This is a genomic window from Kushneria aurantia DSM 21353, from assembly GCF_000382245.1.
Lineage (GTDB): Bacteria > Pseudomonadota > Gammaproteobacteria > Pseudomonadales > Halomonadaceae > Kushneria > Kushneria aurantia.
Map to the genome: position 1 here is coordinate 1 of NZ_KB907870.1, position 56,501 is coordinate 56,501.

Annotated in this window: 53 protein-coding genes (1 of these 53 running past the window's edge); 20 read left to right on the forward strand and 33 right to left on the reverse strand. The window is 62.3% G+C overall.

All coding sequences use genetic code 11. The features are described from left to right. Window positions 1-176: 176 nt before the first annotated feature. From cydB to H146_RS0107995, 3 genes are all read right to left on the reverse strand, one after another. Complete coding sequence (cydB, locus tag H146_RS0107985; RefSeq protein WP_019951353.1) at window positions 177-1,184, reverse strand: cytochrome d ubiquinol oxidase subunit II; 1,008 nt, start codon at window positions 1,182-1,184, stop codon at window positions 177-179. Between the two features lie 15 nt (window positions 1,185-1,199). After that, entirely contained in the window at window positions 1,200-2,600 is a 1,401-nt protein-coding gene (locus H146_RS0107990) for a cytochrome ubiquinol oxidase subunit I (protein ID WP_019951354.1), read from the reverse strand. 321 nt (window positions 2,601-2,921) lie between these two features. Then, complete coding sequence (locus tag H146_RS0107995; protein WP_019951355.1) at window positions 2,922-3,686, reverse strand: DUF3750 domain-containing protein; 765 nt, start codon at window positions 3,684-3,686, stop codon at window positions 2,922-2,924. Between the two features lie 189 nt (window positions 3,687-3,875). Between H146_RS0107995 and H146_RS0108000 the strand changes: the two genes are divergently transcribed. Next, window positions 3,876-4,811: a tetratricopeptide repeat protein gene (locus tag H146_RS0108000; protein WP_019951356.1), complete on the forward strand. Its 936-nt coding sequence runs from the start codon at window positions 3,876-3,878 to the stop codon at window positions 4,809-4,811. A gap of 74 nt (window positions 4,812-4,885) precedes the next feature. On the opposite strand, the gene H146_RS0108005 is transcribed toward H146_RS0108000, so the two are convergent. After that, the gene (locus H146_RS0108005) at window positions 4,886-6,040 is read right to left on the reverse strand and encodes a MalY/PatB family protein (RefSeq protein ID WP_019951357.1); all 1,155 of its coding nucleotides are present in this window, start codon (window positions 6,038-6,040) and stop codon (window positions 4,886-4,888) included. A gap of 122 nt (window positions 6,041-6,162) precedes the next feature. Between H146_RS0108005 and H146_RS0108010 the strand changes: the two genes are divergently transcribed. Then, a complete protein-coding gene (locus H146_RS0108010; RefSeq protein ID WP_019951358.1) occupies window positions 6,163-6,600 on the forward strand; it encodes a hypothetical protein in 438 nt (145 codons plus the stop codon). Window positions 6,601-6,641: 41 nt separating this feature from the next. Here H146_RS0108010 and H146_RS0108015 read toward each other — a convergent pair whose 3' ends face one another. Next, on the reverse strand, window positions 6,642-6,974 hold the full coding sequence (locus tag H146_RS0108015; RefSeq protein ID WP_019951359.1) for a hypothetical protein: 333 nt from the start codon (window positions 6,972-6,974) through the stop codon (window positions 6,642-6,644). A gap of 35 nt (window positions 6,975-7,009) precedes the next feature. Between H146_RS0108015 and ybaK the strand changes: the two genes are divergently transcribed. From ybaK to H146_RS0108035, 4 genes are read left to right on the forward strand one after another with little or no spacing between them, the layout of a single operon-like run. Continuing rightward, a complete protein-coding gene (gene ybaK / locus H146_RS0108020; protein WP_019951360.1) occupies window positions 7,010-7,486 on the forward strand; it encodes a Cys-tRNA(Pro) deacylase in 477 nt (158 codons plus the stop codon). Between the two features lie 42 nt (window positions 7,487-7,528). Then, window positions 7,529-8,086 (forward strand): DUF501 domain-containing protein, encoded by a 558-nt coding sequence (locus tag H146_RS0108025; RefSeq protein WP_019951361.1) that lies wholly within the window; start codon window positions 7,529-7,531, stop codon window positions 8,084-8,086. A 13-nt stretch (window positions 8,087-8,099) separates the two neighbouring features. Further along, the gene (locus H146_RS0108030) at window positions 8,100-8,648 is read left to right on the forward strand and encodes an LOG family protein (protein ID WP_019951362.1); all 549 of its coding nucleotides are present in this window, start codon (window positions 8,100-8,102) and stop codon (window positions 8,646-8,648) included. Window positions 8,649-8,697: 49 nt separating this feature from the next. Next, window positions 8,698-9,666, forward strand: a complete 969-nt coding sequence (locus tag H146_RS0108035) for an NAD(P)H-quinone oxidoreductase (RefSeq protein ID WP_019951363.1) — start codon at window positions 8,698-8,700, stop codon at window positions 9,664-9,666. 76 nt (window positions 9,667-9,742) lie between these two features. Here the strand turns inward: H146_RS0108035 and H146_RS0108040 are convergent, their stop codons facing one another. The 3 genes from H146_RS0108040 to H146_RS0108050 all read right to left on the reverse strand — a co-directional run bounded on the left by H146_RS0108040 (window position 9,743) and on the right by H146_RS0108050 (window position 11,151). After that, window positions 9,743-10,066, reverse strand: a complete 324-nt coding sequence (locus tag H146_RS0108040) for a helix-turn-helix domain-containing protein (RefSeq protein WP_019951364.1) — start codon at window positions 10,064-10,066, stop codon at window positions 9,743-9,745. After that, a complete protein-coding gene (locus H146_RS0108045; protein WP_019951365.1) occupies window positions 10,063-10,431 on the reverse strand; it encodes a type II toxin-antitoxin system RelE/ParE family toxin in 369 nt (122 codons plus the stop codon). Before H146_RS0108045 ends, H146_RS0108040 begins: the two co-directional genes overlap by 4 nt. A gap of 189 nt (window positions 10,432-10,620) precedes the next feature. Beyond that, complete coding sequence (locus H146_RS0108050) at window positions 10,621-11,151, reverse strand: tetratricopeptide repeat protein (RefSeq protein WP_019951366.1); 531 nt, start codon at window positions 11,149-11,151, stop codon at window positions 10,621-10,623. A gap of 292 nt (window positions 11,152-11,443) precedes the next feature. Between H146_RS0108050 and H146_RS0108055 the strand changes: the two genes are divergently transcribed. The 5 genes from H146_RS0108055 (at window position 11,444) to H146_RS18890 (ending at window position 15,564) form a co-directional block, all read left to right on the forward strand. Further along, the gene (locus H146_RS0108055) at window positions 11,444-12,481 is read left to right on the forward strand and encodes an NADP(H)-dependent aldo-keto reductase (protein WP_019951367.1); all 1,038 of its coding nucleotides are present in this window, start codon (window positions 11,444-11,446) and stop codon (window positions 12,479-12,481) included. A gap of 125 nt (window positions 12,482-12,606) precedes the next feature. Continuing rightward, window positions 12,607-13,383 (forward strand): peroxide stress protein YaaA, encoded by a 777-nt coding sequence (gene yaaA, locus H146_RS0108060; protein ID WP_019951368.1) that lies wholly within the window; start codon window positions 12,607-12,609, stop codon window positions 13,381-13,383. A 77-nt stretch (window positions 13,384-13,460) separates the two neighbouring features. After that, window positions 13,461-14,294, forward strand: coding sequence for a Tim44 domain-containing protein (locus H146_RS0108065; protein ID WP_019951369.1), 834 nt, complete (start codon window positions 13,461-13,463; stop codon window positions 14,292-14,294). A gap of 186 nt (window positions 14,295-14,480) precedes the next feature. Beyond that, window positions 14,481-14,879: a DUF4878 domain-containing protein gene (locus H146_RS0108070; RefSeq protein ID WP_033195582.1), complete on the forward strand. Its 399-nt coding sequence runs from the start codon at window positions 14,481-14,483 to the stop codon at window positions 14,877-14,879. Window positions 14,880-14,949: 70 nt separating this feature from the next. Then, window positions 14,950-15,564, forward strand: coding sequence for a YiiX/YebB-like N1pC/P60 family cysteine hydrolase (locus tag H146_RS18890; RefSeq protein WP_019951371.1), 615 nt, complete (start codon window positions 14,950-14,952; stop codon window positions 15,562-15,564). Here H146_RS18890 and H146_RS0108080 read toward each other — a convergent pair. From H146_RS0108080 to H146_RS0108115, 8 genes are all read right to left on the reverse strand, one after another. Beyond that, window positions 15,536-16,444 carry a 2-dehydro-3-deoxygalactonokinase gene (locus tag H146_RS0108080; protein WP_019951372.1) on the reverse strand — a complete coding sequence of 303 codons (909 nt, stop codon included), beginning with the start codon at window positions 16,442-16,444 and terminating at the stop codon, window positions 15,536-15,538. The genes H146_RS18890 and H146_RS0108080 overlap by 29 nt on opposite strands. Next, complete coding sequence (locus tag H146_RS0108085; RefSeq protein ID WP_019951373.1) at window positions 16,441-17,121, reverse strand: 2-dehydro-3-deoxy-6-phosphogalactonate aldolase; 681 nt, start codon at window positions 17,119-17,121, stop codon at window positions 16,441-16,443. Before H146_RS0108085 ends, H146_RS0108080 begins: the two co-directional genes overlap by 4 nt. 8 nt (window positions 17,122-17,129) lie before the next feature. After that, the gene (dgoD, locus tag H146_RS0108090) at window positions 17,130-18,278 is read right to left on the reverse strand and encodes a galactonate dehydratase (RefSeq protein ID WP_019951374.1); all 1,149 of its coding nucleotides are present in this window, start codon (window positions 18,276-18,278) and stop codon (window positions 17,130-17,132) included. Between the two features lie 103 nt (window positions 18,279-18,381). After that, a complete protein-coding gene (locus tag H146_RS0108095) occupies window positions 18,382-19,683 on the reverse strand; it encodes a TRAP transporter large permease (protein WP_019951375.1) in 1,302 nt (433 codons plus the stop codon). Then, complete coding sequence (locus H146_RS0108100) at window positions 19,680-20,309, reverse strand: TRAP transporter small permease subunit (protein WP_019951376.1); 630 nt, start codon at window positions 20,307-20,309, stop codon at window positions 19,680-19,682. Before H146_RS0108100 ends, H146_RS0108095 begins: the two co-directional genes overlap by 4 nt. A gap of 78 nt (window positions 20,310-20,387) precedes the next feature. Beyond that, the gene (locus H146_RS0108105; RefSeq protein WP_019951377.1) at window positions 20,388-21,446 is read right to left on the reverse strand and encodes a TRAP transporter substrate-binding protein; all 1,059 of its coding nucleotides are present in this window, start codon (window positions 21,444-21,446) and stop codon (window positions 20,388-20,390) included. Between the two features lie 105 nt (window positions 21,447-21,551). Next, window positions 21,552-22,571 (reverse strand): TRAP transporter substrate-binding protein, encoded by a 1,020-nt coding sequence (locus tag H146_RS0108110; RefSeq protein ID WP_019951378.1) that lies wholly within the window; start codon window positions 22,569-22,571, stop codon window positions 21,552-21,554. Beyond that, a complete protein-coding gene (locus H146_RS0108115) occupies window positions 22,568-23,347 on the reverse strand; it encodes a FadR/GntR family transcriptional regulator (RefSeq protein ID WP_019951379.1) in 780 nt (259 codons plus the stop codon). The genes H146_RS0108110 and H146_RS0108115 overlap by 4 nt, the downstream gene beginning before the upstream one ends. A gap of 305 nt (window positions 23,348-23,652) precedes the next feature. Here H146_RS0108115 and H146_RS0108120 point away from each other — a divergent pair, with 305 nt between their 5' ends. The 4 genes from H146_RS0108120 (at window position 23,653) to H146_RS0108135 (ending at window position 30,554) form a co-directional block, all read left to right on the forward strand. After that, the gene (locus H146_RS0108120) at window positions 23,653-25,533 is read left to right on the forward strand and encodes a sensor histidine kinase (RefSeq protein ID WP_019951380.1); all 1,881 of its coding nucleotides are present in this window, start codon (window positions 23,653-23,655) and stop codon (window positions 25,531-25,533) included. Then, a complete protein-coding gene (locus tag H146_RS0108125; RefSeq protein ID WP_019951381.1) occupies window positions 25,526-26,914 on the forward strand; it encodes a sigma-54-dependent transcriptional regulator in 1,389 nt (462 codons plus the stop codon). The genes H146_RS0108120 and H146_RS0108125 overlap by 8 nt, the downstream gene beginning before the upstream one ends. Window positions 26,915-27,352: 438 nt before the next feature. Beyond that, window positions 27,353-28,318 carry a TAXI family TRAP transporter solute-binding subunit gene (locus H146_RS0108130; protein WP_026351843.1) on the forward strand — a complete coding sequence of 322 codons (966 nt, stop codon included), beginning with the start codon at window positions 27,353-27,355 and terminating at the stop codon, window positions 28,316-28,318. Between the two features lie 100 nt (window positions 28,319-28,418). Then, window positions 28,419-30,554: a TRAP transporter permease gene (locus tag H146_RS0108135; protein WP_019951383.1), complete on the forward strand. Its 2,136-nt coding sequence runs from the start codon at window positions 28,419-28,421 to the stop codon at window positions 30,552-30,554. Window positions 30,555-30,817: 263 nt separating this feature from the next. On the opposite strand, the gene H146_RS0108140 is transcribed toward H146_RS0108135, so the two are convergent. The 7 genes from H146_RS0108140 to crcB all read right to left on the reverse strand — a co-directional run bounded on the left by H146_RS0108140 (window position 30,818) and on the right by crcB (window position 38,368). Next, window positions 30,818-32,023: a pyridoxal-phosphate-dependent aminotransferase family protein gene (locus tag H146_RS0108140; protein WP_019951384.1), complete on the reverse strand. Its 1,206-nt coding sequence runs from the start codon at window positions 32,021-32,023 to the stop codon at window positions 30,818-30,820. Window positions 32,024-32,134: 111 nt separating this feature from the next. Continuing rightward, entirely contained in the window at window positions 32,135-33,388 is a 1,254-nt protein-coding gene (locus H146_RS0108145; protein WP_019951385.1) for a hypothetical protein, read from the reverse strand. An 11-nt stretch (window positions 33,389-33,399) separates the two neighbouring features. Next, complete coding sequence (locus H146_RS0108150; RefSeq protein ID WP_019951386.1) at window positions 33,400-34,515, reverse strand: 5-(carboxyamino)imidazole ribonucleotide synthase; 1,116 nt, start codon at window positions 34,513-34,515, stop codon at window positions 33,400-33,402. Between the two features lie 60 nt (window positions 34,516-34,575). Then, window positions 34,576-35,067: a 5-(carboxyamino)imidazole ribonucleotide mutase gene (gene purE, locus H146_RS18895; protein WP_019951387.1), complete on the reverse strand. Its 492-nt coding sequence runs from the start codon at window positions 35,065-35,067 to the stop codon at window positions 34,576-34,578. Between the two features lie 100 nt (window positions 35,068-35,167). Next, the gene (locus H146_RS0108160) at window positions 35,168-35,878 is read right to left on the reverse strand and encodes an extensin-like domain-containing protein (protein ID WP_019951388.1); all 711 of its coding nucleotides are present in this window, start codon (window positions 35,876-35,878) and stop codon (window positions 35,168-35,170) included. Window positions 35,879-36,175: 297 nt separating this feature from the next. Continuing rightward, window positions 36,176-37,843, reverse strand: a complete 1,668-nt coding sequence (locus tag H146_RS0108165) for a BCCT family transporter (protein WP_019951389.1) — start codon at window positions 37,841-37,843, stop codon at window positions 36,176-36,178. Between the two features lie 138 nt (window positions 37,844-37,981). Further along, complete coding sequence (gene crcB, locus H146_RS0108170; protein ID WP_019951390.1) at window positions 37,982-38,368, reverse strand: fluoride efflux transporter CrcB; 387 nt, start codon at window positions 38,366-38,368, stop codon at window positions 37,982-37,984. A 153-nt stretch (window positions 38,369-38,521) separates the two neighbouring features. Between crcB and H146_RS0108175 the strand changes: the two genes are divergently transcribed. Both H146_RS0108175 and H146_RS0108180 read left to right on the forward strand, forming a co-directional pair. Continuing rightward, window positions 38,522-39,364, forward strand: a complete 843-nt coding sequence (locus tag H146_RS0108175) for a CvfB family protein (protein ID WP_019951391.1) — start codon at window positions 38,522-38,524, stop codon at window positions 39,362-39,364. Window positions 39,365-39,523: 159 nt separating this feature from the next. Then, window positions 39,524-41,215: an NAD-dependent malic enzyme gene (locus H146_RS0108180; protein ID WP_019951392.1), complete on the forward strand. Its 1,692-nt coding sequence runs from the start codon at window positions 39,524-39,526 to the stop codon at window positions 41,213-41,215. A 62-nt stretch (window positions 41,216-41,277) separates the two neighbouring features. Here H146_RS0108180 and H146_RS18900 read toward each other — a convergent pair whose 3' ends face one another. The 9 genes from H146_RS18900 to H146_RS18905 form a co-directional block, all read right to left on the reverse strand. Beyond that, window positions 41,278-42,855: a ribulokinase gene (locus H146_RS18900; RefSeq protein ID WP_033195584.1), complete on the reverse strand. Its 1,578-nt coding sequence runs from the start codon at window positions 42,853-42,855 to the stop codon at window positions 41,278-41,280. Continuing rightward, entirely contained in the window at window positions 42,852-43,553 is a 702-nt protein-coding gene (gene araD, locus H146_RS20675) for an L-ribulose-5-phosphate 4-epimerase AraD (protein ID WP_083920819.1), read from the reverse strand. Before araD ends, H146_RS18900 begins: the two co-directional genes overlap by 4 nt. Before the next feature lie 62 nt (window positions 43,554-43,615). Next, window positions 43,616-44,557 carry an ABC transporter substrate-binding protein gene (locus H146_RS0108200; RefSeq protein ID WP_026351846.1) on the reverse strand — a complete coding sequence of 314 codons (942 nt, stop codon included), beginning with the start codon at window positions 44,555-44,557 and terminating at the stop codon, window positions 43,616-43,618. A 54-nt stretch (window positions 44,558-44,611) separates the two neighbouring features. Then, entirely contained in the window at window positions 44,612-45,598 is a 987-nt protein-coding gene (locus H146_RS0108205) for an ABC transporter permease subunit (protein ID WP_019951397.1), read from the reverse strand. Further along, window positions 45,595-47,160 (reverse strand): sugar ABC transporter ATP-binding protein, encoded by a 1,566-nt coding sequence (locus H146_RS0108210; protein WP_019951398.1) that lies wholly within the window; start codon window positions 47,158-47,160, stop codon window positions 45,595-45,597. The genes H146_RS0108205 and H146_RS0108210 overlap by 4 nt, the downstream gene beginning before the upstream one ends. Beyond that, on the reverse strand, window positions 47,157-47,942 hold the full coding sequence (locus H146_RS0108215) for a DeoR/GlpR family DNA-binding transcription regulator (protein WP_019951399.1): 786 nt from the start codon (window positions 47,940-47,942) through the stop codon (window positions 47,157-47,159). Before H146_RS0108215 ends, H146_RS0108210 begins: the two co-directional genes overlap by 4 nt. A 342-nt stretch (window positions 47,943-48,284) precedes the next feature. Beyond that, window positions 48,285-48,965, reverse strand: coding sequence for a nucleoside/nucleotide kinase family protein (locus H146_RS0108220; RefSeq protein ID WP_019951400.1), 681 nt, complete (start codon window positions 48,963-48,965; stop codon window positions 48,285-48,287). Between the two features lie 77 nt (window positions 48,966-49,042). Further along, on the reverse strand, window positions 49,043-50,014 hold the full coding sequence (tal, locus tag H146_RS0108225) for a transaldolase (protein ID WP_019951401.1): 972 nt from the start codon (window positions 50,012-50,014) through the stop codon (window positions 49,043-49,045). Window positions 50,015-50,270: 256 nt separating this feature from the next. Continuing rightward, entirely contained in the window at window positions 50,271-52,502 is a 2,232-nt protein-coding gene (locus H146_RS18905; RefSeq protein WP_169433466.1) for a mechanosensitive ion channel family protein, read from the reverse strand. A gap of 114 nt (window positions 52,503-52,616) precedes the next feature. Here H146_RS18905 and H146_RS0108235 point away from each other — a divergent pair, with 114 nt between their 5' ends. The 3 genes from H146_RS0108235 (at window position 52,617) to H146_RS0108245 (ending at window position 54,647) form a co-directional block, all read left to right on the forward strand. Next, entirely contained in the window at window positions 52,617-52,877 is a 261-nt protein-coding gene (locus H146_RS0108235) for a type B 50S ribosomal protein L31 (RefSeq protein ID WP_019951403.1), read from the forward strand. Window positions 52,878-53,093: 216 nt separating this feature from the next. Then, window positions 53,094-53,411 (forward strand): hypothetical protein, encoded by a 318-nt coding sequence (locus tag H146_RS0108240; protein ID WP_019951404.1) that lies wholly within the window; start codon window positions 53,094-53,096, stop codon window positions 53,409-53,411. A gap of 234 nt (window positions 53,412-53,645) precedes the next feature. Beyond that, entirely contained in the window at window positions 53,646-54,647 is a 1,002-nt protein-coding gene (locus tag H146_RS0108245) for an LLM class flavin-dependent oxidoreductase (RefSeq protein WP_019951405.1), read from the forward strand. Between the two features lie 18 nt (window positions 54,648-54,665). On the opposite strand, the gene H146_RS0108250 is transcribed toward H146_RS0108245, so the two are convergent. Then, on the reverse strand, window positions 54,666-56,501 hold the 3' portion of the coding sequence (locus H146_RS0108250) for a TRAP transporter permease (RefSeq protein ID WP_019951406.1). It continues 393 nt past the right edge of the window; 1,836 of the gene's 2,229 nt are visible here — the last part of the coding sequence; the start codon falls outside the window, past its right edge; it ends in the stop codon at window positions 54,666-54,668.

A 56,501-nucleotide genomic window follows, 5' to 3' on the forward strand; every position in this document is an offset into this window, starting at 1 on the left:
GGGTCCGTAGGGGACTCTCACCCCCGAGTCATCCCGAGGCACCACCCTCAGGAACAGCGCCGTCAAGGCGCTGCGCGCCATGCCTGGCGCACCATAAAAACGCCGGGCGCGTGATGCACCCGGCGTTTGCAACCGATCAGCGTTAAGTCCGACAGGCTATCAGGTCATGCTGCTTGTCAGTGGTATCCCTCACCGACGCGCACCTTGCCGCGGAATATCCAGTAGCTCCAGGCGGTGTAGCCCAGCACCACCGGCAGGATGATCAGCACGCCCACCAGTACGACGAACTGCGACCCCGGCGCCGAGGCCGCGTCCCGGAAGGAGTAGGCCGGCGGCACCACCAGCGGCCAGCGGCTGACCACCATGCCCAGGTAGGTGAAGACAAAAAGCCCCACGGTAAGCAGGAAGGGCAGCAGATCGCGCCGGCGACGGTTGAAGTGATACACGCCGAGCGCGCAGAGCAGCGCCGCCAGCGGCAGCAGCCAGATCACCCTGATCTGCGAGAACCAGCGGTCGGCGATGACGTCGTTCATCAGCGGCGTCCAGATGCCGATCAGCACGAAAACCGCCAGCACGCCGAGCAACAGTTTGTTGACCAGCGAACGTGCCCAGACCTGGATAGCGCCTTCAGACTTCAGCACCAGCCAGGTGGCCCCCAGCAGCGCATAGCCCGCCGCCAAACCGACACCGGTCAGCACCGCGAAGGGCGTCAGCCAGTCGAAGGCACCGCCGGTGTAAACATCGTTGGCGGTCTGATAGCCCTGAATGTAGGAGCCCACCACGCAGCCCTGGGCGAAGGACGCAACCAGCGAACCGCCGAAGAAGGACCAGCCCCACAGCTTTCTGGCGCGCTGCGTTGCCGACTTGAAGCGGAACTCGAAGGCGACGCCGCGAAAGATCAGCCCGGCGAGCATCAGAAAGACGCCGATATAGAGCGCCGGCAGCAGGATGGTATAGACCAGCGGGAAGGCGGCAATCAGCGCCACGCCGCCGAGGATCAGCCAGGTTTCGTTACCGTCCCAGATCGGCGCGATGGAGTTCATCATCACGTCGCGGGCGTCCTCGTCGGGTGCGAAGGGAAAGAGGATCCCCAGGCCCAGATCGAAGCCGTCCAGCAGCACGTACATGATCACGCCGAGCGCCACGATAAGGGCCCAGATCAGGGATAGATCGATGTTTTCCATGGTAATGACTCCCGATCAGTTATGGCCGTGGTCGAAGGATACGTCGGTGGCGGAGAGCGGCCGCGCCGGGCGCCCCATGTGCTCATCCGACTTGCCGGCAGCGGGATCTTCCAGCCCCTGGCGAATGACGAGGAACAGATAGTAGACGCCGGCGCAGAAGACCACCGCATAGACCAGCACATAGCCGATCAGCGTCAGCAGTACCATCCAGCCCGACAGCGACGGCGTAATCGCCGCGGCGTAGTCCATCACGCGGTAGATCAGCCACGGCGAGCGCCCGGTTTCGGTGACGAACCAGCCCGACAGCACGGCGAGGAAGGGGGCCAGCGCCATCCCCTGCAGCCCGCGCAGGAACCAGCGCGAGGTATAGATACGGCCACCGCGACGCAGCACCAGTCCGGCGACGGCGAAGAAGATCATCAAAAGCCCCATCGCCACCATCACGCGAAAGCTGAAGAAGACGATCCATACCGGCGGCTGTTGATCGCGCGGCACCTCCTTGAGCCCCGGCACCACACCGTCGGCCTCATGGGTCAGAAACAGGCTGGCGCCATCGGGAATACCGATCTCGAAGCGGTTGGCCTGCAGGTCGCGATCCGGCAGGGCGAACAGCAGCATCGGCGCGCCGGCCTGCGTCTCCCAGTTGCCCTCCATGGCCGCCACCTTCATGGGCTGGTGCTCGAAGGTATTGAGGCCGTGCATATCGCCCACTACCGCCTGTAGCGGGGCGATGAAGAGCAACAGCCACAGGCTCATCGACAGCGCCCGCTTGTGCACCTCGACATCGCGGTTGCGCAGCACAAACCAGGCGCTGACGCCGCACACCACGAAACCACCGGTCAGAAAGGCTGCCAGCGCGAAGTGGCTGAAACGATAGGGGAAGGAGGGGTTGAAGATCGCCTCGCTCCAGGAGGTGACCTGCGCCATACCGTTGACCACCTCGACGCCGGCCGGCGTCTGCATGAAGCTGTTGGTGACGAGAATCCAGAAAGAGGAGATGAAGGTGCCGGCGGCGACCATCAGGGCAGCGAAGAAGTGCACCGGTGGCGACACCTTTTGGCGTCCGAACAGCAGCACACCAAGAAAGCCCGCTTCCAGGAAGAAGGCGGTAAGCGCTTCGTAGCTCAGCATCGGGCCGATAAAGTTGGCGCCGAAGTGCATGAAGTTGCTCCAGTTGGTACCGAACTGGAAGGCCATCACGATGCCGGACACCACCCCGATGCCAAACACCACGGCGAATATTTTGGTCCAGAAATAACCGAGCAGATCCCATGTCCTGTTGCCGGTCGTCACGTATAGCCCCTGCAGCACCGCCACGTAGGAGGCCAGGCCAATGGTGAAGACCGGAAAGATGGCATGGAAAGAGACAACGAACGCGAATTGCAGCCGCGACAGCACAACCGGGTCCAGTTCCATGAATGACTCCTTACAGGCTTGCGAGCCGCCGGTTGTTAACCCTGCTGCGCCGGACGGCTCGCCGTTCTTTTGTTGGCCCGGGGCGCAAACGTCACACCAGCGCGTCGCACCACGGGCTATTTAGTCAGAGGCAATCGGCTCGATTCACCCTGACCATCACAAAATGATAACGGCGAGCAGGAAAGAAGCTATAGCGGCGCAATGTCGCACATCGTCCATCAAGGCCAGGACAAGCGCCTATAGCGCCTGAAAACAGCCACCTGGGCGTAGTGTGGCGGGGTGTCGCAGCGACCATGGTCCAATGTCGCGCTATAACGACGCCTAATGGATAGAGGGCGGCACGGTGAGACGGCCGATGCCCGGCAACTTGATGGCGAGATCCAACGGGTCGACGCCGAACACCAGCCCCAGCAGATTGAACTCCAGCCCCTCGTCGCGCGCGGCGAGCACCCCCAGCACGCCGTAGAGCGACAGCTGATAGCCGCTGGCGCTGGGCGCCGGAGCGAAGAAACGCCCCAGCGGATGGCTGTCGTCGATCAGGTAATCCTTTCCCACCGCCAGCGCCGGCAGCGCCACGTCAAGTTGCGGCACCCGGCGCACGACCCAGGCGGTAAAGGTATTGCTGTTGGGGCCCGGCCAGGCGCGATAGGTCTGCGGATAGGGGTAGTCACGCGCCGCCCGCTTGATGGCGGGAATGGCCTGTGCCGCACGCTCTCCCTCGAGCTGGGCAATAACCTGCGGCGTCTGGCCGAACCAGGCGCGATCGGGCACACCGCTGCGACGGCGAACCGTGGGCATGCGCCAGCCCTGAACCTCGAAAGCGGTCCAGTCTGCAGCCTGCCGGGGCTTGAAGGCGATCCAGCTATGCACCGCGAAGGCACCGCGCCATGAAAAGGCGCGAGCGGCGTAGAGCTGTACGATCGCCCCGGGATGCTCAGCGGGCGACGGCGCCAACCCCGCTGGCTCGCAGCTGGCGGTCGACCAGTCGCCGCTGCCGGCACCGCCTGTGAACCATACCGCGGCCGGCCCAGCCAGCAGCAGTACGACCAGCGCCATAAGCGCCGCCATCGTTTTCAAAACCCACATGCCGCGCTCTCCCGCTATTGGCAGACTGCGTCGGTGTCGGCACCGACGCCTCATTGGCATCACTATAGGTCCCGACGCTGAGCCGCTTTTTAACCGGCCGGAGCAGAGACTTGAATTTGCAGGATTTCAGCGCCATAACCGGAGTTATAGCTCCGTTTACCCACCAGAATCGCCAAAGGCCCTGTCATCATGCAGATCGTCGATCCCAAAACCGGTGAACCCATGCCGTCGCCGCAGTCGGGCGGCCAGCCCGGCACTTCCGGCGGCAGCGCCGACACATCGCAGTTTATCGTCGACGTGGACATCTCGAACTTCCAGCAGGTAGTACTGGAGGGCTCAATGCAGACCCCGGTGCTGCTGCAGAGCTTCTCGCCGGCCAGCGAGGCCTGCAAAACGCTGATGCCGGTGCTGGAGAAGATCGCCGGCGAATACCAGGGTGCCTTCGTGCTGGCACGGCTCAACATCGACGAGCAGCAGCAGATTGCCGCCCAGTTGGGAATTCACTCGACGCCCGACGTCAAGCTGATCGCCCAGGGGCAGCTCTACGACCAGTTCCAGAGCGCGCTACCCGAGCGTCAGATCCGTGAGTGGCTCGGTAAGTACATCGAGGCCCCCGCCGGCGGCCAGAGCGTCGACGAGCAGGCCCGAGCGGCGCTGGAAGCCGGCGACACGGCCACCGCCCGCGAACTGTTCAGCCAGCTGATCGAGGACAACCCCAACGATCACGAGTACCGCATCGATTACGCTGCGGTACTCACCCGTGAGGGTGAATATGACCAGGCGCTGTCGATTCTCGACGCCCTGCCCCCGGAATACCGCGACGGCGTCAAGGGCCGCGGGGTGCGCGCCCGAATCGATTTCGCCCGCGAGGCGCTCTCCGATGAAGAGATCGATGCGCTGAGCAGCCGCGACGACAGCGAAGCGCAGTTCCAGCGCGCCCTGCGTGCCGTCGCCGATGGCCACTATGAGCAGGGCCTTGAAGGACTGCTGGCGCTAATGAAGCGCGACCGCGACTACGGCGACGACGCCGCGCGCAAGACCCTGATTCGGGTATTCGACGCTCTCGGCAGCGACCACCCGCTGACGGTCACCTATCGCCGGCGAATGTTTACCCTGCTCTACTGATCCCCGCAGACAGCACCGATAACGGCCGGCGGCGCGTGCCCCGCCGGCCGTTTTGCGCTGCTGGCGACTGTCGGTTACTGCGGCAGCAATAGCGTATCGAGGCGGTCCAGCGCCTCGACGAGACGTTCGCGCTCGGTGCCGAAGTTAAGCCGTGCAAAGCCCGGCCAGCCGAAGTCGGCGCCGTCGTTGAGCGCCACTCGCGCCTCATCCAACAGTTTCTGCCGGGGTGACTCGCCAAGACCCGCCTCGCGCAGGTCGAGCCATGCCAGAAAGGTCGCCTCGGGCGCGGTCAGCCTGACGCCGGGCCAGCGCGCGGCGCGCTCGACGATCAGCGCGCGGTTGTCGCGCAGCTGTGCCAGCAGCGCCTGCCGCCAACCTTCGCCACCGCTATAGGCGGCCCGCGCAGCGGTCTGCCCCATGATGTTGTGCGACGGCATCAGCCCCAGGCAGCCGCGGCGAAAGCGCTGGCGCAGCGCGGGGTCGGCGATCACCGCGCAGGCGCTGGTCAGCCCCGCCACGTTGAAGGTCTTGGACGCCGCCCACAGCGTGATGGTGCGCGACGCCAGCCGCGGCTCGGCCTTGACCAGCGGGGTGTGCGCCTCGCCATCGAGGATCAGGTCGCAGTGCAATTCGTCGGAGCACACCAGTAGCTCATGGCGTTCGATGAAATCGGCCAGTCGACGCAGCTCTTTGGCATCGAATACCCGTCCGGTGGGATTGTGCGGGTGGCACCACAACAGCAGCCGGGTATCGGGCGTTACCGCGGCCTCCAGGGCCTCGAAATCGAGCCGCCAGTGCGGATCATCGGCGGTGGGTTCGCGCATTGGCGCACTCTGCGCAGTGCGCCCGGTGTTTTCCGCCACGTGCAGAAAGGGCGGATAGATGGGCGTTACCGTCAGTACGCCGTCACCGGGGTCGGTCAATGCCAGACTCGCCACGTGCAGCGCCGGCACCACGCCGGGCAGCCACTGCTGCCAGTCGGCCTCGATGGGCCAGTCGTAGTGGCTTTCACTCCAGTCGCACAGCGCCTGTGTCAGCGCGGCGTCAGGGTGGGCGTAGCCGAACACCGGATGGGCGAGCCTTGCGGCCAGCGCCTGCTGAATTACCGGCGCTACCGCGAAATCCATATCGGCGACCCACAGCGGCAGCACATCCTCGTCGAATTGCTGCCAGCGGGTGGAAGGATGCACGCGCCGGTCCAGCGGCGTAGTGAAATCGAACTCCGACATGACATCTCCTGTTGAGTGGCGCGCGTTATGCCCGCAACGACGATGATATACTCGCCCGTCCGGCGCTACTGCCGCAAACATCAACCGCTGCCAACACCGACTCCTGCAAAACAGAGAGGCTCATGAGCGACGCAGAGTTCTACGCCAGCGCCATGGCGGGGCTGCCCTCGCTGATTGCGCGCTGGCTCGAGATCGGTGACGCCTCGCCGGACCGGCTGGGCATCATTCTGGCCGACACCGCGCGCATCGCCAAACTGGGGGAGCCCGCCACCGACCCTGACGGCGCCACCCTCGCGCGCTGGGCGACAGCCGCAGTAGAAGCCGACCGACCGCCGCTGTGGGCGGTAAAAGCGACGCTCTTCCTGCTCTCCCAGATGCCCGCCAGACCCTGCCCACAGGACGATGCCCAGCGCGACGGCTGGGCCTGGGCGTGGCTGCGGCTGCGCCGCTGGGAGAGCTACGAACAGGCCCGCGACGCTCTGCCGAGCTGGCTTCTCGAAGCGCTCGGCGAGCACCTGCAGCGCGCCTGGCGGGACCGCCAGCGCCAGCGGCTTTTGTAGTGACCCGGCGCCTGTCGTGATTCAGTGTCTGTCGTGATGATTCAGCGCCGCCGCGGCGATTTGGGCTTGAACCCCGGCGGACGCGCCGACAGCCACTCGGCGAAGTCAGCGATCTCCGGATGGGCGAGCAGCGCCTCGCGGGAGCGGTAGTGCTCGGCCATTTCACGCTCGCTCAGGACAAGGTGGATATGGTTGTGGCAGGGCCGGCAGATCATCAGAATAGCGCCTTTCATCTCGTCACGACTGAAGCGGCGGCGAAAGCGCTTGCGACCGTGCAGCGCGCGGGGAATCAGGTGGTGGCGGGTCAACGCCGCGCCGCAGCGCCCGCACAGGGCGCAGCAGGCTGACAGCGAGTGGTGGTGGTCGTCGTCCATGGCGATATCGCAACCGGAATACGGAGCACTAGTGTATGACACCTGCGGTGAAGTCTCTCAAACGGGCCGGCGTCGATTTCGAACTGCGCCATTACGACCTTGACGACCACCACGCCAGCCTCGGCGAGTACGTCGCCGCGCGCCTAGGGCTGGCACCGCAGCAGGTGTTCAAGACGCTGGTGGTCAGCGTCGAAGGCCGCCGCCAGCCGGTGGTGGCGATCGTACCGGTGACCGAGACGCTCGATCTGAAAGCGCTGGCCGGGCATTTTGGCGCCCGCCGCGCTACCATGGCAGAGCGCCATGCTGCCGAACGCGCCACCGGCTATCGTCCCGGCGGCATCAGCCCGCTGGGGCAGCGGCTGGCACTGGCCCAGTTGCTCGACGACAGCGCCGCCGCTTTCGAACGAATCCACGTCAGTGGCGGCCGCGCCGGCATCGAGCTGACGCTGGCGACCGAAGACCTGGTGCGCCTCACCGGCGCTCGAATGGTCGCCCTCGCCGCCCGGGATTGATGCCCGGCTTCTCCCAACGCCAGACCCGACAGCGCCAGACTCATGATCATCAGGACCGACCACCCTCCCGACAGCACCCAGCGCGCCATCATCGCCCGTCAGCTGGGCCGCGAGCCGCGCGGACTGCAGGCGGTCACCGCCGAGGATCGGCACGGCACGCCGCTGGCACTGCGGGTCGCCCCACTGGTCGACGGCAAGCCTTTCCCGACGCTCTACTGGCTCAGCAGCCGCGAGCTGACCGTCGCGCTGTCACGGCTGGAGGCGGACGGCGTGATCAAGCGGCTGGAGGCGCAACTCGCCGACGATGACGCCCTGCGCGAAGCCTATCGCGACAGCCATCGCGCCTATGTACAACAACGCTGGGCGTATATCGACGATGCCCAGCGCGCCGAGATCGAGCGGCTGGGCTTTACCGCCGCCCTCACCGAACGCGGCGTGGGCGGCATCAGCGACTGGACACGAGTGCGCTGCCTGCACACCCAGTACGCCCACCACATCAGCGACTTCAACGCCATCGGCGACTGGATCGATCGGCACTATCCGCAGGTCATCGCAAGCGTCGAGCACGGCGACCGGCAACACCCCTCGGGTTCGACATGAGCAGGATTTCGACATGACCACAGCTACCGCTCCCAGCATCTGCGTCTACATGGGCTCACGCAGCGGCCATCAGCCGCACTGGCAGGCCGCCGCCGAAGCCATGGGCGCCGCCATCGCCGAGCGCGGCTGGCGACTGATCTACGGCGGCGGCCGTACCGGACTGATGGGCGCCTGCGCCAGCGCCGCCCTGAACGCCGGCGGTGAGGTGGTGGGTGTCATTCCCGATCATCTGGTCGCCCGCGAGGTCGCCCACGAAGGTCTCACCAAGCTGCTGCGAGTGCCCGACATGCATACTCGCAAGGCGCAGATGGCGGCGCGCAGTGACGCCTTCATTGTGCTGCCCGGCGGCATCGGTACCTTCGAGGAGTTCTTCGAAACCTGGACCTGGCGCTATCTCGGGCTGCACCAGAAGCCGGTAGGCGTACTCAACCACGAGCGCTTTTTCGATCCGCTGCTACAGTTTCTGGACAACACCGTCAGCGCCGGTTTTCTCGACGACACTACCCGTGCCTCGCTGATCAGCGCCGACAGCTGCGATGCGCTGCTGGATCGCCTCTTCTGACCGGCTGCTGCTGACACCCCTGATCATTTAAAGTCTCTGGAGCCCGCCCATGTACGCCATCGCCGTCAACGACGGTCACCTGCAGTGGTGCGAACACGATGCCCTGCCCTCACCCGGCGGCAGCGAGATACTGATCGACGTCGCCTGGGCGGGCATGAACCGCGCCGATGTCATGCAGCGCGATGGCGGCTACCCGCCGCCGAAGGGCGCTTCCGCCATCCTCGGCCTCGAGGTGAGCGGTGTGGTCGCCGCCGTAGGCCCGGCAGCGGAACGCTTTCGTGTCGGTGACCCGGTCTGTGCGCTGCTGGCCGGCGGCGGCTACGCCGAGCAGGTGCTGGTCAACGAAGCCCAGGCGCTGCGCATTCCCGAAGGCATGACGCTGCGCAACGCCGCCGCCCTGCCCGAGGTGTTCGCCACCGCCTGGCTCAACCTCTATATGGAAGCCGACCTGCGTGAGGGTGAACGGGTACTGCTGCACGCCGGCGCCAGCGGCGTGGGTACCGCTGCCATACAGCTGTGCAGCGCGCTGGGCAATCCCTGCTTTGTTACCGTGGGCAGCCAGGCGAAGATCGACGCCTGCCGCAAGCTGGGCGCCGAAGGCGGCTGGAATCGTCACGAGGGCAGCTTCGTCGAAGCGGTGAAGGCGTGGGGCGAGGTCGATGTGATCCTCGATCCGGTTGGCGGCGACTATCCGGGCTGGAACCAGAAGGTGCTCAAACAGGACGGCCGCATCGTGCTGATCGCCTTCATGGGCGGTCGCGAGGCGCAGCTCGATCTGGGCACCATGTTGATGAAACGCCAGCGCCTGATCGGCTCTACCCTGCGCTCGCGCTCACCTTCCAGCAAGGGCAGCGTGATGGATGCGCTGCACGCCCATGTGTGGCCGCTGCTGGAGAGCGATCGAATCAGGCCACTGGTGAATCGCACCTTTCCGATTCAGCAGGCTGACGATGCCATGCGCTATCTGGAAGAGAACAGCAGTACCGGCAAGGTCTTGCTGAGCGTCTCCGGCGCATAAAGCGCTTTTCCGGATTTGCCTTCGACTTTCGCTTGATGCAGGCCTATCCGAACCAGGAAAGGACAGAAGCTGCCGGTTAATCAGTAACTTCGACTTCCACGCGCCCCGGCTTCGAACGTGGGCGAGCAGGGCCCACCACGATACGAACCTCACGACCCAGAAGCGCCAGGCACTCAAGCATTTTGGCTTCACTGATACCGCGAAACTGGCCGCGGAGGAGGCCGGAAAGCCTGGGCTGGGGAATGCCGGTAATCTCGGATGCTCTGGCCTGAGCAAGGCGGCGGCGTTTGATAATGGCGCCGATCTCGGTAGCCAGCCTGGCCTTTATCAGCATTTCTTCGGCGTCAGCATGGCCAAGGTCGGCGTAGATATTGGCGCTACTCTGTTCGATGTCGATCATGACGGATTCCCCTTGCGGTGTTGCTCCACGGCCTTGAGACGTTCGCGTATCTTGTCGATATCCGGTTTGGGCGTGGCGATACCGCTGCTGGATTTTTTCTGAAAACAGTGCAGAACATAAATGGCTCCTTCGAACCTGACCGTATAAACGGCACGGTAGGTATCACCGTGGTGATCCTCCAGGACCTCCAGCACACCGGCAGAACCGAAGCCCTTGAGCGGTTTGACACTGCCATGCCTGCTGCCGGTCTGCGCCAGGTGAAGCGCATAACCAAAGGTATCCTGAACATCGGAAGGCATGGTGAGCAGGTCTTTCTTGCTGGTGGCAACCCAGTAGAGAGGCTTGATGGTGTGAAGTGAATCCATGACATCAGATTATACCGATGTAGGTATAGAGCGAAAGTATCAACAAAACGTCAACACCAACTGCAGGCAAAGGCGTCCATTGAGTGCACAGAATAAGGATATGTGGCTGCGCGCCATACCCGGCGCACCATCAAAAAAGGCCCGGAGCGAAGAATCCGGGCCTTTTTCGGTCTGGCAGCTCGAGCGCCATCAGTGCGTCAGCGTCGACTGACCGTCATCGGGCAGCAGCACAGCGGGCGTCCCCATCAGATGATTTTCGCCGTTCGCCGGCCGGTGCCAGCGTCGCGAGCGTTCGAGGTCGATCGGCAGGCCCAGCTCACCGCGTTCGAAGGCGTAGGCAAGACGCTGGCCAGCACCATCGTGGCCGCCTTCGGCGGCGCGGGCGTACCAGGTAACGGCGCGATCGTCGCGTCGTGCAAACTGGGTACAGCCGTGCTCATACATGCGTGCCACCTGATACTGGGCATCGCGGTCACCGGCCTCGGCAGCCTGCACCACACAGCGCGCCCCCACGGCGCGGTCACGGGCGGTATGGCCGCACCTGAACAGCATCGCACCATAGACCGACAGCGCCTCGACATGCCCGGCCCTGGCGCAGCGACGAAACAGATGCAGGGTAAGACGACGCTTGCGGCTGGAGTCGCTCAGCCAGGGCACGCGCATCAGGCGCGCCGCCAGACGATACTCGAGCCGGGTAAACAACTGAGTGGACCGCAGCATAACAACCAACCTGTCTATGTACCGGTTTCAACGATAAGCGCCGCTGCACCGAGCGGGCAGCGCCCAAACGCCATGCGTACGACTCTCGCCCCGGCAGCCTCACGACGGCCGCTGCAATTCGCTGGGGCAGGAAGGAAAACAGCACGCGCCGGCCGGGGTGTCAGGCCCCGTCCGGCGCGATCTGGCGGCAATATACGCCTCCTTTTCAGGTGACTCAACCCCCTCGATTGACCCCATCGAGAGAGCCGTTCAGGATAGACTTCCACCCGCATTCTCATGCCCCGGAGCCCCCATGCAACGACGCCCACTCGGTGACAGCGGCATCAGCGTCAGCCGTCTCTGTCTCGGTACCATGACCTTTGGCGAACAGAACAGCGAGGCCGACGCCCACGCCCAGCTCGAGCGCGCCCTCGACGCCGGTATCGACTTCATCGACACCGCCGAGATGTACCCGGTGCCGCCGCGTGCCGAGACCCAGGGACGCACCGAAGCCTATATCGGCAGTTGGCTGAAACGCCGCGGCCGGCGCGACGACATCGTGCTGGCCAGCAAGGTGGCCGGTCCCGGGCGCAATATGGACTACCTGCGTGGCGGCCCACGGCTCGACCGCCAGCATATTCGCACGGCGCTTGAGGAGAGCCTGGCACGGCTCAATACCGACTATCTCGACCTCTATCAGCTGCACTGGCCGGAGCGCGGCGCCAACTACTTCGGCAAACTCGACTATCGCCATCAGGACGAGCCCGACATCACGCCGCTGGAAGAGACGCTGACGGCCCTCAAGGAGCAGGTCGATGCCGGCCGGATACGCGCCATTGGCCTCTCCAACGAGACCGCCTGGGGCACCATGAAATGCCTGCAACTGGCCGAGCGGCTGGGACTGCCGCGGGTGGTCTCGGTGCAGAACCCGTACAGCCTGCTCAACCGCAGCTACGAGATCGGCCTCGCCGAGGTCAGCCATCGCGAGAACGTCGGCCTGCTGGCCTACTCGCCGCTCGCCTTCGGTGTGCTATCCGGCAAATACCTCGACGGCATGAAGCCCGAGGGCGCACGCCTGACGCTGTTCGACCGCTTCCAGCGCTACACCTCGGCGCGCGCCGAGGAAGCGACCCGCGCCTACGTCGATATCGCCCGGCGCTTCGACCTCGACCCGGCGCAGATGGCGCTCGCCTTCGTCAATTCGCGCCCCTTCCTGACCAGTAATATCATCGGTGCCACCACCCTCGAGCAGCTCGAACGCAACCTCGCCAGCGAGCAGTTGAGCCTCTCCGATGAAGTGATCGAGGCGATCGAGACCGTGCATCAGCGCCTGCCCAACCCCTCTCCCTGAGGGCGCTCCGGCTGTGTCACGCAGCGCCTCGCGCGTGACACAACCCCAGCCTGACTGTGGCTTAACGGTCTGCGACCGGCCCCCGCGGGGCCGATATACTCGTCTGCACTATTCGGAGAATGACCATGCTCAGCGTTCTGTCGCCAGCCAAGACGCTGGATTTTGACACACCGCCGACCACCGAGGTGGCCACCGAGCCCGACTATCTCGAGGCCAGCCGCCAACTGGTGGATATCCTGCGGGACTTTTCACCGCAGCAGCTGTCAAAGCTGATGAAGATCAGTGACAAGCTGGCCGGACTCAACGCCGCCCGCTTCGCCGAGTGGCAGACGCCCTTCGACCGCGGCAACGCCAAACAGGCGGTGCTTGCTTTCCAGGGCGATGTCTACACCGGCCTTGCCGCCGAACAGTGGGACGAAGCCTCGCTTGAATGGTCACAGGAGCATCTGCGCATTCTTTCCGGCCTCTACGGCATGCTCAGACCGCTCGATCTGATCCAGCCCTATCGGCTGGAGATGGGCACGAAACTGGAAAATCCGGCCGGGCGTGACCTCTACGCCTTCTGGCGCGACACCCTGACCCGCGACCTGGACCGCGCGGTGCAGGCCAGCAGCGGCGACAGGGTGCTGATCAATCTCGCCTCCAACGAGTATTTCGGCGCCATCGAGCACAACAAGCTCGCAAGCGAGGTGATCACGCCGGTGTTCAAGGATGCCAAAAACGGTCAGTACAAGGTCATCAGCTTCTACGCCAAGAAGGCGCGCGGCCTGATGAGTGCCTGGATGGTGCATCAGCGTGTCACCCAAAGCGAACAACTCAAGGCGTTCGACGGCGGCGGCTATGCCTACCGCGACGAACTTTCCGACCACCGCCACTGGGTATTTACCCGCGAAGCGTCATAATGCTTCACCCCATGGCCCGCGCCAACGCCCGAAAACAGCGCGGCTCTTGACCAGGATGTAATGGGAGAAACCCACTCATGCGCCACCTATCCCTGCGCCACCTTTTCATCACCCTGCTGATCGGCATGATGACTTTCGGGATGGCAATCGAACACGCTGACGCCCGCCGCTTCGGCGGTGGCAGCAGCCTGGGCAGCTACTCACGTTCCAGCGGCCCCGCGCATCAGGCCACCACTCCACCGCGGCAGGCCCAGCAGGGTACCCGCGCGATGGGCGGCGCCTCACGCTTCATGGGGCCGCTGGCCGGCATCATGGCGGGTGGGCTGTTCGCCGCCCTGCTATTCGGCGGCGCCTTCGACGGTATCCGCTTCATGGATATTCTACTGATCGCCCTGCTCGCCTTCATCGCCTTCAGGTTCCTCGCCGCGCGGCGTCGGGCAACTCACGGCGGCCCGGCAACCCACCAACACCAGCAGCGCCAGACCCACGACTTCGGCGGTGCCAGCGGTGGCACGGCAGGCGGTGCGGTCAACATGGGCACCACCCCGGCCTGGTTCGACCGCGAGCAGTTTCTGTCCGGCGCCAAGGAGCACTTCATCAACCTGCAGCGCGCCTGGGACAACAACGACTTCGAGCGCATTCAGGAGTACGTAACCCCCGAGCTTTACAACCTGCTGCGCAGCGAGCGGGCGAAGCAATCCGCCAACAATCGTACCGAAATAGTGCGGCTTTTCGCCGAGCTGGGCGATGTCCGCGAATACGGCCAGCAGGCCGAGGCCACCGTGCTGTTTCACGGCATCGTCAGCGAAGACGGGGTGGAAAACGAGTTCAATGAAACCTGGCACCTGACCCGCGAAGTGCGCGACCAGGCCCCCTGGTATATTCAGGGCATCGAGCAGAACAGTCTCTGATCGGCACTGTTCGATCATTCCTTGCCCCGCTCCGGCGGGGCTTTTTTATTCTGGCGAGCCCCCTTCGGGCCGCCTTCACCCCAGCGCTGTCGCCTCGCTCGTGACACCGCGGTAATTCCCTCCCCGCACTAAATAACGTATGTTATTTATCACCATCCCGCAGGATCACTCTCGCCCGAGGCCCTCATGAAACGCTCTCTTGCCCACTCGATCGCTCTGTTGATAATGACTTTGATGCTCGCTGCCTGCTCCTCCAGCACCCAACCCGAGGAGACGGTCGAGCGCTTCTTCAATGCCGCAGCCAAAGGCGACAGTGACACCGCTATCGAACAGATTTCGTTTGCCGGCGTGGGAGCCAATGATATGGCCGCCGCGAAGGGCAAGATTCAGATGATTGCAGGTCAGATGCAGAGCCAGATCGAAAGCAACGGCGGAATCGAATCGCTGGAAACCCTGGAATCCACCATCTCCGAGGACGGACAGCACGCGACGGTGCGCACCCGCGTCACCTTCGGCAATGGCCAGAGCACGACGGACCAGACTCGCCTTGTCAAGCAGGATGGCGACTGGAAAATCACCCTCTAACGCCCTCAGGCCTGAAACGATGCTCTGCCGCGCGCCGCCATCGGCATGCACACGAGGCCTTCGCCCCGCCATGCTCTGCTGCTGGCTGTGGCTATTGTGCTGCGCGACCACCACTACGGCTGCCGAGGGCATCTCGCCGCGCTCGGGCGATCTGATCTTTCGCGAAGGAACCGCATTCGTCAGCGAGGCGGTCCGCCGCCTCGATCGCGGCGCCTTCAGCCATGTCGGCCTGCTGGCCGAGCAAAACGGCCGATGGTGGGTCGTGCATGCCACCCCCGATGCCGGCGAAGAGCGCGGCTCGGGCGTGGTTACCGACACACTCGCGTCTTTTACCGCCCCCGAGCGCTCGCGCCGCTATGCCATCTACCATGTCGATGCCGACAACCGCCAGCGGCGCCGGGCCGTTCAGTGGGCGATGGCCCAGCTCGGCACCCCCTTCGCCATTCTCGGCAGTGAAGGCATCTACTGCACGACGCTGGTATGGCAGGCCTGGCAACAGGCCGGTGTCGACCTTGAGGTACATTTCAGCCGCCTGAACATTCCCCTGGCCAGCGGCGATTTCCTCATGCCCAGCGACCTGCTGGCATCGCCGCGACTGACCCGGGTCTCCTCTTCTGCACCAGCGACGCCGCAGCCCGCAGCCGGATCACCGAACCTCAGCGATGCCGTGCCGCCAGCGCCGTGATACCGGCCAGGGTAGCGCGGTCGCTGTCGATCTCGACGATAGTGTCAAACCCCGCTGCCAGCATCGCCTGCCGGTACAGCGCGCGCAGCGGCGCACTGCCGACCAGCAGCAGCCGCTGGGCGTGCGGGTAGAGCAGACGCTGGGCGCGCACCTCACTGCCGATCATCACCCCGGAAATGAAACTGCCGACCCGGGCGTCGGCGAGTCCGGCATGCAGATAGCGACTGCGCGCCTCGAACAGCGCGTGCAGCAGTCCCGCCGGGTGAGCGGCGGCGTCCAGCCCCTGCGCGAAAGCCCCTTCATGGTAGTCGTCCGCCTCCCTTGCCGGCTCCCCGGGCAGGGTGTGGAAACGCACCGCATGGTAGAGTTCGCCGGTCATGGCCGTCACGAAATCGACCAGCTGCCCCGCCTTTAGCTGCGCCCATTTGCTGTGCGTCCCGGGCAGGCAGCACAGCGTATCCTCACTGTCGTCGAGAGCAAGTGCACCAAACGCCTGAACCTCTTCGCCGCGCATGACATCGACGTGATCGTCGCGCACCACCTTCACGCCTGGTACGATCCAGGCGTTCTCCATACCGGGAGCCGCCACCAGATGCTCGGCAAGCGCCCCGGCATCCACCGGCAGCTCGAGCTGCGGTGCCTCATGCCAGCCGCGCGCCGCTCCCACCATACCGGCAAGGTAGACGGGCGGTGGCTGCGCCCGCTGACGCCAGGGCGCCAACTGCGCGGCACAGTAGTGCGGGAACTCGGCACTGCTCAGCGCCCTCAGACCGGCGTCGGAACGCCGGCTGTCGAGCACCTCGCCGCTGTCGCGACTCACCAGGAAGGCGCGAAAACGACTCGTCCCCCAATCGACGGCGATCAGTTCATCGCTGCTCATGTCGCTGTGACACCGGCGCCCGGAGCATGCGGCCCACCGCCCGAACGCTGCCACTCGGCAATCAGGTCACGTCCGCGGTGGGCGATGTCCGCCGGCGCCCGCCGCGGTTTGTAAAGGCTGCCACCGAAGCCGAAGCCATCAATGCCGGCCGCCCTCCATTCCTCCATATTGGAGAGCTCGATTCCACCCACCGCCAGCACCGGCATCGAGGCCGGCAATATGGCTCTGGTGTCACGGAAATAGTCGATCCCCAGCCGGGCCGCCGGATAGAGCTTGAGCGCGTGCGCCCCGGCGCGCACTGCCGTCAGCGCTTCGGTCGGTGTCATGCAGCCGATGAAGGGTGCCAGCGATTGCGCGACCGCCTCGCCGATAACAGCGGGGTCGGTATTGGGCGTTACCACCAACGAAGCGTTCAGCGCCGCCAGCCGCCGACATGCCGCGGGGTCAAGCACCGTGCCGGCCCCGATGACAACATTATCGGGACAGCGCGCGGTGATACGCTCGAGGCTGCGCCAGGGGTCGGGAGAGTTGAGCGGAATCTCGATCATCCTGAAGCCCACCTCGACCAGCGCATCGAAAACGGCGTCGACCTCGTTCGGTTCGACGCCGCGCAGGATCGCCACCAGCGGCCGCTGCGTCATCGCTGCGTCCAGGGCACTACGTTGGGTATCGTTCATGCGGTCTCCTACCATTCGGCGATGCTGCCATCCTCGTGGCGCCAGAGGGGATTACGCCAGCGGTGCCCGACCGCCGCGCGCTCGATCACGAAGGCCTCGTCGATCTCGACCCCCAGCCCGGGGCCCTCGGGAATCGCGCAAAACCCATCACGGATCGCCAGCACCGATTTGTCGACCAGATAATCCAGCACGTCGTTATCGCGGTTGTAGTGGATACCCATGCTCTGCTCCTGGATAAAGGCATTATGGCTGACCGCATCGACATGCAGCGACGCCGCCAGCGTCAGGGGCCCGAGCGGGCAGTGCGGCGCCAGTGCGACATCATGACAGGAGGCCAGCGAGGCGATCTTCAGCCCCTCGCTGATACCACCGCAGTGGGAAATGTCGGGCTGGACGATATCCACCATGCCGTCGGCCAGCAGGTCGCGAAACTGATAGCGGGTATGCAATCTTTCGCCGGTGGCCAGCGGATAGCCGAGCCCGCCGGCAATCTGCTTGAGACAGGGCAGATGTTCGGGCAACACCGGCTCCTCGACGAACATGGGGTGAAAGGGCTCCAGTTCGCGCAGCAGGGCGCGGGCCATGGGGCGATGAACACGGCCGTGAAAATCGATACCGATGTCTATCCCGGCGCCGACCGCTGCGCGCGCCTCGGCCACACGTGCCACCGCCTCGTCGATACGGGCGTGGGAGTCGACGATCGCCATCTCCGCCGTGCCGTTCATCTTGAAGGCGGTAAACCCCTGCGCCACCAGCGCCTGCGCCCCTGCGCCCACGTCGCCGGGGCGGTCGCCACCGGTCCAGGCGTACATTCGCATGCCATCGCGCACCCGGCCCCCCAGCAGCTGATGAACCGGCACCCCCAGCGCGCGCCCCTTGATATCCCACAGCGCCTGGTCGATGCCGGCGATCGCACTCATCAGAATGGGGCCGCCGCGATAGAAGCCGCCGCGATAGAGCGTGTTCCACAGGTGCTCGATGCGCTGCGGATCCTCGCCGATCAGATAGTCGGAAAGTTCGTGCACCGCCGCCTCGACGGTGGCGGCACGCCCCTCGATGACCGGCTCTCCCCAGCCGTGGACGCCTTCATCGGTTTCGATTTTCAGAAACAGCCAGCGCGGCGGCACCTGCCAGGTTTTCAGTGCTTTAATCTTCACAGGATCATCCCTCGGATCGCCGATGAACAGTGCAATGCAGGGCCATTGAAACCGAAACGGTCATCAGTTCCCGGCCCTGACGGCGTTGATGTCTCCACAACACTCACAGCATCCAGGTCGCCAGCGGCGGCCAGAACAGCAGGGCGAACAACACCAGCAGCTGTAGTGCGATAAACGGCAGCAGCGAGACGAAAATATCCTTGAGGCTGACCTCCGGCGGCGCGACGCCCTTGAGATAGAAGGCGGCGGGGCCGAACGGGGGCGACAGGAAAGAGACCTGCATGTTGACCGCGAACAGAATGCCGAACCAGATGGGGCTATAGCCCAACTGGGTGACGATGGGCACGAAGATCGGCAGGGTCAGCATCGCCACACCGATCCAGTCGAGGAACATGCCCAGGATCAGCAGAATGCCCATCATCACCAGAATGATCACGATAGGGGCGACATCCAGTCCCGTAATCATGCCCGAAATGAAGCGGTTACCGCCCATCAGGTTGTAGACACCGACCAGCGCGGCGGCGCCGATACCGATCCAGATGATCATGCCGCAGGTCATCAGCGTCTGGGCAAGGCTCTCATGCATCGTTTTGAACGAGAATTCGCCGCGCAGCACCACCGCCAGCAGTACGCCGAACACGCCCATTGCCGCCGCCTCGGTGACCGAGGCCACGCCGCCATAGATCGAGCCCAGAACCAGACCGGCGATCAGCGCCGGCACGATAATGGCGCGCAGCGCCTGCCCTTTGGTGGCGAAGGTTTCGCGGCGGTTCTCTTCAGTCAGCGGCGGGCCCATGGCGGGATTTTTCAGACAGCGCACCAACACATAGCCGATGTAGGAGAGCATCAGAATCACCGCCGGCGTAATAGCAGCGGTAAACAGGTCGGCGATCGACACACTGGCGATCAGGCCATAGATAATCAATACGATTGAAGGCGGCATCATGGTACCCAGAGAACCGCCGGCACACACCACACCAATGGAGAGATGCTTGTCGTAACCCAGCCGCAGCATCTGCGGCAGGGCGAGAATACCCAGCAGCACGATTTCACCGCCGATGATGCCGGACAGCGCGGCGAGAAAGAACGCCACCACCACGGTCTGCACCGCTACGCCACCGGGAAGTCGCCCGGCAAACACCCGCATGGCGTTGAAAAGATCCCTGGCGATACCCGAGCGATCCAACAGCGACGCCATGAGTACAAACATTGGCACCGCCACCAGCGAATACTCGGTGACAAAGCCATAGATACGGCTGGTAACCAATGGCATCGCCATCGGCCCGAACCAACCAAAGGTAAAGGCCAGCGCCACCAGACCGGTAATAAAGGCCAGCGGCAGTCCGGTTATCAGCAGGGCGAAGATCGCCCCGACCATCAATAGCGTGCCATCGGCGATCGTCATGATGTCGCCTCCTCGTCCACCTGCTCGGCTACTGCCGGCCGGCCGCGCAGCGACTGAACCAGGTGGATGAAGGACTGCACGCACATGACAACCAGTGCCACCATGATCACGCCCTTGATCAGCGCCGGAAATGGCGGATTCCAGGAGGTGCCGGAACGCTCCAGTTGCCACTCGCCAAACGGATTGTGAGAGGCGCTCCAGAACATCACAAAAGCGGCATAACTCATCGCCAGACAGAAGCCGAAGGTCACCAGATCATTGAAACGGTCCAGCCACAGGCGCAGCTTCGGACCGGCAGTGTCGTAGAGCACCCTGACACGGATATGTCGATTGCTGGCCAGCGCTGCGGGGCCACCGAGCGAAAAGCTGACCGCTACCAGCATTACCACGCTCTCGTGCACCCAGGAGGTGGGTGAGTTGAAGCCGTAGCGCATGATGACCTCGTAGACGCTGATCGCCATGGCGATAAAAATCAGCCAGGCGGCACCGCGCGCGCACCACACCACGCCACGGTCGAAGGTGCTGCGTACCGGATCGGGGGCGCGATCGGTATGCTCCTGGCTCGATCGTGCCAGCTCCTCTTCATGCGCCTCGATGGCATCGCGGCGATGGGAATCCTGTGACATGACGTCTTCTCCGCGTCAGGGTCTGATCGTTAAAGCCGGCGCGCGAGCATCACATCGCGCGCCGATTGACGGCAGGGCTCAGGAGGCATTACTGCTGTCGCCGCTTTCAGTCTCATCGGTGAGCAGGTTATGAGCGCGCAGATAGGCCACCACCGAGTCGTAGAACTCACGTGTAATGTCGTTGCGCTCGGCCCATTCAGCCCACTCCTGACGAGCGATGGCGCGGAACCGGGCGCGCTCCTCGGCGGGCAGGTCGATGATCTCGATATCAGGATTCTGGCGCGCCTCGCTCACCGCCTGCAGGTCACGGGTTTTCAGTTCGGCGACCATTTCATAGGCCAGCGCATCGACCGAGGTAGTGAGAATCGCCCTGAGGTCCGCCGGCAGTTCGTCCCATATCTGCTTGTTGAGAGAGACCGCTACCATCGGCAGCGAGTGGAACCCCGGATAGAGTGGATAAGACGCGAACTCGTGAAGCCCCTGAGCCTGATTGGTGGCAAACACGGTATAGTCAGCGGCGTCAATCACTCCCTTTTCGAGGCCGGTATAGACCTCCGACCCGGGCAGGTTGACCGGTGTGGCGCCGGCCTTTTCGAAGATGTTGTAGACCATACCCTCCGGCGCGCGCAGCTTGAGCCCCTGCATATCCTCGATCGAATGTACCGGCTTGCTCGACGGCAGCGACTCCAGGCCGGTGGCGGCAGCGCCGATAAGATGCACACCATAGGGCTCGACCAGCCGGTTATAGAGCGCTTCGCCGCCGGCGTTGTTCATGTAATCGAGAAAATCGTAAGGATCGCTCCAGGCGCCCACCAGATTGCCGATCATGCCGAAAGCCGGATTCTGACCGGTAAAATAGCTGGGGTCGGTCAGGTGCCCCTGCAGAATGCCGGAGCGCACCGCCTGCAGAGTCTGATTGGCCTGCACCACCGCGCCAACCGGTAGAATCTCGATGGCGATACGGCCATCCGACATCTGCTCGACGTTATCGGCCCAGGCCCTTTTCATCTCGAACTGAGGTTCACCCGATGTCTCCGAGGTCTGGAAGGTCCACTCGTACTCGGCGGCCTTTGCTGCCTGTAGATTGAAGGCCAGCGCGCCCAGCATGGCGGTCACACAGACTTTTTTGACAGTCATTGCAGTCATGATGCGTTACCTCTGTTCCCTTGCAATGGAAATCACGACGCTTGTCGAGACGCGGCAGCCGACCGATCGCTACCGGCCGGCATGCCGAAAGATGACTTAAAGCAGACCGCGGGAGCGCAGAAAGCCGGTGGCCGAGTCATAGATTTTCTGTGTCATGTCATTGCGACCGGCCCACGCTTTCCACTCCTGCTCGGCGGCCTGGCGGAATTTCCTGCGCTCCTCCGGCGGCAGATCGAAGGGGTGCACGTTGGGGTCCTGCTCGAGTTTCGCCAGCGTCTCCAGATCCTGCTCCTTGAGACGCGCAATCAGGTCATAGGCCATGCGATCGAAGGCCGTCTTGAGCGTGACCTGCAGATCTTCCGGCAGACCGTCCCAGATCTGCTTGTTGATCGACACCGCGATCATCGGCATCGAGTGGAAGCCGGGGTAGAGCGGATAGGGCGCGAACTGATGCAGCCCCTGAGCATCGTTATTGGAGAGCACAGTGGAGTCAGCGGCATCGATCACCCCTTTTTCGAGGCCGGTGTAAACTTCCGAACCGGGCAGGTTGACCGGCGTCGCGCCAATGCGCTCGAAGATGTTGTAGACCATCCCCTGGGGCGCACGAATCTTGAGCCCCTTGAAGTCCTCGATGGTTTTGATCTCCACCTTCGAGGGCACCGACTCCAGCGGGAAAGTGGCCGCTGCAATCAGATGCACGCCATAGGGCTCGACCAGCTCGTTGTAGAGCGGCTCACCACCGGCATATTTCATGTACTCGAGAAAGTCGTAGGGGTTCTGCCAGGCGCCGACCAGATTACCCAGCATGCCAAAGGCCGGGTTTTGACCGGAGAAGTAGCTGGGGTCGGTCATGTGACCCTGCAGGATGCCCGAGCTGACCGCCTGCAGGGTTTCGGTCGGCCCCACCACGGCGTTGATCGGCATCACTTCGATCGCAACACGCCCATCGGTCATGGTCTCGATGCGGTCTGCCCACTCCTGCTTGATCCTGAAACTGGGCTCGCCGGAAGTTTCGGACGCCTGGAATGTCCACTCGTACTCGGCGGCCTGAGCGTTGAGGGCGAGCGCGCCAAGCACGGCGATCACACCCGCTTTCAGCGGCAATGCAGTCTTCATGGTTGTTCTCCAGTGGCTTCGGTGACAAGGGTTGTGGGCCGGAGCATCTCCTCCTCGATGCCCAGGTCGATGGCGGTGCGCTCGAGCACCCTGACAGCCGCGCGAGTGGCGGCTTCCGGCTGGCGCAGACGAATCGCTTCCATGACGCAGTAGTGGCGCGCCATGCTGTCGTCGAGCGCCGCTACGTTGTGGCTGGACTGCTCGACGCTCAGCGCTATGGCGGACTTGAGCACATGACTGATCTGCGTCCAGATGAGGTTGTGTGAAGCGGCAAATATGGCTTCATGGAAATCAACGTCGTAATCGGTATAGCTGCGCCCCTGATAGTGACGGTCCGGGGCTTCCATGGCGCTTTTCATACCCAGCCAGGCGGATTCGAGAGCGAGTAGATCAAAAGCGTTGGCGTGCTGTGCGGCCAGCCCGGTCACAAAGGGCTCAACCGCCATACGAAAAGAGACCACTTCACGCTGAATACGCAGATTGGAGCGGGCATAGCGTGCCACCCAGGCACTTAAACGAGGATCAAGCAGATGCCAGCTGGTCAACTCACGAACCCTTGTTCCCTGCCCGGCAATACGGGTCAGCAAACCGACATCGACCAGCATCTGTAGCGCACTGCGTACCGTACCCCGGCTGACCCGGAGGGATTGGCTGAACTCGCGTTCGCCGGGAAGAGCATCATCAGGTTGGTAGCGCCCACTCAGGATCGACTTCGCCAGCTGTTCGGCGATATCGAAACGAGCGCTTTGTCCTGAAAAGCAAGAAACCTGATTCATGTCATCCTACCCGGTAAGACCTGACATCCTTTATGTCGGACATAAAACCAGACCGGCGTAGTGACTTCCTTTAGACATTGGTGCAAACGGGGTCAGCGGTAGCGTTTCGCGTCGCTCCAGGACGCCTCGCCCCCGACCATTCGACGACAGGACAACCATCGCCAGCCGCTATAACATGATGGCGTTGTTTTAAATCACGTCTTTGGGGGCGCCATGTTGTCGTTGTTTGCCGCGCCGGATTGCCATACGCCCGGTTCTCCATGCCGCCGGGAAATCTCCTTCACGATCACCACCCTGTCGCAGCGATGAACATCACAAGACGCCGCACCCGCCGTGTACTGATCGCACTCGTGATTGTGGCGGGGCTACTGCTGATGATGTGGCAGGGCGCACAGCTGGCCCGCGAACGGGCGCTGACCGATCTTCACCATACGGCCGGCAACGCGCTCGAGCTCTCCCGTGCCAACCTCACCGGCTACCTCACCCGACATGATTACCTGCCCCACCTGCTCGCCACCCGCGAGAGCGTGCGGCGCTTTCTCGCTCGCCCCGAGGCGCGGCGCGACGGCCCGGCGCTCAACCGGCTGCTGGATAGCGCCCGCGCCTACGCCGATGTGTCGGACGTCTATCTGCTCGACCGCAGCGGCACCACCATCGCCGCCAGTAACTGGCAGCGCGATGACACTTTCATGGGTCAGAACTACGCCTTTCGCGGCTACTATCGCCAGGCGATCAGCGGCCGCAGCGGACGCTTTCATGCCCTCGGCACGCAGTCGGGGGCGCGCGGCTACTATTTTTCGGCGCCGGTGTGGGCGACCGGCCAGGCACCGGATACCCCGCCCGACGGCGTGATGGTGGTCAAGGTGGGGCTCGACGAGATCGAGCGCGAGTGGCGCAACCTCGACGCCACCCTGCTGGTCAGCGATATCAACGGCATCGTCTTCATGGCCAGTGACCCGGCGCTGCGCCTGAGCGCGCTGCAGCCGCTCTCCGAAAGCGCCCGCCGCGGCCTGCTGGCGACCCGCCGCTACACCGACGAACCGCTGCCGGCGTCGGGGCTCGAAATACTCCAATCCCTGCCCGGCGGCGCCCGACTGGTCCGCCTTGGCGGCCGCGACTACCTGAATCTGTCGCGGCCGCTGGCGCGCTTCAACTGGAGTCTGCATATCCTCGAACCGCTGACGCCGGTGGTGCAGGCGCAGTGGCTGGGGGCGCTGGGAGCCGGCGGCGGCTGGATGCTGATCGCGCTGGGTGGCGCCATCGGCTGGCAGCGCCGTCGGCTGCGTCGCGAGCGCGAGCGCTTCGCCGAACGTGAGCGTCACACCCTGGCGCACGCCCGCGACGAGCTGGAGCGCCACGTGACCGAGCGTACCGCGGAGCTGGTCGACTCCAATCGGCAGCTGTCCCAGGAGATCGATGAACGCCGGCGCGCCGAGGAGAGTCTGCGCCAGACCCGCGATGAACTGGTGCAGGCGGCGCGGCTGGCAGTGCTGGGGCAACTGGCAGCGAGCATCAACCACGAACTCAACCAGCCGCTCGGCGCCATTCGCGCCTACGCCGACAACGCCCGCGTGCTGCTGCAACGTGACCGCCGCGACGACGCCGCTGCCAACCTGGCGCAGATTGCCGAGCTGGTCGAGCGCATGGCCGCCATCAGCGCTCAGTTGCGCCAGTTCTCGCGCAAGGGCGGTGAAACGCTGAGCGATGTGTCGGTACAGGCCTGCTTCGACTACGCCCTGCGCCTGTTTCGCGCTCGTCTCGAGCAGGCTGATATAACCGTCGTCTCACACATGGATGAGTCAACCTGCTGGGTGCGTGCTGATTCGGTACGCCTGGAACAGGTGCTGGTCAATCTGATTGGTAACGCCCTGCAGGCGATGAATGACAGCGCTGAGCGGCAACTGATGGTCGCCGCCGAGCAGGGCGACGAATGGGTTATCCTGAGCGTGGCCGACAGCGGCCCGGGGCTCAGCGAGGAAGCACTGGAACACCTCTTCGAACCCTTCTATACCACCCGTGCCGCCGGCAAGGGGCTGGGACTGGGGCTGTCGATCTCACAGCGCATCGTCAGCGATCTCGGCGGCCGCCTCGAAGCTCGCAACCGAGCGCAGGGCGGCGCGCTGTTTGTCATCCACCTGCCCGCTGCCGCCTGCTCGCAACCACCGGAGACCCCCGCTGATGTCTGACCGCCCGGCCACCCCGGTGATCATCGTCGACGATGAGCCCCACATGCGCTTCACCACCGGCCAGACGCTGGAGCTGGCCGGCTATCAGCCTCGGCCCATGGTCAGCGCCGAACAGGCACTGGAGGCGCTGGCGCGCGACTTTCCCGGCGTACTGATCAGCGATATCCGCATGCCGGGCATGGACGGCATGGCGCTGCTGCGCGAGGTGCACGCCCGCGACCCGGAGCTGCCGGTGATCCTGATCACCGGCCATGGCGATGTCTCCACCGCGGTAACGGCGATGCGCGACGGCGCCTGGGATTTCGTCGAGAAACCCTTCGCCGGCGACGCCCTGGTCGAGGTGGTGCGCCGCGCCGCCGAGACCCGCCGGCTGGCGCTGGAGAACCGCCACCTGCGCGCCGAGCTGGAAGCGCAGCAGTCGGCGCCCGGGCCGCGGCTGGTAGGGCGCACCGCGGCAATCGCACAGCTGGCCACCATGGTGTCGCGCATCAGCCAGGTCGAAGCCGACGTGCTGCTGTTCGGCGAAACCGGCGTCGGCAAGGATCTGGTAGCGCGCGCCATCCACGAGCGCAGCCGGCGCAGCGGCGCGCCCTTCGTGGCGATCAACTGCGGTGCGGTGCCGGAGAGCATTATCGAATCGGAGCTGTTCGGCCACGAAAAGGGCGCCTTCACCGGCGCGGTGGAGAAGCGCATCGGCAAGTTCGAGCACGCCCAGGGCGGCACCGTCTTTCTCGACGAAATCGAGTCGATGCCGCTGACTCTGCAGGTGCGGCTGCTACGGGTACTGCAGGAGCGTGCCATCGAGCGGCTCGGCTCCAACAGCGCCATCGAACTGGATATCCGCGTGATCGCCGCCACCAAGGTCGATCTGAAGGCCGCCGCCGAGGCGGGCCGCTTTCGCGAGGACCTCTACTACCGGCTCAACGTGGTGACCCTGCCGATTCCGCCGCTGCGCGAGCGGCGCGAGGATATCCCGCTGCTGTTTCAGCACTTCGCGGTAGTGGCGGCGACCCGCAGCGGCCTCGAGGCCCCGCCGCTGGACGGCGCCGGCGTATCGGTGCTGCTGGCCCACGACTGGCCGGGTAACGTGCGCGAGCTGCGCAACCTCGCCGAGCGCTATGTGCTGCTCGGCAGCGCCCACGACTATCGTCTCGACGCCCTGCTGGGCGGCAGCGCGGAGGGCAGCGGCGAACTGCCGCTGGCCCAGCAGGTGGAGATGTTCGAAAAGAGCCTCATCGACCAGGCACTGACCCGCTGCCGCGGACGCATCAACGAGGCCTGTGAGCATCTCGGCGTGCCGCGCAAGACCCTCTACGACAAGCTGAAAAAGTACGGCCTGCGTGCCGAGGCGTATCGGCGCGAGGGAGAGCGCGACGACTGAACATCAAGATGGCTACCGCCATACAGCGCCGCGCTGTCTCTCCCACCGCCCGGCGCCCCGGCATGCAGCCCTTCCCGGCTTCGCCGGCATCCGCCAGCCTTATACTTTCGCCCTGGCCCGCGCCCATTCGGCGGCGTTGGCAGCGGTTTTTGCCTTCCGGCATCACCGCTGTGCGGATTTCCGCACACCCCTATCGCTCCAGAATGCGGGAATCCGCCCGCTGATTTGACTATAGTCTCGCGACCAAGGTCGCATTAAAAAATTACAAGATATTGATTTTAAATAAAAATAATCGCCATGGCGCAAAGCTTGCCACTACAGGGGTGTCAGGCGCACCAATGTCACCGACCGGTGCCGCTACCAGAGACACACCACAACGGAGCACCCGCCATGCCCCTTCTTTCGCGCAACACCCTTGCTCTCGCCGTCGCCGCGTCCATGACCACCACTGCCGGTCTGGCCACCATCGGCGCCGCTCAGGCCGGCGACAGCGTGGATCGCAGCGACTGGCCGAGCAGTATCACCGTCGCCACCGCCAGCCAGGGCGGCACCTATTATGTCTATGGTTCCGGCTGGGCCAACCTGATTGCCGAAGAGCTGGGCATTTCCGGCGGTGGCGAGATCACCGGCGGCCCGACCCAGAACATGGCGCTGGTACACAGCGGTGACGTGGCGCTGGGGCTGACCACCATGGGCCCCGCCGCCCAGGCGCTCAACGGCGAGAGCCCGCTGGCGCCGGGCATGGCGATGGATAACGCCTGTGCGCTGTTCCCCATGTATGAAACCCCCTTCTCGATCGCCACACTCTCCAGCAGCGGCATCAGCAGCATCGACGAAATTCCCGACGGCGCGCGCATCGGCTTCGGTCCGGCCGCTTCCACCTCCGACACCTACTTCCCGGAGATCCTCTCCGAACTGAATGTCGACTACGAGCGTCGCAACGGCGGCTGGTCGGATCTCGGCAGCCAGCTGCAGGACGGCCTGATCGATGTGGTCGCCTTTGCTGCCGGCATCCCCATTCCGGCGGTCAGTCAGCTGGAGGTACAGACCGGGGTCAACTTCATCGAGTTCACCGAGGATCAGCAGCGCCAGGTGGTCGAGTCCTTCCCGGTCGCGCCGTTCGAGATTCCGGCCAGCACCTACAGCACGCTCGATCACGACCTGCGGGCGGTGTCGATGTGGAACTTCACCATCGCCAACTGCGATCTGCCGGAAGAGTTCGTCTACCAGATCGTCAAGGTGAGCATGGAGAACAACGACCGCATGCGCGATATCCACCGCAGCGCCGCCAACAGCGTGCCGGAGAACCTTGAGTACAACACCGTGCTGCCCTATCACCCGGGTGCCGTGCGCTGGTATGAGGAGAACGGCTATGAGATCGATCCGTCGCTGATCCGTCAGTAACACGCGTCGCCGCCCCGGTGCGGGGCGGCGCCGTTTTTCGACTCATTCGAGGTAACACACCATGTCCAACCCACATAAAGATCAGAAGCCGGAAGATGACATGATCATCGCCGATGGGGTCGACAACGACGTCGTCGAGCCGGGTCGCCGTGTCTTCTCCGGCTGGCAGTGGTGGCTGTTCGCCGCCATGGCCGTGGCCTATACCAGCTTTCATCTGATCTCGCTCAACGTCTATCCGATCGAGACCTGGACGTTTCGTATCCTGCACGTCTGCGGCGCGCTGATTCTCGGCTTTGGCCTCTATACCGGGGCGCGCTTTGCCGATGACGGCGATAAAACCTCACCGCGCTGGCTCGATGGCCTCGCCGCCGTGCTGCTGCTGCCCGCTCTCTACGCACTGGTGCAGGTCGTGCTGATGCGCCAGAGCATGGCCGGCGGCGCCATGCGCATCGACCCGGCGGTCGAGACCTGGCACTTCGGTGCGCCGCTGATCGCCGCCACGGCGGGCGCTATCGTGCTCTCCTGGCTGATCCGTCGTCCGCGTGGCAGCCTGCCGATCACCGAACTGGTGCTGATGGTGTGCGCCGCCGCCGCCTCCAGCTATCTGCTGCTGATGTTCAACTCGCCGCTGCGCGCCTCGACCGGCACCGCCTTCGCCCCCATCGGCATCAGCTGGGCGGCGATCGCCGGCTCACTGCTGATTCTGGAGCTGACCCGTCGCGTGGCCGGCATGGCGCTGGTGGCCATCGCCGCCATTTTTATCGCCTATGTGTTCGCCGGCCCTGCCCTGCCGGGCTTTCTGAGCTATCCGGGGCTGTCGCTCAACCGCTTCTTCAGCCAGGTCTACACCGACGCCGGCGTACTGGGGCCCACCACCGCGGTCTCCTCGACCTACATCATTTTGTTCATTATCTTCGCCGCCTTCCTGCAGGCCTCGAAGGTAGGCGACTACTTCGTCAATTTCGCCTTCGCTGCCGCCGGTCGCGCGCGTGGCGGCCCGGCCAAGGTATCGATCTTCGCCTCCGGCCTGATGGGCATGATCAACGGCACCAGCGCCGGTAACGTGGTCTCTACCGGTTCGCTGACCATTCCGCTGATGAAAAAGGTCGGCTATCCCGGCCGCAGCGCCGGCGCCATCGAGGCCGCCGCCTCCACCGGCGGGCAGATCATGCCGCCGATCATGGGCGCGGGCGCCTTCATCATGGCCGAGATCACCGGTATCCCCTACACCGAAATCGCCATCGCGGCGGTGATTCCCGCCATTCTCTACTTCGCCTCGGTCTACTTCATGGTCGACTTCGAGGCCGCGCGCAAGGGCATGCGCGGCATGACCCGCGACGAGATCCCGAAGTTCTCCAAACTGGCACGCCACGCCTATCTGTTCGCGCCCATCATCATCCTGGTGGCAGCGCTGTTCATGGGCTATTCGGTGATCCGCGCCGGCACCCTGGCGACCGCTTCGGCGGCCATCGTCAGCTGGATTTCGCCCAACAGGATGGGGCCGGCGGCGATCCTGCGCGCTCTGCAGCTGGGCGGTACGATGTCGATCCAGATCATCGCGGTGTGTGCCTGCGCCGGTCTGATCGTCGGCGTGATCGGGCTCACCGGGGTGGGCGCGCGCTTCTCCTCACTGCTGCTGGGACTGGCCGGCGTCAGCCAGCTGCTGGCGCTGTTCTTCGCCATGCTGATCAGCATTCTGCTGGGCATGGGCATGCCTACCACCGCCGCCTATGCGGTCGCCGCCTCGGTGGTGGCACCGGGTCTGATCGGTATCGGTATTCAGCCGCTGGTGGCCCACTTTTTCGTGTTCTACTTCGCGGTGGTCTCGGCGATCACGCCGCCGGTGGCGCTGGCCTCCTACGCCGCGGCGGGTATCTCGGGGGACAACGCCATGGGCACCTCGGTGGCCTCGTTCAAGATCGGCCTGGCAGCCTTCATCGTGCCTTTCATGTTCTTCTACAGCCCGGCGATGCTGATGGAGGGGAGTTGGCTGCAGATCGCTCGCGTCGGCGTCACCGCCACCATGGGCATCGTGCTGCTGTCGGCCACCGTGCAGGCGTGGTTCTTCGGCCCGGTAAAGGTGTGGCAGCGGGTGGCGATGTTCTTCGGTGCGCTGTGCATGATCTACGGCGGCATCTATACCGATCTGGCCGGCATCGCCATCGCCGCGGCACTGATCGTCATGCAGCGGCGCGGGCAGAACAGCGACAATACGCCGACAATGGCAACAACCTGACCCGGGGCAAACCACAGGGGCCCCGCACCAGCGGGGGACCGGATTGATAACAAACTCCGCAAAAGCATTGTGGAAACCTGGCGGAGAGGATCGGAACAGCCTGAAACGAGGGTTATTCGCCAGGGATGGCGAATTTAGCGTCCATGGAAGGATTTATAGCGCCCTCGTGGAAGGCCTTTCCGATCCGACAGCAACGCCGGAATACGCTGTCAACAGTTCTGGGGTCCCGCGCCAGCGGGGCCCTTCTCATTGGCACCACGGCGCTACGCAAACGACGGCTTATGGCTGGAGAGAGCGAGCTCCAGCGCCGCCACGCCGGTCGGCACATCCACCTTCAAGCCCAGTTCGCGCACGCTGGTACCCAACGCGTGCAGGGTACGAAACAGGTGATGCGAGCGGCACTGCTCGCCCATCTGACCAATACGCACGATATTGGCCCCGAAGGCCCCGGAGATTTCCACACCGTGATGCTGCGAGATGTGTTGCATCAGGTCCGTCTGTGCCAGCCCCTCGGGCAAATGAATCCCCACTACCGAATTCAGTCGCGACGGCCCGTCAATGTAGAGCTTCAATCCCAGCCCTTCGATACCGGCCTGCAGCGCTCTGGAACAGCGCAGATGTCGATCAAAGCGCCGGGGCAGGGTTTCCTGACACACCAGCCTCAGCGCCTCATGCAGTGCCAGAATGCCTGACACCGGGGCGGTATAGTGATACGACTTGTTGTACCAGAACTGGTGTGCGAGCCTGGCATCCAGACACCAGTGCGTCAGGGAACGTTCGCGCCCCTCGATCACCTGCCAGGCCCGATCGGAAAAGGCGATCAGTGACACCCCGGGAATCGAGCTGAGCCCCTTCTGACCGCCGGTAATCACGACATCCACGCCCCAGTCATCCATCTCCAGCGGCATGGTGCTCAATGTACAGACCGCGTCACAGACCACCAGACAATCAGCCTCGGCGGCGGCCCGGCAGATCGCCGGCAGCGCATGATTGAACACGGTACTGGAGGTTTCTCCCTGTACGATGGTCAGCACGCGCGGACGGTGTGCGCGAATCGCTTCGGCAACGGCGGTCTCATCGGCAGCGCTGGCCACGCCCGCATCCATCTCCACGACGTCGCCACCGGCCCGACGGGCCATCTCTCCCAGTCGACTGCTGAAAAACCCGTTGTTGACCGTCAGCACCCGGGTACCGGGATCCACCAGGTTGATGACGGCCATTTCCATGGCCGCCGAACCGGGCCCTGCCACGCCCAGAATGTGGCGCGACTCGGTCTGAAAGACATAACGCGACATCGCCTTCATCTGTTCGATGATGCGCGCCATGGTGTCGCCCAGATGGTTGATAACAATGCCGTTGGCCGCCGCCACCCGGGCCGGAATGGGTACAGGGCCCGCGCCCATCATGAGCAGCGGCTCATCGGGCAGGATCGCCTCCAGCGGTTCAATCTCGGGCACCTGGTGCAGCATCGTCATCTCTCCGGCAGGGTTTCACGGCCTGCCAGTATGTTCACGAAGCGCGGCGCTTCTCAAGCGACAGTTCAGGAACGCGGCTGTATGGTCGCGCGCGATCCTTTTGTTTCATCCGGTCAGCGCATAGAGCCCCAGCACCGCGCCACAGGTCAGCCAGCCCAGCAGCGCATAGGGTAGATTCCAGCGCAGCAGATCGCGCGAGCGCACCGCATAGCGCTGACTGATCGCCAGATTGCTGCCGGACAGCGGGCTGCTGCCGGTGCCCAGCGCCCAGCTCATCAGAAACATCAGCGCCAGCAGGGTGGCATCCGGCTGCAGCGGCGCGATCAACGGCGCCAGGGTGGCAATGCCGATCAGCGGATGCACCCCGATAAAGGAGAGTAATACCAGCACGCCCAGCGTCAGCCAGGCGCTCAACGCCCCGAAGCCGACCAGCGGCAGCGCGCCGGTGGACAGTGTGGCGGTGAGCGCGGTCAGGCCGGTGGAGAGCACGCCGGCGGCGAGAAACAGTGCGAACTGCGGCGTCAGCCCCGGCAAACCGTCGCGCAGTTGGCGCCGCGCGCGTTCGCGGCGCTGGCCGTTCGGCACCAGCAGCAGCGCGAACAGCGGCGATACCAGAGCGATGATGGTAACGATCGACAGCCCCGGCCAGAGGGCGTGAATAACGATCACCGCTACCGCCAATAGGCCCGGCAGCAGCAGCGCGCCGCGCTCGATGGGGTAGCCGTGAAAGGGCGTATGGGGCCTGCGAATCACGTCGACATAGTTGAGCAGCAATAGGCACAGCGCGGTGAGCACGCCCCAGGGCAGCAGCGTCAGGTAGTCAAGCCCGGGCACATAGGTGAGCGCCACCCCCATGGCGACAAAAAAGGGCGACCAGGTGGCGGCCGCGGTGAAGCCGCGACCCAGAATCAGCGTCTGGGCGCGCTCGAGGCGACCGTCGCGCTGCATCCGCTCGCCGAACACGAACACCACCGAGAGGTTGATGGCGGCGCCGAACAGATGCGCTCCCAGCAGCGTGCCGATCAGGCTGCCATCGCGCGCGTCGTCGCGACCGGCCACCGGTGCCGCCATGGAGAGGAAGCTGACCCCGGCGAACATGATCAAAAGCGGCTGGTTGACCACCAGGGCGTCGTGCAGGGCGCTGTCGGTGCCGCGCAGCAGCGCCAGCGCCCACAGCAGCGCACCCACGGCGAACAGGGTGCCCGCCTGGCGGCGCGAGGCGCGCGGCAGGCGGCCGAAAAGCCCCAGCGTGGCCAGCCAGCCGAGCAGCGCCGAAGGCCACAGCGGCGCGCCCAGCAGCAGGGCAGCGACGCCGAGCAGCAGCATGGCAAACAGCAGCAGGCCGGGCAGTCGTGTCATGAGGCGCTCGGCTAGGGCCGGTGGCTCATCCGCACCTCGAACGCTCCCGGCAACAGCGCGGTCACCGCGCGCACCCGCGCCATCAGGGTAGCGTTGTCGTCAGCGACCACGTTGAGATGGGCCAGCTTGCGGCCGGCGCGGGGCGCCTTGGCGTAGCGGTGCAGATGCACGCCGGGCAGCGCCAGCAGCGCCGCCGGATCGCCCTCCTCGCCGATCACGTTGACCATGCAGGAGAGGCCGCGAGCGGCGGTATCGCCCAGCGGCAGACCGCAGACGGCGCGGATATGGTTCTCGAACTGGCTGGTGGCAGCGCCGTTCTGGGTCCAGTGGCCGGAGTTGTGGACCCGCGGCGCCATCTCGTTGGCCCAGAGTTCGCCATCGCGGGTCTGAAACAGCTCCAGCGCCAGCACGCCGACATAGTCAAGCTCTGCCAGCAGTGTTTCGATATAGCCGTTGGCGCGCGCCTGCAGGGCATCATCGATATCCGCCAGCGGCGCCATCGAGTAGCGCAGAATGCCCGCTTCGTGCTGATTTTCGGCCATCGGCCAGCAGCGCACCTCACCGTCGCGGCCGCGCACGGCGATGATCGACAGTTCGCGCACGAAGTCGACGAACGCCTCGACGATCAGCATCGAATGACCGATCTGCGCCCAGGCCTCGAAGGCCTGGTCGGGATCCTTCAGTACCGCCTGCCCCTTGCCGTCGTAGCCCTCGGTCACCGACTTGGCGACCACCGGGCAGCCCAGCTCACGCGCCGCCTCGGCCAGCGCCTCGGCGCTCTCCACCAGCCGCCAGGCGGGGGTGGGAATGTCGAGTTTCGAGAACAGCGCCTTCTCCCTGCCGCGATGCTGGCATACCGCAATGGCGCGGCTCGACGGGTAGACCGGACGCTGCTTTTCGATGCGCGCCAGCAGCGCCACCGGCAGGTGTTCGAACTCATAGGTGACGACATCGACGGCATCGATAAAGCGCTCGATGGTGGCATCGTCATCGCCGGTGAGGATGTCGCCGATACCCGCGCTGGGCGCACCACCCGGGTCCAGCAGTGTGAAGTGCCCGCCCAGCGGCAGTCCCGCCAGCGCCATCATGCGGCCCAGCTGACCCGCACCGAGGATACCGATACGCATCGCCGGGCTCCGCTCTGTCTCACTGCTCATCGAATGGCTCTCCAGGGCTCGGGGGAAGGTTTACTGCGCCCGCGGGTCGGGGGTGTCGAGCACCTTCTGCGTCTGCTCGGCGCGGAAGGTTTCCACCGCCCTGCGCACGTCAGCGTCGTGGGTGGCGATAATCTGTGCCGCCAGCAGCCCGGCGTTGGTCGCCCCCGCTTTGCCGATCGCCAGCGTGCCGACTGCCACACCGCCGGGCATCTGGGCGATGGAGAGCAGCGAGTCGATCCCCTTGAGCGATTTCGACTCGACCGGCACGCCCAGCACCGGCAGCGGTGTTTTGGAGGCCACCATACCGGGCAGATGAGCGGCGCCGCCGGCACCGGCGATGATCACCTCGATACCCCGCGGCGCCGCTTCGCCGGCATAGTCGAACAGCAGGTCTGGCGTGCGATGCGCCGACACGATGCGGGTTTCACACTCGACGCCAAGGCGCTCGAGCATGGTGACGGCATGCTCCATGATTGGCCAGTCCGACGTCGAGCCCATGATCACTGCCACGCGCGGCTGCATGCTCGCTCCCCCTGTGTAGTCGAAAGGCAGCGAGCGTCCCCGCTGCGTCAAACGGAAAACGCAGCAGGATACCCCCTTGACTGCGGCGGTGAAAGTCCGCTCAGCGACAGATGCCGTAACCGCGCATGCCCAGGTGAAAATGATCGCGGTGGGCGGCGTTGTACTCCGGCCCCAGGGCATTGCCGAAAGTATCGCAGCTCTCGCTTAGCGCACGGTGCAGAAACTCGCCGCGTGGCCCGCCATCCTCCCAGTCGGCAATTACCCGTGCGCGGCTACCGTCGGCAAAACGAAAGCCGGTGACATCCAGCGCCTCGGCGGTGGCGTGTTCGCTGCGCCGGCCACTCTCACGTCCATAGACGTTGCGGCAGGCGAAACTGCCGACGTGATCGACACGACTCACCGGCGCATCGAAAATCTCGCGCGCGGCGGGCTGTAGCCGGTGGCGCTCGTAGAGCGTCCAGGCCAGCGCCATCGGGCAGGTCGCAAGAAAGCTGGAGCTGAACGCGACCGAGGTCGAGCGCACCCGCACCACGTTTTCCAGTTGGCACTGGCCAATCTCGGGGCTTCCCACCGTGGCGTAGTCGATCGCTCCGGCATCGCGGGCACGCGCCAGCGCCGCCGCGCAGCGTTCAGGGTCGCTACCCAGCGCCTTCAACTTCATGGTGGTCAGGGCATTGAGTGGATCATCGACGTTGACCGGCGCAAAGGGATTGTACTGCGCCGGCACACGCTCTGCGCCGGGCCACTGCTGCCATAGCCAGAGCGCCGCCAGAGCGGGAGACAGCAATATCACAAGCAGCAGGTAGCGCATCAAGGCCTCGTCGTTCTCGGTGGCGATTTGCCCTTGTCAGATTAGACGCAGGCGCGCATTGACACATGGCGACCAGATGGGACCGGGCAGTAATATCGAGCGTAAAAAAATCCCGCATGAAAAAGGACATGCGGGATGAGGTGGGGGTGTTGCAGTGCATCAAGGATGCAGGAAACGAAGCAGATCCGAGTCTGGCGTCTCGAATCGAATTCATTATTGCGCAAGACTCGTTATCACGCTAATTAGCAATGCGGATGATCGCCATAAGTCACCTCAATCAAATCATCCGCCTGCACTCTACTCCTCGATATGGCCGGTACCCCGGTCACGGTTGATACGGCGATATTTGACGTCCGGCGTGCGGCGAATGCGCTCCTCGTGGGCGTGGCGCATCTCATCGGCCTCGAAGGCGTCGGCGCCGATCGGCGTATCGTTGTGCTGGCGATAGAGGTTGCGCAGCATCTGCTTGCGATCGGCGCGAAGCTCCTTGATCAGCACATAGATCATACCGTAGACGATCAGCGTGAAAGGCAGCGCCGACACCACCGCCGCCGACTGTAGACCGCTGAGACCACTTTCACCGCCGGCGGTAATCAGAATCAAACAGATGGCAGCGATCAGCACCCCCCAGGTCACGCGCTTGTAAAGCGGCGGGTTGAGCGAGCCCTTGTCGGTCATCTGGCCCACGATATAGGCCGCCGAGTCCGCCGAGGTGACCAGAAAGATAAAGATCAGAATCATCGCCACGATCGACAGTGCGAAGCTGAATGGCATCTGGTCGAACATCACGAACAGCGCCGAGGTGATGTTGTTGCTGGTCGCCTGGGCCAGGTCGGTGCCCTGGAAGATATCCATGTGCAGCGCCGCGCCGCCAAACACGCCGATCCAGGCGCAGGCCAGAATGGGCGGTACAATCAGCACGCCGAAAACGTACTGTTTGATGGTGCGCCCGCGGGAGATACGCGCCACGAAAGTGCCCACAAAAGGCGACCAGGCAATCACCCAGGCCCAGTAGAACACTGTCCAGCTGCTGGCCCAGTCGGTATCGCTGTAGGGGCTCAGACGCAGACTCATGGCAAGGAAGTTCTGCAGATAGTCACCCAGGCCCAGCGTAATGGTCTCCAGAATCGCGACTGTGGGGCCGGTGATGAGGATATAGGCCATCATCGCCAGGCACAGCGCCATGTTGATGTTGGACAGACGCTTGATGCCCTTGTCGAGCCCGGACATGGTGGAAAGCATATAGCAGACGAACATCGCAAACAGAATGATCGCCTGCCACTTAAGCCCTTCGGTGACGTTGAATACGGCGTGCAGGCCGCCGTTGATCTGCAGTACCGCCAGCCCGATCGAGGTAGCCACCCCCATCACGGTCGCCACCACCGCAAAGGTATCCAGCGTACCGCCGGCCAGCACCCTGCCCTTGCCGAGTTTGGCGGTCAGCGGTGACATGACAGTAGAGACCAGACCGGTCTGGCCCTTGCGAAACTGGGTCCAGGCGATGATCAGTCCCACCACCGAGAAGGTCGCCCACTGGTGCACACCCCAGTTGAAGAAGGCGTACTGAATAGCCAGTCGTGCCGCCTGAGGCGTTTCACCCTCGACGTCCCCGAAAGGCGGATTGGCGAAGTGGGTCATCGGCTCGGCCATGCCGTAGAACACCAGGCCCACGCCAAAGCCGCCGGCCAGCAGCATGCTGACCCAGGAGAAAAAGTCATAGGTCGGCCGGCTCTCCTGGGGGCCGAGACGTATCTTGCCGTATTTACTGAACGCCAGCCCCAGCAGAAAGATAACGAAGCCGAATACCGAAAAAAGATAGAACCAGCCGAAGAGATGCGTCACGCCATTGAGCGCGGCGCTGGCGCCGGCGCTGAAGGACTGCGGGAAGATGGCACCCACCGCTACCAGAATGGTAATGACGATGGTGGAGGCAACAAAAACGCGCTGCCTGGGAGCGATGTGCATAGTGGCGCGACCCTTCTGTCATTGTGTGGGATCATCACAGTCTAGTGCAGATAACCGGTGTCAACGCCAGCCTGTTCTTTTTTATACGTTCTTCCCGCGCTCACAGTGGATGAGGTCCCCCTCATCGAGGCAAGGTTGTCAAAACCGGCTGCGTATCAGCATCACGGTCGCCATGCCCAGCGCAGTGAATGCCAGCGAACCCAGCAGATGGGCCGCAATGCCGGCCAGCGCCGCCAGCCAGCGCCCCGCTTCCAGCTGACCCACGATTTCAAGCGAGAAGGTCGAAAAGGTAGTCAACGCGCCCAGAAAGCCGGTGATCACGAACAGCTTCCAGTAGGGTGACAGCGCCGGCAGAAAACCGAACAGCGCAAAGGCGATGCCGATCAGCCAGGCGCCCAGCAGGTTGGCCACCAGGGTCCCCGGTGGCAGCAGCGGAAAAAGCGCGTTGAGCGCCAGCGACAGCCCCCAGCGCAGGTTGGCGCCCAGCGCCGCGCCGAGACCGACTGCCAACAGTGAAAGCCACATCCTGTATCTCCCGGCAAGGATTGCGCTCGCCACCCATTGGGCGTCGCAAAAGCGATAATGGTGGCAGGGGCGCCTGCTGTCGGCAAATTGCCGCCCTGCCCCGCCCGCAAAGTTTGCGCTACCATGGCCGCATTTCGCGCAGGAGATACTGCCATGGCGGCCATGGGTCGTTTCAACAGACTCGAGATCAAAAGACGCGCCGACTTCGGGCTCTACCTTGACGGTGGCACTCTGGGCGATATCCTGCTGCCCTCACGCTATGTGCCACGCGACGCCGACACCGCCCCGGGCGATCATCTCGAGGTGTTCGTCTACCTCGACAGCGAAGACCGCCCCATCGCCACCACCCGGAAACCGCGGGTACAGGTCGGCGAATTCGCTCGCCTGAAGGTGGTGGCGCGCACTCCGGTGGGCGTTTTTCTCGACTGGGGACTGCCCAAGGACCTGCTGCTGCCCCACTCCGAGGAGCGCGCGCAGCGGCCGCTGCAGGCGGGCGATAGCTGCCTGGTGCATGTCTATCTCGACAGCCGCACCCACCGCATCACCGCCTCCATGCGTCTTGACCGCCATCTGAGCCGTGAAGCCCCCGCCTATCGTGCCGGGGAAGCCGTTTCATTGTTGATCACCGGCCCGACCGATCTGGGCTTCAATGCCATTATCAACCATCGCCATCGCGGCCTGTTGCACCGCAGCGAAGTAAGCCGCGCGCCGGCCACCGGCGCCCGTATCAAGGGTTATGTACGCCGCGTGCGGCCGGATGGCGGTATCGATCTGAGCCTCACCCCGACCCACGAGCAGATCGCCGAATCGCTGGAGGAGCAGATCATGGCGGCGCTGCGCGACAACGACGGCGAGCTGGCGCTGAGCGACAGGAGCGATCCGGCACTGATCCGGGAGACCTTCGGGGTCAGCAAGGGCAGTTTCAAAAAAGCGCTCGGCGGGCTCTACAAGCGCGGGGCGATCGTCATCGAAGCCGAGCGGATACGGCTGGCGTAGCCTGTTCGGTCGCAGGCGATACACGGCCAGCCGTCACACACGATTTTTGCCTTGTCGCCTCGGATCGCTATAGTAATGTCGGCTGCTCGCTGACGGCCCCTGTCGCCCGGCGGTGCAGCGCAATCGGTCTCCTCTCACTGTCCAAAGCGAGTCCTGCAGATGTCACAAAACCCCTCTCGTCCGCTCTATATCGTTCACTCGGGCCCAACCCTGCTGGAGACACCGCTGCTCAACAAGGACAGCGCCTTTTCGCTCGAGGAGCGTATCCAGTTCAATCTGCTCGGGCTCCTGCCGCAAAATATCGAAACCATCGAGGAGCAGGCCGACCGCGCCTACCGCCAGTACGAACAGCAGGGCAGCGATCTCGACCGTCACATCTATCTGCGCTCGATCCAGGACAGCAACGAAACGCTGTTCTTCCGCCTGCTGGAAGATCATCTCGAAGAGATGCTGCCGATCATCTACACCCCCACGGTGGGCGAGGCGTGTCAGGCCTTTTCACAGATCTATCGTTCCCACCGCGGCCTGTTCATCTCCTACGACCATCGCGACCACATCACCGATATCCTGCACAGCGCCACCAAGGACAACGTCAAGGTGGTGGTGATCACCGACAGCGAACGCATCCTGGGTCTCGGTGACCAGGGCATCGGCGGCATGGGCATTCCCATCGGCAAGCTGTCGCTCTACACCGCCTGTGGCGGCATCAGCCCCGCCTACACCATGCCGATCGTGCTGGATGTGGGCACCAACAACGACGACCTGCTCGACGATCCCATGTACATGGGCTGGCGCCATGAGCGCGTCACCGGTGATGACTACTACGACTTCGTCGACCGCTGCGTCCAGGGCATCCGCAAACGCTGGCCAAACGCCATCATCCAGTTCGAGGATTTCGCCCAGGCCAACGCCATGCCGCTGCTGGAGCGCTATCGCGACGAGGTGTGCTGTTTCAACGACGATATCCAGGGCACCGCTTCGGTGGCACTGGGCACCCTGTTCGCCGCCTGCAAGGCGAAAAACGAAAAGCTCTCCGAACAGACCATCACCTTCGTCGGCGCCGGTTCGGCGGGCGCGGGCATCGCCGAGCAGATCATTCTCGCCATGCAGGAAGAGGGCATCTCCGAAGCCGAGGCGCGCAAGCGGGTCTTCATGGTCGACCGCTACGGGCTGCTGACCGACGATATGTCGAATCTGGTCAACTTCCAGCGCAAACTGGTGCAAAAGCGCGCCGACCTCGCCGACTGGGATACCGGCGACGGCGATCTCGCTCTCATCGATGTGGTACGCAACGCCAAACCCACGGTCCTGATCGGCGTCTCCGGCCAGCGTGGTCTGTTCACCGAAGAAGTGATCAGGACCATGCAGTCAAACTGCGAAGAGCCGCTGGTGATGCCGCTCTCCAACCCCACGTCACGGGTCGAGGCGACCCCGCGGGAGATTCTCGAGTGGACCGACGGCAAGGCGCTGGTCTCTACCGGAAGCCCCTTCAAGCCGGTTTCGCTGGGCGAGCGTAAAATACCCATCGCTCAGTGCAACAACGCCTACATCTTCCCCGGCGTGGGGCTGGGCGCGATCACCGTGCAAGCTTCGCGGATTACCGACGGCATGCTGATGTCGGCGGCGCGAGCGCTGGCTGACTGTTCGCCGGTAGCAATCGACGGCAAGGGCGCGGTGCTGCCGCCGCTGGCCGACATTCAGCAGGTCAGCCGCAAAATCGCCATCGCAGTCGCCAAACGCGCCCAGCAGGACGGCGTGGCGCTGGAGACCGACGACGCCACCATCGAGAAAGCGATCGACGATAACTTCTGGCTACCGCGCTATCGCCACTACCGTCGCGCCTCCTACTGAGGTCAGGCCTCTGCTACAAACAACAAGAGCGCCCGTGTGGCGCTCTTTGAATAGCGCGAAACTCAATGATGTGAATCAAGGCGAAAGGCTCTCAAGCGGGGCAGAACCGAAGCGAGATCGACGTATTGGCCTTCGCCAAAACCGAAATAGAGTTCGCAGAACAGCGCATAAAGTTTCTCCCGCGCTTCATTAAACGAAGGGTTGGGAACCACCTTGCTCAATGGGGGACACAGCCTCGCCTGTGCAGCCTCTATCGAGTCGAATAGCCCTGCGGCCATGGCAGCGAAAATACAGGCTCCCACGCCGGTGGGAGAGCGATCCGGCACGTAAACATCAACGCCCAGCATGTCGGCATAAATCTGGTTCAGTGGTCGATTTTTCCGAGGTATACCACCGCCGTTGATCACCCTGTGGATATCGAGACCATGCGCTGCCATCCGCTCATGAATGATACGTACATGCATCGCCATTCCCTCCAGGGCGGCATGCATCTCGTCGACAGCAGTGTGACCGAGATCCCAACCCAGCGTGACGCCTGCAAGATCGGAACGGACCAGCACCGTGCGATCACCATTATCCCAGACAAGGCGAAGCATGCCGGTTTGACCTGGACGTCGCGCTTCCAGACCTCTGCAAAGTTCGGAAGGAGACGACCCGGCTCGACGGGCTATCGCTTCAAAAATATCACCGGTCGCCGACTGTCCCGCCTCCACGCCCATCACGCCTGGAAGAACACTACCAGGGACAGCGCCACAGATACCCGGCACTGGTGACATCGACTCACTCCCCATGGCAATAATACATGTTGAGGTGCCGACCACATTGACAATATCACCATAATGGCAACCACTACCGATAGCATCCCAATGACTATCAAATGCACCGAAAGGTATGGGAATGCCCGCTGTGAGCCCCAATTCTTCCGCCCACTCACAAGCAAGATGACCGGCTACTTCAGTGGAGTGCCCATAGCGACCACTCAACCTGTCGTTAATGCCATTCAATAATGGATCAACACGGCAAAGAAAATCCTGAGATGGCAAGCCGCCCCAGGCCTCGCCCCACATCCATTTATGACCCATGCCACATATCGAGCGTGGAAGCACATCTCGTGCACTCAGACCACAGAGCGTTGCGACCACCATGTCACAATGTTCCAGAGCCGTATAAAAACGGTCGCGCTTGTCAGGCTGTGTCCGCAGGAAATGCAGAAGCTTGGCATAACCCCACTCATGTGAATAAGTCCCGCCACACCACTTCAGCGCTTCCAACCCTTCCTTGCGCCCAAGTGCCGTTATTTCAGCGGCCTCGGCATGGGCACGGTGATCACACCACAGGTAGTAGTCATCAAGCGGGTGTAGATACTTATCCACCATAACAACGCTCGAACCGGTAGTATCGGCAGCCAGCGCCGCTATAGTCTTTCCGTCAACATTGCCATCACGGCAGGCCTTGTGCATCGCCGATACCAGAGCGTCCATATGATCCCGATGGCTTTGTTGGGCACACAAGGGATCGCTGGGCGAGCGCTTGAGCGGATACTCGGCTATCGCAGTGCCAACGCTTTCCCCCGTGCTGGTCTCCATAATCGTCACGCGCACACTTAGCGTGCCAAAATCGGCTCCAGCGACCAGTGTCATACTACTTTCTCCTGGCCGTAGGTCGCACTGTTACCATGCTTGCGGAAAAAATGTCGATCGCGCAATGCATCCGGAATAGCCGTAATGTCGGGATTAAGCTGCCTGGTAAACCAGGCCATCCGCGCGCACTCTTCGAGTATCAGAGCATTAAGGGCAGCACTTTTGGGAGTCGCTCCCCATACAAAGGGGCCGTGTCCCGCCACCAGGATCGCTGGAATTGCCATCGGATCACGTCCCTTCAGGGCTTCCACAATCGCCTCCCCCGTCGCGGCTACATAATGTTCACCCAGTTCATCAGCGCGTAGATAGCGCGTTACAGGAATCTCGCCACAAAAATAATCTGCATGTGTTGTTCCGAGACAAGGGATAGGAACGAGGGCCTGAGCGTAAATAGTGGCATAGGTGGAATGAGTATGAATCACACTGCCAATGCCTTCAAAAGCACGATAAAGCACAAGATGTGTATCAAGATCCGAAGAAGGCCGAAGATGGTGGTCAACCCTTGTACCATCCAGACGTACCGCCACCATATCCTCGGATGTCATAGTGTCATAGGAAACGCCCGAGGGCTTGATAACAACCTGACCGCTGGCTCGATCGATTCCACTCGCATTACCAAAGGTGGCCATGACAAGCCCATCGCGAACAGTGTCCAGATTAGCTTCCAGAACGGCCTGTTTTAGATCGAGGATCGACATATCAATAGTTCTCTACAAGATTAGTGAGAGGAGCGCCCCCTCTTCAGAGAGCGCTCATAGGCTCAGCGGTCTGTCCAGCCCACATAATCACCAACATTTTGAGCCGTAATAAGCTTTGGCTCGATTAATATTTTTGCCTGCTCGGGCGAGTTACCCTCAAAAATCTGATAGGCGAGTTTCATTGCCTTTCCCGCCATAACATATGGGTCCTGACTGGCTGTTGCCTTGATAAGCGCATTACCCGACTCAAGGGATTGAACCGTATCCGGGGCGCCATCGACGCCTGTGATAATGATATTATCACGACCAAACTGCCGCGCGGCCAATTGTGCTCCCAATGCCATTGGATCATTGGCACCGAATACAGCATCCAGATTGTTGTAACGTGTCAACAGGCCCTGCATAACGTTGAGACCGCCATCGCGACTGCCCTGGCCATTCTGGTCGTCTGAAAGAACATCAATATTGCTGTTCTTAGCAAAAACTTCCGTACAACCCTTGAAGCGATCATTCAGCGACGATGAGGAGGGGCCTTTGATAATTGCCACATTCCCTTTTCCGTTCAAGGCGTCGACGATGTACTGACATGCCATACGGCCAGCGGCCACGTTATCCGTCATCACAGTAACTTCTGCGCCGGGAGCCGAAACGTCAAAAGCAGCGACAACAATACCGGCATTTTTGGCACGCTGTACAGCCGGAGCAATGGCGCTTTCATCGACCGCATTAAGCATGATGACATCTACGCCAGACGCAATGAAATTGTCTATCTGATTCACCTGCTTGTTAAGGTCATAATCCGCCGACACCGAAGTTATTTTAACCTCAGGATTAATTTCTTTGGCCGCATTAGTAATGCCTTTTATTGTGGCAACAAAGAAAGGGTTCCCCAGCAAAGCAACTGAAATACCCACTTTCTCCAATTGCTTTTCCTGCGCCATAGCGACTCCGGATGTTACGGCAAAGGTAACAGCACAGAGAACAGCAGCGAGTTTTCTATACATGACATTTCTCCTGTTTACTTCATTGATCCAATTTTCCAACTCATAACATCTTAATCAGCTTCCGGCACCACTCTTCAGCCGATAGCGATCCAACGCCACAGCAAGTATGATAACCATACCTTTGATAATGAATTGCCATATATCTGAGACACCAACCAATATAAGCCCATTGGACAGGACAGCAATAATCAGAGCACCAATCAGAGTTCCCCAGATTGACCCCACACCACCGACCAGACTTGTGCCTCCCAAAATAACCGCAGCGATAGCATCAAGTTCATATGCTTGCCCGAGCTGCAAGCCATTGGCAGCGTATAACCGCGCCGCTGACATTACACCACCCAGTCCCGCAAACAATCCCGAAATCCCATAGGCAAAAAGCAGTACAAGCCAGACCTTTATACCGGCTAACCGCGCCGCCTCATGATTACCCCCTGTGGCATATATCCAGGTGCCCAATACTGTGCCCCTCAACACGAACCAGGACAGTAAAACAACGGCGATAGCAATTATCGCCAGCCAGGGAATGCCCAGAATGTCACCATTACCAATAATGGCAAAAGGCAAATCAGAATTAAAAACGGTCGTATCTTCCCCCATTAAGCGGGCGACCCCCCTTACGGTTGTCAGCGCGCCAAGCGTTACAATAAAAGGTGGCAGTTTGAAAAAAGCAATCAACACACCATTAACCAAACCAAATGCCAACCCCACCAGAATCCCGACAGGAACTCCCAACAAGCCAAGTCCGGGCCATAGAGAAGCCTGGACAGCCGCAATAGCTGAAGCAGCCAGTATCGAGCCTACCGAAAGATCAATGCCGCTTGTTAAAATGACAAATGTCATGCCGGCAGCCAGCACAATGTTAATGGAAGCTTGCTGCATCACAATAGAAAGGTTATTAGCCGTAAGAAAATTGCCCGTCATCATTTGAAAAGCGACGGCAAGCAGCACAAGTACTGGTAGCATACCCAGCGCCGTAACGACAGATTTCATTTTCGCAACTTGCCTGGATGAATCCTGAAGGCGTACGGTATCGCTCATGCCATAGTCTCCTTATCCTGGAACACTTCCATTTTTGTTGAAGAGGAGTAGCCTGCACCCGTAGCGAAAGTCATCAACTCTTCCTGTGTCATCACTTTATCGGGCGATGACGCCACTTCACCGGCTATTTCGCCTTCACGCATTACAATGCAACGATCCGCAATACCAATGATTTCGGGCAACTCGCTTGATACCACCACTACTGCGAGGCCATGCTCGGCCAGCTCATCGATAAGACGATATATTTCCGACTTGGCACCCACATCGACACCCCGAGTAGGTTCATCAAGCAGCAAGATTTTAGGATTAACCTCCAGTAAACGCGCAAAAAGAACCTTCTGTTGGTTGCCTCCCGAGAGAGTGCTCACCTTCTGCCTTATTGAAGAAGTTCGAATAGCGAAATGATCAATCGCTCTTTTTGCCCTGAGTGTCGCCATTCTGAATTGGCGTACACCACCGGGATACGCATCCTTTTCTGCAACAGCTATATTAACGTTTTCCGAGATACTCATATCCAGGAAAAGCCCCAACCCCTTGCGGTCTTCTGTAAGGTAGACAATACCTTTTTCCAGGGCTTCGCGTGGCGATTTCGGGTTCACCACTTGACCATCAATAATGATGCGGCCCCGAGCTATATAGTCTGCACCATAGATCAAGCGCAAAAGCTCTGTTCGACCTGACCCGACGAGGCCTGCAATCCCCAGAACCTCTCCACGACAGACTTCAAAAGAGCATCCCTTGACTTTCCCTTTATCGGCAAGTTCCTCGACACGCAACACAACATCCTTTTTTTCTCCAAAAGCATGATGCACCTTTTGATAAAAGGATGATATGTCACGCCCCACCATCATCGATACCAGTTTTTCCGCATTAACATCAGCTTTATCAAGTGTGCCGACATAGGCACCATCACGCAGCACAGAGCAACGATCAGATAATCTATAAACTTCATCCATCCGATGCGAAATATAAATAATGGCAATCCCCTCGGATTTTAGAGATTCAATTACATCAAAAAGCTTTTCTGTCTCTTTCCCCGACAATGACGTTGTGGGTTCGTCCATCACAATAATACGGGCATTGGTGGACAAGGCTCTTGCAATTTCTACCATTTGCCGTTGGCCCAGTGATAGCCGGTTCACCTGGACGCCGGCATCAAAATCAACTTCCAGCCTCTCGAGAATTAATTGTGCAGACTTATGCATCAGAGAATTTTTAAGCATACCTGCCTTGGCTTTCTCGGCACCCAGAAATATATTCTGGGCCGCTGTAAGATTAGGCGCCAGCGACAACTCCTGATAAATGACGGCAATACCATAATTACGCGAGGCACGCGTATTACCTGTAGGCAGTGCGCTCCCTGCCACTGATATCCTGCCGCCACTATCAGGAGAGAGCGCACCGGAGAGAATTTTCATCAGGGTCGATTTCCCGGCACCATTTTCCCCCATCAGAGCGTGCACTTCTCCAGCGGCAACATTCAGCGATATGTTCGAAAGCGCTTTCACCCCACCAAAGGTTTTGGAAATCTGACACATTTCCAGAAGTGGTCGATCGCTCATAGCTCTTTCTCCCTGCCGTTCTCGGCAACCGTATAGCGAACCCCCTGATCTTCCAGCATCTTTGCTTCTACATCCTCAAGACCATCATCGGTTATCAGATGAGCCACTCGCCTTAGCGGTAGCGCAACGAGTGGCGGTGCTTCCTTGAATTTTCGACTATCCACCAACAATACGACTTCGTTTACGCGCTCGGAAAAATGCTGGACAAAGTGCACCAGCAGGGGATGCGATTCGAGAATGCCCTGGGGACCTATGCCCAATGCCCCGACAAAGAACTGAGAGGCGTAAAAGGTCGAGATTTCACGGTTGGGGTCATAAAGAATGCCGGGGTCGCGATGCAGATCGCCACTGCCTACCGTTAATTGGCAACGGCCGAATTCGGAGAGATAGGCAGCAAGTGGCATCGAATGTGTCAGAATGCGCAGGTTCCAATTACCCACGTGCACACCGAAATGAAAGCAGGTCGATCCTGCATGAACGACGATCAGGCTGCCTTCACGTACAAGCTTTCCCGCTTCACGGGCAATCGCTTTTTTAGCATCTACTGCAATGTCGCGATTGTCAGAGAAGGGAAGCGCTACAGCGCGATGCTGGTGGGGCGATTCCACCGCCGCGATACCCCCATAGACCTTCTGCACCTTGCCCAAATCATCAAGCTTGTCGATATCGCGGCGGACGGTTGCTGCAGAGACGCCCAGCATATCGGTCAACTCATTGACGGAGACGAAGGGGCGCTCCATCAACAATGACTCAATTCTGGTGTGACGACTCTTATCGCTCATGGGGCACTCCAAATAGAGCTTTCTCAATCATTTTTGATTTTTTACAATCATATTTTGCACACGATGCCCCTTTTTTGCGTCAAATTCCTTAATCCTTTAGTTCTATGAGCACATTTTTCCACCGTGCCGAGTAGCGGACGGCACCGAACGAAAGCACATTTATGTCTATAACTTTATGAAATACAAAGAAATTATCTCAATGGAAGGCCGCCGCCGAGGACATTCCTTGCGAATGCCCTGGTGACATCACTGAAGCAGGGGAGTGAGATTTCTTGATCATGGTTTGAACTGATCAGAAAATCTGTCTGACAAACGAGGGTTTGTTCCGCCAGCAGAGGCGCTTTATCGATCTGTAAGGCGTATAAGCCGGCCATCCCAATAGAGCTGGCGGTCAGCCAGGTGCCGGGTCGCCTCGATACGTTCGGCGTTGGGGCGATCGGTGGCGGCCAGCCAGGCGTGCGCCTGATCCGCGCTGCGGCCAAAGCGCCTATGACGCTCGACCAGCCACTGCTCACGCCGCTCGGTGTCGACATCGAGATACCAGACCTCATCCAGCAGCTTGCGCACCTCCGACCAGGGCGGCTCCTCCAGCAGCAGGTAATTGCCCTCGGTGATCACCAGTGCGGTAGCGGACGGTACCGCGATACTGGCGGCAATGGGCTCCTCGAGTTCACGATAGAAGTCCGGCGCGTAGATGGTGTCACTCTGTCGGGCGTCCCTGAGTCGCGACAGCAGTGCCACATAGCCCTGCACATCGAAGGTATCCGGTGCCCCCTTGCGCTCAGCGCGCCCCAATCGCGTCAGTTGGCGATTGGAGAGGTGAAAACCATCCATCGGTACGACCTGCATCGTATTGTCCAGCCGCGCTCCCAGCATCTCGCCGATGCTCGATTTGCCGGCGCCGGGCGGCCCCACGATGCCCAGCAGCCGACGGCGGCCGGACGTCATCATGGCACGCGCCATTTCGACGACGGCCTCCTCGATGTCCACTCCCGAGATATCGTGCTGCGATCGCGCCGTCATGGTTTATCCCTGTGAATCATGCATAAAAAAAAGCCGGCCCATGCCGGGCCGGCCCGATTTTTCACGGCTTTGCGCACTCAGAAGCGCTTTTCGATCAGCCCCTCGAGCTTCTCCTGATCCTCGGCGAACTTGCGGATCCCCTCGGCCAGCTTGTCGTTGGCCATGGCATCCTGGTTGTGCTCCCAGCGAAACTCGGCCTCGGTCATCTTCTCGGGGCGCTTTTCGCCCTTGCCGCCGCTGGTGGCGTTATCGGTCAGCTGACGCTCGACTTCACCATCGCTGGAGGCCAGCTCCTCGAGCAGTGCCGGCGAGATGGTCAGGCGGTTGCAGCCGGCCAGTGCCTTGATCTGGTCGGTATTGCGGAAGCTCGCCCCCATCACCACGGTTTCATAGCCGTAGCGGTTGGCATAGTCGGCAACGCCGCGCACGAATTTCACACCCGGATCGTCATCCGGCGCATAGTGGTCGACGCCGTCGTTTGCCTTGTACCAGTCGGTGACGCGACCCACGAAGGGCGAGATCAGAAATACCCCGGCCTCGAAGCAGGCGCGCGCCTGAGCGTCGCTGAACAGCAGCGTCAGGTTGCAGTTGATGCCCTCCTGCTGCAGCTGCTCGGCGGCGCGAATGCCCTCCCAGGTGGAAGCCAGCTTGATCAGAATGCGATCACGGCCGACACCGGCCTTTTCATACAGCTCGATCAGCTTGCGCGCCTTCTCGATACTGGCTTCGCGATCGAAGGAGAGCTTCGACGCCACTTCGGTGGAGACAAGCCCGGGAACCAGTTTCGTGATTTCAGTGCCGACCACCACTGACAGGCGATCGACCGCATGCGCGAGTCGGGCTTCGCGGCTCTGCCCCTCGGTCTCCTTTTTGACCTCGGCAAGCGTCGAGTCGATCAGCTCCTGATAGCCCTGCAGATCGAAGGCCTTGAGCAGCAGCGAAGGATTGGTGGTGGAGTCCTGCGGCTCGTATTTCTTGATCGCTTCAAGATCGCCGGTATCGGCGACGACTTTGGAAAGCGTCTTCAGAGATTCCAGCTGACTGGCCATGGATCACTCCCTGTCGGTTCGGTATTGAACAAGGCGGTCCGTTCGCCACAACCTCGACCGGACCACATGAAACTGGTGTTTCAGGTTGCAGGGCGCATTACAGAAGTGAGCCCTGCAACGTCAACGCATAGGGTCAGGATAGCGACTTTTGCGCTCCACGACATGCTCATCGTCGCTGACACGATAGCGCTTTACGCGATCCTTATTCGAGATCTGGCGGGTATCGCGGTCGATTTCAACCGCGCACTGGCACCTTTCAGGGTGCCAGTGCGTGGTCACCGTCGCTGTCGTCACCGCCACGAGGCGATCGCCCATACTCCTCCAGCCGCACGCTCATACGCGGCGCCGCCAGCTCAAAGCCTTCGTTGTCCATGCGCCTTTTGAGACGCAACTGGAATTCTCGTGTGATCTCCCACTGGGTTACCGGCGCGGTGCGAAACTGCGCTCGCACGATTGCCGCCCCTTCGGTAAAGCTTTCGACCCCCTGCATCTGCAGCGGCGACCAGATACGAAAGCGATACAGCGGATCGCTGCGCATCTCTTCGGCGATCTCCTCGATCATTTGCTGGGCGTAGTCGATGGTCATGTTCCACGGCACACGAATGCGCAGCAGGGCGTAGCCGAACTCACGGGAGTAGTTCTGCACCGACTTGATCTGGCTGAAGGGCACCGAATGGACGATGCCGTCCAGATCGCGCAGGCGTACGGTGCGCAGGCTGAGCTTCTCCACCGTACCCATATTGCCGCCGACATCGACGAAGTCGTCGATCGCCAGGGTATCCTCGACAAGAATAAACACCCCGGTAATCAGATCCTGCACCAGCGTCTGGGCGCCGAAACCGATCGCCAGGCCGATCACACCGGCACCGGCCAGCAGCGGTGTGACGTTGACGCCGAGATTGGCCAGCGCCGCGATCGCCCCGATCACGAAAATGGTGACAAACACCACGTTGCGTAGAAGTGGCGTGATGGTCTCTGCTCGGGCGCGACGTGCCCGACCGCGCTGGGAACGCGATGTGGAGGTCATGGCGCGGTGAATGGCGGTATCCACCATGATCCACACCAGCCAGCTGATCAGAATCGTCAGGCCGATGCTGAGCAGCGGCCGCGCGATCCGTTCACCCAGGCCGTCGTCGCCGTCCAGAGGCAGCAGCGAAAAGCCCCAGCTGAGTGCCGCCAGCTGCGCAAAGAGGGTCCAGCACAGCAGATGCAGCAGCACGGTGCCAAAGCGCGACAGACGCCGCACATAAAGCGAGCGCCGCGACCGACGCGGCGGCTGACGCGCGCTGCGCTTGAGCAGCCCGGTGGCAATCAGCGCGATCACCATCAACGCTGCGGTAAACAGCGCGCGGGCAAGGATCGAGCGCACATCGCCGCTGTAGGTCAGCACCGCGATCAGCGACACCGCCACCAGCAGCAGTGCCGGCACGTGCCAGAGTCCACCCAGCACCCGCAACAGCTCCCCGACGGCGCCCCCTTCACGGCGCTGCGCCCAGGGGCGATTGCGAATCAGATGGCGCACCGGACGCCGAAAACGGATCACGAACAGCCCGGTCAGCAGGACCGCCAGCAGATTGGCGATGCCGGCGGCAAAATCGGTCAGCCCGCTACCCAGTGATTCGCGCAGCTGCGACGAGGTAAACGCATCCCCCAATGCCGCGACGGCGCCGATCCAGAACAGCGGCCAGGCGCCACGCTGACGCAGGCGGCGCAGGGCAACGCGCCGATGCCCCCATGAGAAGAGCGAGAAAACCACCTCACAGATCGAGGCGAACAGCATGCCGCACAGCGCCGCCCAACCCAGGGTAGTGGCCAGCAGCATGCCCGGCGAGGCTCCCAGCCGGAAAACGCCCAGCAGCACCAGCCCCAGTGCCAGCCCGGTGGGCAGCACCCGGCGCAGACAGTAGCGCAACAGGGTCAGCGCGCCGGGCTGTTCGGGCAGTGTCATGGCCACCCCATAGCGCCAGGCAAGAGAGCGAATCAGCGCAAAGAAGAGCATCCCCAGGCCCAGCTGCGCGAGCAGGGTGAGCGTGAAATCGCGCAGCAGCGCGACCCCGCTGTCCAGACTATCGCTCAGCGAGGCGATATCCACCATCGCCTCGTGCCCGCCATGCTGCCAGCGCGTCAGCAGGCTGCGCCCCTCGCCCTGCTGACCGGCCAGCTCGCCGAAGGTGGCCGCCAGAACCCCCAGCAACCCGCCACCCTCGACGCTGCTCTCGCCGTCGGCGCGCGCCTGACTGGCGTCGCGCAGATGGCGCAACTCCTGCAGCAGCGCGCTGCGCTGGTCACTGTTTTCAAGCGTTGTGATCAGCTGGCCGAGAGCAGCACTCATCTCCTGATCCGAGATCTGCTCCTGCTGTCCGGAGCCGCCGCTGCCCGGCATGGACAGTGCCGACGCCCGTGTCGTCTGCGTCCCGACCGCCAGCATCAGTACCATCAGCAGTACCGCCATTAACGTCCGCTCGACTCTGTGCCCTGTGTTACACATACCTGTATTCCTGACTCCCCGGTCGCGGCGACTGCAAAGGTTGAAAAAAAAACGATGCTGGCGCATCATACCCGCCCATTAAATTCGGCCAACACCCTTTTTCCGGAGCGCGCCATGAAATCAGGCATTCATCCCGAATACCGCACGGTCGTTTTTCACGACACCAACGCGGACACCCATTTCAGAATCCCCTCGACGGTTTCCACCAGCGAGACCATCGAGCTCGACGGCGAAACCTTCCCGCTGGTTCGCCTCGATATCTCTTCGGCGTCGCACCCCTTCTACACCGGCCAGCAGCGCCAGGCCAGCAGTGAAGGTCGTGCCGCCCAGTTCCATCGCCGTTTCGGCAACTTCTCCTCGCGCCGCTCCAGCTGATCCGCCAGGCCCGGCTCGGGGCTTCATTGCGAGCCATCGCGGCGCTCCTGTATGCCCGGCAATGCTCGCCGGGCGTCAGGCCCCTCGGCGTCGGTGCAGCACACAAGGCCATTATCCAGCCTTAAGCCAGCATTTTTTGTTGGGCAGAACCTTCCATAGACGCTATTGTCAGAGTTATCGCAATGTCTCTACGGTCGCTACCTTCAAGGAGTGCATATGGCAGACCAGAGCTATAACGCTGCCTGGCGAATGGCTGAACAGATGAAGTCGCGTGCTCGCGCGACCGAACGTCCCGGCACCCTGAAGATGCTCGGCGCCTGGATGGTGTTCGCCTTCATGCTGATGATGGGAACGCTGCTGGCGCTATTTTTTGTGCTGCTGGGCTGGGCAATGATGCCGCTGATTCGCCATCGCATGAAAAAGCGCGCTGAACGCCAGGGGCAGACCTTTGACGGCGAAAGTGCGCGATCGGGCAATCATCCCCATCAGGTGCTGGAAGGAGAGTTCGAAGTACGACGTAGCGCGCACGGCTGATCGCTCGACTTCTCCGCCAGCAAGCCCTCTTCTTTCCTGAAACACCTCGCAGCGCCGGCCACGAGCCGGCGCTGTCGTCTCTCGGCTGCTGTCCTGCCCCACGCCTTTCGAGAACAGCGCGCCCCGAATGGCCTTGAATCTCTCCACGCTCGCCCGGACCTGCTGTATTATAAGCCTGCTAACATTAATACCCTTATTGGACAGGCTCATCCCTTTCAGCCGTCAGAGGTTCTCATGTCTCGACTCGCCGATGTACGTCTCTCCGTGCTCGATCTTGCCCCCGTTCGTCAGGGCGGATCGATCGCCGAGACGTTCGACAACACCACAAGCCTTGCGCGTCGCGTCGAGGCGCTGGGCTACCACCGTTTCTGGCTCGCCGAGCACCATAACGCCGAGGGCATTGCCAGCGCGGCTACCTCGGTGCTGATCGGCCATGTCGCCGGCGCCACCTCGACGCTGAGAGTGGGCTCCGGCGGCATCATGCTGCCCAATCATTCGCCGCTGGTGGTTGCCGAGCAGTTCGGCACCCTTGCGACGCTCTATCCCGACCGTATCGATCTGGGCCTGGGCCGCGCTCCCGGCACGGACGGCGTTACCGTGCGCGCGCTGGGCCGCGACCCGATGAGTGGCGTCAACGACTTTCCACAGCAGGTGGCCGCGCTGCAGGGATATCTCGGCGACAGCGATCCTCTCCAGCGGGTACAGGCCTGGCCCGGCCAGGGCACCCATGTGCCGATCTGGCTGCTCGGCTCAAGCGGCTACAGCGCCCAGTTGGCGGCACAGATGGGCCTGCCGTTCGCTTTCGCCGGCCAGTTCGCACCGGGCTACATGATGGAAGCCCTCCGGCTCTACCGCGATAACTTCCGCCCCTCACAGGTGCTGGAGCGCCCTTACGTCATGGTCGGCATACCGCTGGTCGCGGCGGAAAACGACGAGCTGGCGCGGTATCACGCCACCACGCAGCAACAGAAGTTTCTATCGCTGATTCGTGGCCGACGCATCAAGCTGGCGCCACCGGTGGAGGAGATGGACTGGAGCCCTCAGGAGCAGGCGGCAATCGCCAATAACCTGGGGGCCTCGATTGTCGGTGGGCCGGAGACACTGAAAACGGAACTGGAAGGTTTTATCGAGCGCACCGGCGCCGACGAAATCATGGTCAACTCGGACTTCTACAGCAACGCCGACCGGCTGCGCAGCTACGAGATCCTTGCCGATGTATGGCAGGGGCGGCACTGAACGCCGCCCCTGCCGGGCTCAGGCGGCCCGGGCGCTGTCGCCCTTTGCGCCCGCAGCGCGGTTGCCGAGGAATACCACCACGGCAATCACGGCACCGGCCAGATCGCTGATGAAGCCGGGGAAGATCAGCATCAGCGCACCAGCGCCGGACAGTACCCGCATCGGCAGCGACACCTTCGTCCACAGATAGCCCTCGGCCGCCACTGCCAGCAGCGTCACGCCCACCACGCTGGTCACCAGCACCACCGAGATGTTGGCCAGGGTGGTATCGATCATCAGCATTTCATGGGCGAAGACGAACATGAAGGGCACCACGAAACCGGCGATCGCCAGCTTCATCGCCTGGAAGCCGGTGGCATTGGGTGACCCGCCGCTGATACCGGCACCGGCGTAGGCGGCAAGCGCTACCGGCGGCGTCAGGTTGGCGAAAATGCCGAAGTAGAAGACGAACATGTGAGCGACGAACACCGCCGTATCGCTGCTGCCCGAAAGTTCACGGAACAGCGGCAGATTGAGCAGAATCGGCGCTGCCATGGTGCTGGTGATGATGTAGGTGGGAATGCTGGGCAGCCCCATACCCAGTACGATCGAAGCGATCATGGTCAGCAGCAGCGTGACCATCAGCTGAATCATCGGGCTGGGAATGTGCGAGCCCATCGCTACCACCGCGTCGGCGGCTTCCAGCGCAATGCCGGTAAGCGTCGCCACGCCGACGATAATACCTACCGCGCCGCAGGCCACTGCCACCGGAATGGCGTTGCGCACGCCCCCTTCCATGGCGTCGATACAGTCCTTGACGTCCATCTTCTCGGCTACCAGACCGCGCCAGGCGCGCAGTGCGTTGATAATAATCGGCACCGCGATCACGCCCAGCAGCGACCAGCGTGAATCCGGCACCGACGGCACTACACTACCGCGCAGCAGACCCTGCAGCTGCGGCTCGAACACCAGCGCCAGCAGGATGATCGCCAGACCGATGACCACGCGGCGGGTGCCGCAGATCAGGACGGTCGCCGCGATCGACCAGAAGGCGGCAAAAAACGGCGCCCGACCGTCCGCCAGCAGCCAGATCAGCACTGCCATGGGAATCAGCAGATGGCCGCGCTCCAGCATCACCGCACGCACCGGCGTCAGCTCCGAGCGGGGGATGCCCTTGAGGCCGTTGCGCAGGGCGCGCAGGTGCACCTGAATCAGCACCCCCAGATAGAACAGCAGCGCCGGAATGATGCCGGCCAGCATCACCTGGGTATAGGGTACCGACAGCACCTCCGCCATGATGAAGGCGGCAGCGCCCATGATGGGCGGCAGAATCTGCCCGCCCACGCTGGCTGCCGCCTCGACCGCACCGGCGAAGTTGGGTCGGTAGCCGGTCTTTTTCATCAGCGGAATGGTAAAGGCGCCGGTGGTCACCACATTGGCGATCGCCGAACCGTTGATCGAGCCCAGAAAGCCACTGGCGATCACCGCCACCTTGGCCGGACCGCCGCGAGAGTGCCCCGCTACGGCCAGCGCGAGATCGTTGAAGAGTTGCCCCAGCCCGGACTTGCCGAGAAAGGCGCCAAAAAGGATAAACAGAATAATATAGCTGGCCGATACCGCGATCGCCGAGCCCAGCAGCCCCTCGGTGATATAGACCAGATGCGAGATCAGCTGACGGCCGATGGCCAGCAGGATATTGCTGTTGAGATCAGGATAGAAGGAGAGCCGGGCGTAGATACCGTAGATCAAAAAGGCGGTCGCCAGCAGCGTCAGCCCCCAACCGGTGGCACGCCGGGTTGCATCCAGCACCAGCAGTATGGCGACGATGCCCACCGCCATATCGAAATTGGAGATACGCCCCGCCGAGAGAATGAT

Excerpts from the sequence above, each read along its gene's own strand:
- cydB (WP_019951353.1), bottom strand. The coding sequence starts at position 1,184 with ATGGAAAACATCGATCTATCCCTGATCTGGGCCCTTATCGTGGCGCTC.
- H146_RS0107990 (WP_019951354.1), bottom strand. The coding sequence starts at position 2,600 with ATGGAACTGGACCCGGTTGTGCTGTCGCGGCTGCAATTCGCGTTCGTT.
- H146_RS0107995 (WP_019951355.1), bottom strand. The coding sequence starts at position 3,686 with ATGTGGGTTTTGAAAACGATGGCGGCGCTTATGGCGCTGGTCGTACTG.
- H146_RS0108000 (WP_019951356.1), top strand. The coding sequence starts at position 3,876 with ATGCAGATCGTCGATCCCAAAACCGGTGAACCCATGCCGTCGCCGCAG.
- H146_RS0108005 (WP_019951357.1), bottom strand. The coding sequence starts at position 6,040 with ATGTCGGAGTTCGATTTCACTACGCCGCTGGACCGGCGCGTGCATCCT.
- H146_RS0108010 (WP_019951358.1), top strand. The coding sequence starts at position 6,163 with ATGAGCGACGCAGAGTTCTACGCCAGCGCCATGGCGGGGCTGCCCTCG.
- H146_RS0108015 (WP_019951359.1), bottom strand. The coding sequence starts at position 6,974 with ATGGACGACGACCACCACCACTCGCTGTCAGCCTGCTGCGCCCTGTGC.
- ybaK (WP_019951360.1), top strand. The coding sequence starts at position 7,010 with ATGACACCTGCGGTGAAGTCTCTCAAACGGGCCGGCGTCGATTTCGAA.
- H146_RS0108025 (WP_019951361.1), top strand. The coding sequence starts at position 7,529 with ATGATCATCAGGACCGACCACCCTCCCGACAGCACCCAGCGCGCCATC.
- H146_RS0108030 (WP_019951362.1), top strand. The coding sequence starts at position 8,100 with ATGACCACAGCTACCGCTCCCAGCATCTGCGTCTACATGGGCTCACGC.
- H146_RS0108035 (WP_019951363.1), top strand. The coding sequence starts at position 8,698 with ATGTACGCCATCGCCGTCAACGACGGTCACCTGCAGTGGTGCGAACAC.
- H146_RS0108040 (WP_019951364.1), bottom strand. The coding sequence starts at position 10,066 with ATGATCGACATCGAACAGAGTAGCGCCAATATCTACGCCGACCTTGGC.
- H146_RS0108045 (WP_019951365.1), bottom strand. The coding sequence starts at position 10,431 with ATGGATTCACTTCACACCATCAAGCCTCTCTACTGGGTTGCCACCAGC.
- H146_RS0108050 (WP_019951366.1), bottom strand. The coding sequence starts at position 11,151 with ATGCTGCGGTCCACTCAGTTGTTTACCCGGCTCGAGTATCGTCTGGCG.
- H146_RS0108055 (WP_019951367.1), top strand. The coding sequence starts at position 11,444 with ATGCAACGACGCCCACTCGGTGACAGCGGCATCAGCGTCAGCCGTCTC.
- yaaA (WP_019951368.1), top strand. The coding sequence starts at position 12,607 with ATGCTCAGCGTTCTGTCGCCAGCCAAGACGCTGGATTTTGACACACCG.
- H146_RS0108065 (WP_019951369.1), top strand. The coding sequence starts at position 13,461 with ATGCGCCACCTATCCCTGCGCCACCTTTTCATCACCCTGCTGATCGGC.
- H146_RS0108070 (WP_033195582.1), top strand. The coding sequence starts at position 14,481 with ATGAAACGCTCTCTTGCCCACTCGATCGCTCTGTTGATAATGACTTTG.
- H146_RS18890 (WP_019951371.1), top strand. The coding sequence starts at position 14,950 with ATGCTCTGCTGCTGGCTGTGGCTATTGTGCTGCGCGACCACCACTACG.
- H146_RS0108080 (WP_019951372.1), bottom strand. The coding sequence starts at position 16,444 with ATGAGCAGCGATGAACTGATCGCCGTCGATTGGGGGACGAGTCGTTTT.
- H146_RS0108085 (WP_019951373.1), bottom strand. The coding sequence starts at position 17,121 with ATGAACGATACCCAACGTAGTGCCCTGGACGCAGCGATGACGCAGCGG.
- H146_RS0108095 (WP_019951375.1), bottom strand. The coding sequence starts at position 19,683 with ATGACGATCGCCGATGGCACGCTATTGATGGTCGGGGCGATCTTCGCC.
- H146_RS0108100 (WP_019951376.1), bottom strand. The coding sequence starts at position 20,309 with ATGTCACAGGATTCCCATCGCCGCGATGCCATCGAGGCGCATGAAGAG.
- H146_RS0108105 (WP_019951377.1), bottom strand. The coding sequence starts at position 21,446 with ATGACTGTCAAAAAAGTCTGTGTGACCGCCATGCTGGGCGCGCTGGCC.
- H146_RS0108110 (WP_019951378.1), bottom strand. The coding sequence starts at position 22,571 with ATGAAGACTGCATTGCCGCTGAAAGCGGGTGTGATCGCCGTGCTTGGC.
- H146_RS0108115 (WP_019951379.1), bottom strand. The coding sequence starts at position 23,347 with ATGAATCAGGTTTCTTGCTTTTCAGGACAAAGCGCTCGTTTCGATATC.
- H146_RS0108120 (WP_019951380.1), top strand. The coding sequence starts at position 23,653 with ATGAACATCACAAGACGCCGCACCCGCCGTGTACTGATCGCACTCGTG.
- H146_RS0108125 (WP_019951381.1), top strand. The coding sequence starts at position 25,526 with ATGTCTGACCGCCCGGCCACCCCGGTGATCATCGTCGACGATGAGCCC.
- H146_RS0108130 (WP_026351843.1), top strand. The coding sequence starts at position 27,353 with ATGACCACCACTGCCGGTCTGGCCACCATCGGCGCCGCTCAGGCCGGC.
- H146_RS0108135 (WP_019951383.1), top strand. The coding sequence starts at position 28,419 with ATGATCATCGCCGATGGGGTCGACAACGACGTCGTCGAGCCGGGTCGC.
- H146_RS0108140 (WP_019951384.1), bottom strand. The coding sequence starts at position 32,023 with ATGCTGCACCAGGTGCCCGAGATTGAACCGCTGGAGGCGATCCTGCCC.
- H146_RS0108145 (WP_019951385.1), bottom strand. The coding sequence starts at position 33,388 with ATGACACGACTGCCCGGCCTGCTGCTGTTTGCCATGCTGCTGCTCGGC.
- H146_RS0108150 (WP_019951386.1), bottom strand. The coding sequence starts at position 34,515 with ATGCGTATCGGTATCCTCGGTGCGGGTCAGCTGGGCCGCATGATGGCG.
- purE (WP_019951387.1), bottom strand. The coding sequence starts at position 35,067 with ATGCAGCCGCGCGTGGCAGTGATCATGGGCTCGACGTCGGACTGGCCA.
- H146_RS0108160 (WP_019951388.1), bottom strand. The coding sequence starts at position 35,878 with ATGCGCTACCTGCTGCTTGTGATATTGCTGTCTCCCGCTCTGGCGGCG.
- H146_RS0108165 (WP_019951389.1), bottom strand. The coding sequence starts at position 37,843 with ATGCACATCGCTCCCAGGCAGCGCGTTTTTGTTGCCTCCACCATCGTC.
- crcB (WP_019951390.1), bottom strand. The coding sequence starts at position 38,368 with ATGTGGCTTTCACTGTTGGCAGTCGGTCTCGGCGCGGCGCTGGGCGCC.
- H146_RS0108175 (WP_019951391.1), top strand. The coding sequence starts at position 38,522 with ATGGCGGCCATGGGTCGTTTCAACAGACTCGAGATCAAAAGACGCGCC.
- H146_RS0108180 (WP_019951392.1), top strand. The coding sequence starts at position 39,524 with ATGTCACAAAACCCCTCTCGTCCGCTCTATATCGTTCACTCGGGCCCA.
- H146_RS18900 (WP_033195584.1), bottom strand. The coding sequence starts at position 42,855 with ATGACACTGGTCGCTGGAGCCGATTTTGGCACGCTAAGTGTGCGCGTG.
- araD (WP_083920819.1), bottom strand. The coding sequence starts at position 43,553 with ATGTCGATCCTCGATCTAAAACAGGCCGTTCTGGAAGCTAATCTGGAC.
- H146_RS0108200 (WP_026351846.1), bottom strand. The coding sequence starts at position 44,557 with ATGTATAGAAAACTCGCTGCTGTTCTCTGTGCTGTTACCTTTGCCGTA.
- H146_RS0108205 (WP_019951397.1), bottom strand. The coding sequence starts at position 45,598 with ATGAGCGATACCGTACGCCTTCAGGATTCATCCAGGCAAGTTGCGAAA.
- H146_RS0108210 (WP_019951398.1), bottom strand. The coding sequence starts at position 47,160 with ATGAGCGATCGACCACTTCTGGAAATGTGTCAGATTTCCAAAACCTTT.
- H146_RS0108215 (WP_019951399.1), bottom strand. The coding sequence starts at position 47,942 with ATGAGCGATAAGAGTCGTCACACCAGAATTGAGTCATTGTTGATGGAG.
- H146_RS0108220 (WP_019951400.1), bottom strand. The coding sequence starts at position 48,965 with ATGACGGCGCGATCGCAGCACGATATCTCGGGAGTGGACATCGAGGAG.
- tal (WP_019951401.1), bottom strand. The coding sequence starts at position 50,014 with ATGGCCAGTCAGCTGGAATCTCTGAAGACGCTTTCCAAAGTCGTCGCC.
- H146_RS18905 (WP_169433466.1), bottom strand. The coding sequence starts at position 52,502 with ATGTGTAACACAGGGCACAGAGTCGAGCGGACGTTAATGGCGGTACTG.
- H146_RS0108235 (WP_019951403.1), top strand. The coding sequence starts at position 52,617 with ATGAAATCAGGCATTCATCCCGAATACCGCACGGTCGTTTTTCACGAC.
- H146_RS0108240 (WP_019951404.1), top strand. The coding sequence starts at position 53,094 with ATGGCAGACCAGAGCTATAACGCTGCCTGGCGAATGGCTGAACAGATG.
- H146_RS0108245 (WP_019951405.1), top strand. The coding sequence starts at position 53,646 with ATGTCTCGACTCGCCGATGTACGTCTCTCCGTGCTCGATCTTGCCCCC.